Source organism: Peribacillus sp. FSL H8-0477 (assembly GCF_038002765.1).
Taxonomy (GTDB): Bacteria; Bacillota; Bacilli; order Bacillales; family DSM-1321; genus Peribacillus.
In genome coordinates this window covers 57,672-115,342 of sequence record NZ_JBBODE010000003.1, presented here as the reverse complement: position 1 = coordinate 115,342, position 57,671 = coordinate 57,672, and the positions used below count along the sequence as shown (strand labels likewise).

57 protein-coding genes and 1 pseudogene (2 of these 58 cut by a window edge) are annotated in these 57,671 nt (G+C 38.6%); 50 read left to right on the top strand and 8 right to left on the bottom strand.

All coding sequences use genetic code 11. The features are described 5' to 3' along the window. The 13 genes from MHI18_RS21695 to glgA form a co-directional block, all read left to right on the top strand. On the top strand, positions 1 to 514 hold the end of the coding sequence (locus MHI18_RS21695; protein ID WP_340850456.1) for a phytoene desaturase family protein. The gene continues 1,028 nt to the left of window position 1, outside the view; only the last 514 of its 1,542 coding nucleotides appear in the window; its start codon lies off the left edge, out of view; it ends in the stop codon at positions 512 to 514. Beyond that, the gene (locus MHI18_RS21690) at positions 511 to 1,959 is read left to right on the top strand and encodes a phytoene desaturase family protein (protein ID WP_340850455.1); all 1,449 of its coding nucleotides are present in this window, start codon (positions 511 to 513) and stop codon (positions 1,957 to 1,959) included. The genes MHI18_RS21695 and MHI18_RS21690 overlap by 4 nt, the downstream gene beginning before the upstream one ends. Next, positions 1,959 to 2,831: a phytoene/squalene synthase family protein gene (locus tag MHI18_RS21685; RefSeq protein ID WP_340850454.1), complete on the top strand. Its 873-nt coding sequence runs from the start codon at positions 1,959 to 1,961 to the stop codon at positions 2,829 to 2,831. Before MHI18_RS21690 ends, MHI18_RS21685 begins: the two co-directional genes overlap by 1 nt. 40 nt (positions 2,832 to 2,871) lie before the next feature. Beyond that, complete coding sequence (locus tag MHI18_RS21680; protein ID WP_340850453.1) at positions 2,872 to 3,546, top strand: carotenoid biosynthesis protein; 675 nt, start codon at positions 2,872 to 2,874, stop codon at positions 3,544 to 3,546. Then, positions 3,515 to 4,249, top strand: coding sequence for a lysophospholipid acyltransferase family protein (locus MHI18_RS21675; RefSeq protein WP_340850452.1), 735 nt, complete (start codon positions 3,515 to 3,517; stop codon positions 4,247 to 4,249). The genes MHI18_RS21680 and MHI18_RS21675 overlap by 32 nt, the downstream gene beginning before the upstream one ends. Continuing rightward, positions 4,246 to 5,364, top strand: coding sequence for a glycosyltransferase (locus MHI18_RS21670; protein ID WP_340850451.1), 1,119 nt, complete (start codon positions 4,246 to 4,248; stop codon positions 5,362 to 5,364). The genes MHI18_RS21675 and MHI18_RS21670 overlap by 4 nt, the downstream gene beginning before the upstream one ends. Further along, positions 5,361 to 6,833: a phytoene desaturase family protein gene (locus MHI18_RS21665; protein ID WP_340850450.1), complete on the top strand. Its 1,473-nt coding sequence runs from the start codon at positions 5,361 to 5,363 to the stop codon at positions 6,831 to 6,833. The genes MHI18_RS21670 and MHI18_RS21665 overlap by 4 nt, the downstream gene beginning before the upstream one ends. 55 nt (positions 6,834 to 6,888) lie before the next feature. Then, positions 6,889 to 7,398, top strand: a complete 510-nt coding sequence (mug, locus tag MHI18_RS21660) for a G/U mismatch-specific DNA glycosylase (RefSeq protein WP_340850449.1) — start codon at positions 6,889 to 6,891, stop codon at positions 7,396 to 7,398. A gap of 728 nt (positions 7,399 to 8,126) precedes the next feature. Next, the gene (locus tag MHI18_RS21655; RefSeq protein WP_340850448.1) at positions 8,127 to 9,146 is read left to right on the top strand and encodes a glycoside hydrolase family 15 protein; all 1,020 of its coding nucleotides are present in this window, start codon (positions 8,127 to 8,129) and stop codon (positions 9,144 to 9,146) included. A 185-nt stretch (positions 9,147 to 9,331) separates the two neighbouring features. Then, a complete protein-coding gene (gene glgB / locus MHI18_RS21650) occupies positions 9,332 to 11,281 on the top strand; it encodes a 1,4-alpha-glucan branching protein GlgB (protein WP_340850447.1) in 1,950 nt (649 codons plus the stop codon). Next, positions 11,271 to 12,419 carry a glucose-1-phosphate adenylyltransferase gene (locus MHI18_RS21645; RefSeq protein WP_340850446.1) on the top strand — a complete coding sequence of 383 codons (1,149 nt, stop codon included), beginning with the start codon at positions 11,271 to 11,273 and terminating at the stop codon, positions 12,417 to 12,419. Before glgB ends, MHI18_RS21645 begins: the two co-directional genes overlap by 11 nt. A 27-nt stretch (positions 12,420 to 12,446) precedes the next feature. Further along, complete coding sequence (gene glgD, locus MHI18_RS21640) at positions 12,447 to 13,553, top strand: glucose-1-phosphate adenylyltransferase subunit GlgD (protein ID WP_340850445.1); 1,107 nt, start codon at positions 12,447 to 12,449, stop codon at positions 13,551 to 13,553. A gap of 16 nt (positions 13,554 to 13,569) precedes the next feature. Then, entirely contained in the window at positions 13,570 to 14,997 is a 1,428-nt protein-coding gene (glgA, locus tag MHI18_RS21635; RefSeq protein WP_340850444.1) for a glycogen synthase GlgA, read from the top strand. On the opposite strand, the gene MHI18_RS21630 is transcribed toward glgA, so the two are convergent. Beyond that, positions 14,986 to 15,201 (bottom strand): hypothetical protein, encoded by a 216-nt coding sequence (locus MHI18_RS21630; RefSeq protein ID WP_340850443.1) that lies wholly within the window; start codon positions 15,199 to 15,201, stop codon positions 14,986 to 14,988. The genes glgA and MHI18_RS21630 overlap by 12 nt on opposite strands. Before the next feature lie 143 nt (positions 15,202 to 15,344). Between MHI18_RS21630 and cls the strand changes: the two genes are divergently transcribed. The 4 genes from cls to MHI18_RS21610 all read left to right on the top strand — a co-directional run bounded on the left by cls (position 15,345) and on the right by MHI18_RS21610 (position 18,471). Continuing rightward, positions 15,345 to 16,850, top strand: coding sequence for a cardiolipin synthase (gene cls, locus MHI18_RS21625; protein WP_340850442.1), 1,506 nt, complete (start codon positions 15,345 to 15,347; stop codon positions 16,848 to 16,850). Between the two features lie 93 nt (positions 16,851 to 16,943). Next, a complete protein-coding gene (locus MHI18_RS21620; protein WP_340850441.1) occupies positions 16,944 to 17,753 on the top strand; it encodes an exodeoxyribonuclease III in 810 nt (269 codons plus the stop codon). 20 nt (positions 17,754 to 17,773) lie between these two features. After that, positions 17,774 to 18,172 carry a cytosolic protein gene (locus MHI18_RS21615; RefSeq protein ID WP_340850440.1) on the top strand — a complete coding sequence of 133 codons (399 nt, stop codon included), beginning with the start codon at positions 17,774 to 17,776 and terminating at the stop codon, positions 18,170 to 18,172. Positions 18,173 to 18,192: 20 nt separating this feature from the next. After that, positions 18,193 to 18,471, top strand: a complete 279-nt coding sequence (locus tag MHI18_RS21610) for an HNH endonuclease (protein WP_340850439.1) — start codon at positions 18,193 to 18,195, stop codon at positions 18,469 to 18,471. A gap of 25 nt (positions 18,472 to 18,496) precedes the next feature. Here MHI18_RS21610 and MHI18_RS21605 read toward each other — a convergent pair whose 3' ends face one another. Continuing rightward, positions 18,497 to 19,426: a MerR family transcriptional regulator gene (locus tag MHI18_RS21605; RefSeq protein ID WP_340850438.1), complete on the bottom strand. Its 930-nt coding sequence runs from the start codon at positions 19,424 to 19,426 to the stop codon at positions 18,497 to 18,499. Positions 19,427 to 19,725: 299 nt separating this feature from the next. On the opposite strand from MHI18_RS21605, the gene MHI18_RS21600 reads away from it, so the two are divergent. From MHI18_RS21600 to MHI18_RS21490, 23 genes and pseudogenes are all read left to right on the top strand, one after another. After that, positions 19,726 to 20,298: a histidine phosphatase family protein gene (locus MHI18_RS21600; RefSeq protein ID WP_340850474.1), complete on the top strand. Its 573-nt coding sequence runs from the start codon at positions 19,726 to 19,728 to the stop codon at positions 20,296 to 20,298. Positions 20,299 to 20,332: 34 nt separating this feature from the next. After that, the gene (locus tag MHI18_RS21595; protein WP_340850437.1) at positions 20,333 to 20,998 is read left to right on the top strand and encodes an oxidoreductase; all 666 of its coding nucleotides are present in this window, start codon (positions 20,333 to 20,335) and stop codon (positions 20,996 to 20,998) included. Positions 20,999 to 21,064: 66 nt separating this feature from the next. After that, a complete protein-coding gene (locus tag MHI18_RS21590) occupies positions 21,065 to 22,975 on the top strand; it encodes a sigma-54-dependent Fis family transcriptional regulator (protein WP_340850436.1) in 1,911 nt (636 codons plus the stop codon). A gap of 247 nt (positions 22,976 to 23,222) precedes the next feature. After that, a complete protein-coding gene (locus MHI18_RS21585) occupies positions 23,223 to 23,993 on the top strand; it encodes a 3-hydroxyacyl-CoA dehydrogenase (RefSeq protein WP_340850435.1) in 771 nt (256 codons plus the stop codon). A 63-nt stretch (positions 23,994 to 24,056) separates the two neighbouring features. Then, positions 24,057 to 24,830: an enoyl-CoA hydratase/isomerase family protein gene (locus tag MHI18_RS21580; protein ID WP_340850434.1), complete on the top strand. Its 774-nt coding sequence runs from the start codon at positions 24,057 to 24,059 to the stop codon at positions 24,828 to 24,830. 122 nt (positions 24,831 to 24,952) lie between these two features. Beyond that, complete coding sequence (locus tag MHI18_RS21575) at positions 24,953 to 26,461, top strand: class I adenylate-forming enzyme family protein (RefSeq protein ID WP_340850433.1); 1,509 nt, start codon at positions 24,953 to 24,955, stop codon at positions 26,459 to 26,461. 42 nt (positions 26,462 to 26,503) lie between these two features. Next, a pseudogene (locus MHI18_RS21570) lies at positions 26,504 to 26,623 on the top strand (ABC transporter permease); the annotation flags it as partial. A gap of 151 nt (positions 26,624 to 26,774) precedes the next feature. After that, positions 26,775 to 27,587 (top strand): adenosylmethionine decarboxylase, encoded by an 813-nt coding sequence (gene speD / locus MHI18_RS21565; RefSeq protein ID WP_340850432.1) that lies wholly within the window; start codon positions 26,775 to 26,777, stop codon positions 27,585 to 27,587. 96 nt (positions 27,588 to 27,683) lie between these two features. Continuing rightward, the gene (locus MHI18_RS21560; RefSeq protein WP_340850431.1) at positions 27,684 to 27,842 is read left to right on the top strand and encodes a hypothetical protein; all 159 of its coding nucleotides are present in this window, start codon (positions 27,684 to 27,686) and stop codon (positions 27,840 to 27,842) included. A gap of 272 nt (positions 27,843 to 28,114) precedes the next feature. After that, the gene (locus MHI18_RS21555; protein WP_340850430.1) at positions 28,115 to 28,864 is read left to right on the top strand and encodes a gamma-glutamyl-gamma-aminobutyrate hydrolase family protein; all 750 of its coding nucleotides are present in this window, start codon (positions 28,115 to 28,117) and stop codon (positions 28,862 to 28,864) included. 81 nt (positions 28,865 to 28,945) lie between these two features. Then, complete coding sequence (locus tag MHI18_RS21550; protein ID WP_340850429.1) at positions 28,946 to 29,608, top strand: HAD family hydrolase; 663 nt, start codon at positions 28,946 to 28,948, stop codon at positions 29,606 to 29,608. A gap of 564 nt (positions 29,609 to 30,172) precedes the next feature. Further along, positions 30,173 to 31,087 (top strand): SDR family NAD(P)-dependent oxidoreductase, encoded by a 915-nt coding sequence (locus MHI18_RS21545; protein ID WP_340850428.1) that lies wholly within the window; start codon positions 30,173 to 30,175, stop codon positions 31,085 to 31,087. Between the two features lie 24 nt (positions 31,088 to 31,111). Further along, a complete protein-coding gene (locus tag MHI18_RS21540) occupies positions 31,112 to 31,549 on the top strand; it encodes a PaaI family thioesterase (RefSeq protein ID WP_340850427.1) in 438 nt (145 codons plus the stop codon). A gap of 30 nt (positions 31,550 to 31,579) precedes the next feature. Continuing rightward, positions 31,580 to 33,127: a class I adenylate-forming enzyme family protein gene (locus MHI18_RS21535; protein WP_340850426.1), complete on the top strand. Its 1,548-nt coding sequence runs from the start codon at positions 31,580 to 31,582 to the stop codon at positions 33,125 to 33,127. Between the two features lie 262 nt (positions 33,128 to 33,389). Further along, positions 33,390 to 33,587: a hypothetical protein gene (locus tag MHI18_RS21530; protein ID WP_340850425.1), complete on the top strand. Its 198-nt coding sequence runs from the start codon at positions 33,390 to 33,392 to the stop codon at positions 33,585 to 33,587. A gap of 731 nt (positions 33,588 to 34,318) precedes the next feature. Continuing rightward, positions 34,319 to 35,092, top strand: a complete 774-nt coding sequence (locus MHI18_RS21525; protein ID WP_340850424.1) for a hypothetical protein — start codon at positions 34,319 to 34,321, stop codon at positions 35,090 to 35,092. A gap of 266 nt (positions 35,093 to 35,358) precedes the next feature. After that, complete coding sequence (locus tag MHI18_RS21520) at positions 35,359 to 35,724, top strand: CpsB/CapC family capsule biosynthesis tyrosine phosphatase (RefSeq protein ID WP_340850473.1); 366 nt, start codon at positions 35,359 to 35,361, stop codon at positions 35,722 to 35,724. A gap of 369 nt (positions 35,725 to 36,093) precedes the next feature. Beyond that, positions 36,094 to 36,699, top strand: coding sequence for an ECF transporter S component (locus MHI18_RS21515; RefSeq protein ID WP_340850423.1), 606 nt, complete (start codon positions 36,094 to 36,096; stop codon positions 36,697 to 36,699). A 33-nt stretch (positions 36,700 to 36,732) separates the two neighbouring features. Further along, entirely contained in the window at positions 36,733 to 37,485 is a 753-nt protein-coding gene (locus MHI18_RS21510) for an energy-coupling factor transporter transmembrane component T family protein (protein WP_340850422.1), read from the top strand. After that, positions 37,482 to 38,324 (top strand): energy-coupling factor ABC transporter ATP-binding protein, encoded by an 843-nt coding sequence (locus MHI18_RS21505; RefSeq protein WP_340850421.1) that lies wholly within the window; start codon positions 37,482 to 37,484, stop codon positions 38,322 to 38,324. Before MHI18_RS21510 ends, MHI18_RS21505 begins: the two co-directional genes overlap by 4 nt. Further along, on the top strand, positions 38,321 to 39,118 hold the full coding sequence (locus tag MHI18_RS21500; RefSeq protein ID WP_340850420.1) for an energy-coupling factor ABC transporter ATP-binding protein: 798 nt from the start codon (positions 38,321 to 38,323) through the stop codon (positions 39,116 to 39,118). The genes MHI18_RS21505 and MHI18_RS21500 overlap by 4 nt, the downstream gene beginning before the upstream one ends. A gap of 490 nt (positions 39,119 to 39,608) precedes the next feature. Next, positions 39,609 to 40,181 (top strand): site-specific integrase, encoded by a 573-nt coding sequence (locus MHI18_RS21495; RefSeq protein ID WP_340850419.1) that lies wholly within the window; start codon positions 39,609 to 39,611, stop codon positions 40,179 to 40,181. 131 nt (positions 40,182 to 40,312) lie between these two features. Next, a complete protein-coding gene (locus MHI18_RS21490) occupies positions 40,313 to 40,606 on the top strand; it encodes a hypothetical protein (RefSeq protein ID WP_340850418.1) in 294 nt (97 codons plus the stop codon). Positions 40,607 to 40,715: 109 nt separating this feature from the next. Here the strand turns inward: MHI18_RS21490 and MHI18_RS21485 are convergent, their stop codons facing one another. Beyond that, entirely contained in the window at positions 40,716 to 41,837 is a 1,122-nt protein-coding gene (locus MHI18_RS21485; protein WP_340850417.1) for an NAD(P)/FAD-dependent oxidoreductase, read from the bottom strand. Between the two features lie 150 nt (positions 41,838 to 41,987). Here MHI18_RS21485 and MHI18_RS21480 point away from each other — a divergent pair, with 150 nt between their 5' ends. The 3 genes from MHI18_RS21480 (at position 41,988) to MHI18_RS21470 (ending at position 45,600) form a co-directional block, all read left to right on the top strand. Further along, a complete protein-coding gene (locus MHI18_RS21480; protein ID WP_340850416.1) occupies positions 41,988 to 42,581 on the top strand; it encodes a branched-chain amino acid aminotransferase in 594 nt (197 codons plus the stop codon). A 239-nt stretch (positions 42,582 to 42,820) separates the two neighbouring features. Further along, positions 42,821 to 44,338, top strand: coding sequence for an aldehyde dehydrogenase family protein (locus MHI18_RS21475; protein ID WP_340850415.1), 1,518 nt, complete (start codon positions 42,821 to 42,823; stop codon positions 44,336 to 44,338). Between the two features lie 56 nt (positions 44,339 to 44,394). Further along, a complete protein-coding gene (locus MHI18_RS21470) occupies positions 44,395 to 45,600 on the top strand; it encodes an iron-containing alcohol dehydrogenase (RefSeq protein ID WP_340850414.1) in 1,206 nt (401 codons plus the stop codon). A 35-nt stretch (positions 45,601 to 45,635) separates the two neighbouring features. On the opposite strand, the gene MHI18_RS21465 is transcribed toward MHI18_RS21470, so the two are convergent. The 4 genes from MHI18_RS21465 to MHI18_RS21450 all read right to left on the bottom strand — a co-directional run bounded on the left by MHI18_RS21465 (position 45,636) and on the right by MHI18_RS21450 (position 49,255). Continuing rightward, a complete protein-coding gene (locus MHI18_RS21465; RefSeq protein ID WP_340850413.1) occupies positions 45,636 to 46,097 on the bottom strand; it encodes a GNAT family N-acetyltransferase in 462 nt (153 codons plus the stop codon). A 100-nt stretch (positions 46,098 to 46,197) separates the two neighbouring features. After that, positions 46,198 to 46,917: a YebC/PmpR family DNA-binding transcriptional regulator gene (locus MHI18_RS21460; RefSeq protein ID WP_040375527.1), complete on the bottom strand. Its 720-nt coding sequence runs from the start codon at positions 46,915 to 46,917 to the stop codon at positions 46,198 to 46,200. A 221-nt stretch (positions 46,918 to 47,138) separates the two neighbouring features. Continuing rightward, the gene (locus MHI18_RS21455) at positions 47,139 to 47,492 is read right to left on the bottom strand and encodes an ArsR/SmtB family transcription factor (protein WP_340850412.1); all 354 of its coding nucleotides are present in this window, start codon (positions 47,490 to 47,492) and stop codon (positions 47,139 to 47,141) included. Positions 47,493 to 47,527: 35 nt separating this feature from the next. After that, positions 47,528 to 49,255 carry a SulP family inorganic anion transporter gene (locus MHI18_RS21450; protein WP_340850411.1) on the bottom strand — a complete coding sequence of 576 codons (1,728 nt, stop codon included), beginning with the start codon at positions 49,253 to 49,255 and terminating at the stop codon, positions 47,528 to 47,530. A 227-nt stretch (positions 49,256 to 49,482) separates the two neighbouring features. On the opposite strand from MHI18_RS21450, the gene MHI18_RS21445 reads away from it, so the two are divergent. Further along, positions 49,483 to 50,463, top strand: a complete 981-nt coding sequence (locus tag MHI18_RS21445; RefSeq protein WP_340850410.1) for a Gfo/Idh/MocA family protein — start codon at positions 49,483 to 49,485, stop codon at positions 50,461 to 50,463. A 232-nt stretch (positions 50,464 to 50,695) separates the two neighbouring features. Continuing rightward, a complete protein-coding gene (locus tag MHI18_RS21440; protein WP_445670054.1) occupies positions 50,696 to 51,151 on the top strand; it encodes a HEAT repeat domain-containing protein in 456 nt (151 codons plus the stop codon). Positions 51,152 to 51,196: 45 nt separating this feature from the next. Here MHI18_RS21440 and MHI18_RS21435 read toward each other — a convergent pair whose 3' ends face one another. After that, the gene (locus MHI18_RS21435) at positions 51,197 to 51,379 is read right to left on the bottom strand and encodes a hypothetical protein (RefSeq protein ID WP_340850408.1); all 183 of its coding nucleotides are present in this window, start codon (positions 51,377 to 51,379) and stop codon (positions 51,197 to 51,199) included. Between the two features lie 264 nt (positions 51,380 to 51,643). Here MHI18_RS21435 and MHI18_RS21430 point away from each other — a divergent pair, with 264 nt between their 5' ends. From MHI18_RS21430 to MHI18_RS21410, 5 genes are all read left to right on the top strand, one after another. Beyond that, complete coding sequence (locus tag MHI18_RS21430; RefSeq protein WP_340850407.1) at positions 51,644 to 52,720, top strand: GntR family transcriptional regulator; 1,077 nt, start codon at positions 51,644 to 51,646, stop codon at positions 52,718 to 52,720. Between the two features lie 224 nt (positions 52,721 to 52,944). Next, positions 52,945 to 54,024, top strand: coding sequence for a multiple monosaccharide ABC transporter substrate-binding protein (gene chvE / locus MHI18_RS21425; protein ID WP_340850406.1), 1,080 nt, complete (start codon positions 52,945 to 52,947; stop codon positions 54,022 to 54,024). A gap of 98 nt (positions 54,025 to 54,122) precedes the next feature. Beyond that, positions 54,123 to 55,640: a multiple monosaccharide ABC transporter ATP-binding protein gene (gene mmsA, locus MHI18_RS21420; protein WP_445670053.1), complete on the top strand. Its 1,518-nt coding sequence runs from the start codon at positions 54,123 to 54,125 to the stop codon at positions 55,638 to 55,640. Further along, the gene (gene mmsB, locus MHI18_RS21415; RefSeq protein ID WP_340850404.1) at positions 55,637 to 56,800 is read left to right on the top strand and encodes a multiple monosaccharide ABC transporter permease; all 1,164 of its coding nucleotides are present in this window, start codon (positions 55,637 to 55,639) and stop codon (positions 56,798 to 56,800) included. The genes mmsA and mmsB overlap by 4 nt, the downstream gene beginning before the upstream one ends. A gap of 20 nt (positions 56,801 to 56,820) precedes the next feature. Next, positions 56,821 to 57,671, top strand: partial view of an aldo/keto reductase gene (locus tag MHI18_RS21410; protein ID WP_340850403.1) — the 5' portion only. 133 nt of this gene lie beyond the right edge of the window; only the first 851 of its 984 coding nucleotides appear in the window; it begins with the start codon at positions 56,821 to 56,823; its stop codon lies off the right edge, out of view.

The window sequence follows — 57,671 nt, the reverse complement described above, 5'->3', positions numbered from 1 at the left end:
AGAAATGGTCTTGTCTGCTGATCCATCTATCTATGTACATAATCCTTCTCGTATAGATCCTACCCTTGCTCCCCAAGGTAAATCTGCCTTAATGGTCTTAATGCCGGTTCCTAACCTTCAGGCCGACATTAATTGGGAAACAGAAAAAGAAACGATTAAAGAAGCTATGCTCAAGCGGCTGGAACAGGAGCCTGGGCTGCATGATATTCGTAAGCTTATAGAAACAGAACGAATCATTACTCCACTAGATTGGCAGAATGATATTTACGTCTATAAAGGGGCTACCTTCAGTTTTGCACACAGTCTTGATCAGATGATGTATTTGCGTCCGCATAACCAATTTGAAGATGTTCAACATTGTTTTTTAGTAGGCGGAGGTACACATCCAGGAAGCGGACTGCCTACAATATTTGAATCCGCAAAAATCAGCAGTGATTTATTAATCAACCAGTATCAACACAAAGAGCGAATTCAAAAAACTCTCAATACTGAAAAGGGAGTGAAGATGGTATGAAGATCGCTGTCATTGGAGCTGGCGTTGGGGGGATGACCTCCGCTTTATTATTAGCGAAACAAGGCAAACAAGTTACCATCTATGAAAAAGAAGCGGCGGTTGGAGGCCGGCTTGCTTATCAAGGAAACGGTCGTTATCAAATTGACCAGGGGCCGACGATTATTCTCCTGCCTGAGATGCTAAAAGAAATTCTTGCTGAAGCAGGCATACCGAGTAGTGCATTAGAGTTCATTTCGTGTGAACCGCTATATGATTTGCATTATTCGGATGGAAGTACGTATACAAAATACCGAGATTTACCTCGGCAGCTTGAAGAAATAGAAAAGGTATTTCCAGGTGAAGGGGCTCATTACTTACGTTATCTTTCTGATATGTCAAAGATATTTACAATTGGGGTGGATCGTTTTTTAAGTAAGTCCTTTAAAACAAAACGAGATTTCTTAACCCCTGAAAACATTAAACTATTGTTGCAATCCCGAGCTTATAAATCTATGAAACAATTCTTAGCTTCTTATTTTGACCATCCAAAACTGCAAGATGCCTATGCCTTACAATCTCTCTATATTGGAGGATCACCACTAGAAGCCCCTGCACTTTATGGATTGGTTTCGTATAGTGAGCATGCTCATGGTATTTGGTACTTAAAGGGAGGCTATGCCGGCCTTGCTGCTATTCTTGAAAAAGCATGTCTTGAACAAGGAGTGACCATTCATCGTGAAGCAAAGGTTGAGGAGATATTGGTTGAACAAAATGTTTGTAAGGGTGTGAAAGTCAATCAAACTATCAATTTATATGATGCAGTGGTATTTAACGGAGATTTCCCAAACCTTCCTGGATTGATTCCAGACAACAAACAGGTTAAGAAAAAAAACTACACCCCATCTTCAGGCTGTGTGCTCATTTATTTAGGTGTAACAAAGAGATTCCCTGCGGCCAAAACCCATCAATTTTTTATGGCCGATTCCTTCGACAACCATATGGAACAGGTATTTAAGACCAAACAGGTGCCAGAGGATCCTTCCTTTTATGTCTTCAATCCAGTGAGTATCGATGCAGAGGCCGCACCTGCTAACGAAAGCGTCCTCTACTTTCTCATCCCTGTACCATCTGGTCAGGACATTGACTGGGATCAAATAAAGGATGAATTGGTTCAAAAAGTAATCGACAAAGCGGAAACAGCCCTCTTTAAAGGCTTGCGAGAACATATTGTCTGGCAGGATATTCGTACGCCAGCCGATTCAATTAAAGATGGACTTTATCAAGGCGGCAGCTTCGGCATTGCCCCTATCCTCATGCAATCCGGTGGATTTAGGCCGCAGGTTAAGCCTTATAAAATTGACCGCTTATATAGTGTTGGCGCATCTGTTCATCCTGGGGGCGGCGTTCCGATTGTGATGCAGGGCTCACGTCTGTTAAGTCAACAAATTAAAAAGGAGCTGGGCTAATGAAAAACTCTGCCGTAATGCGTGCATGTGAAGAAATGATGAAGAAAGGATCTGCCAGCTTTTACAGTGCCTTTCAACATTTAGACTATCCTAAACGCGAGGGGGTCTTTGTCATCTATGCCTTTTGTAGAATGATTGATGATTCAGTTGATGAACCCGAACAATCTCCCTACACATTAAGCGAATTAAAAGATCAATTTACCCACTTGGAGTTTGCCGGCGGACATTTTATTTGGCCTTCACTACGGTGGCTTTTCAAAGAGTTTCCACTAACCAAAGAGCCATTTTATAAACAAATGCAAGGTCAAGCATCTGATTTGACCTTTACAAAGTACACCAGCTTGGAGGAATTAGACGTATATTGTGAGCAGGTGGCAGGATCGGTCGGACAAATGCTGCTGCCGGTCCTTCATAACCAGCCAACTAAAGAAATTGAAGAAGCTGGAATCTATCTGGGGAAAGCCATGCAAATTGTCAATATTATTCGCGATGTTGGCGAAGATCAGGAAAGAAGCAGAAGATATATTCCAAAACAGTTAATGGATAAGCATGGCTATTCAGATTCAGACTTTTCGCATGGTGTGATCGATGCCAACTTTACATCGATGATAAACGAGTTAATGAATCTAGCGGACCGTTGGTTTCTTAAAGGAATGACAAAGCTGGAAACATACCCCGAAAAAAGTGCTTTTTGTATCCAACTAGCGGCAGGATACTATGCCGCAATTATGGAACAGGTCGTTGTAAATAATTATCAGGTATACACAAAACGAGCCATTGTGACTGATAAGAAAAAACAGGAGATTTTTTTGAAAGCTATCACCTGTTCAGTTAAGGAAGCTTCATGCAGTGTGGTATCACGTGAAGCTTAGGTATCTATTTCTTGGTTGGTATACAGTGGGGTTAGTATTGATGGTGTTTTTTGAGGTGCCGCCTTGGCTTGAATTTTCAAATGGGCTGTTTTTAGTTTTTTATGCACTCAGCTTGGTCGAAACGAGTTTACCCGTATTCGAGACTCGTCGAGTGTTCCTTAGTAAAGCGGGCATCATCGCTAGTATAACCTTTGCCATCGAATACATTGGAATTAAAACAGGCTTTCCATTTGGTGAGTATTATTATTATCCGACACTTGGTCCATTAGTTTTAGGCGTTCCATTTACGATTGCACTTGCCTGGGTAGGCGTAATTTTAAACAGTTTGCTGCTGTCCAATCAACGCTCAAAGACCTTACGGGCACTGGAAACTGGATTTTGGGTAGTCTTGCTCGATTTAATACTAGATCCAGTGGCATATGTACGAAACTTTTGGCATTGGGAAGCTGAAGGCGGGTTCTTTGGCGTTCCTTTTGTGAATTTTTTAAGCTGGGGAATAATCGCTGCTTGTTTTTCCTTTTTATTTCCCCTAAGAAAAATTCCTGCAAGCAACCGTATATGGGCAATAAGAATCTATCAACTAATGATACTCTTATTTGGTTTGCTCGCTTGGAAAGAAGAATTACCTATTATTGCAGCTTTAGCGCTATTCATCATTCTTCTTTGTGAAGGGAGACATCAGCTTGATTACCGCCAAGAAAAGCAGACTCTTTAGCAGCATATTTTATCGTTATCAATCTTGCTATTTATTAAAAAGACATTTTTCAAAGCTATTAATCAAAGGGGAATTCGATCATCATTCATCACTTCCCGTACTATACATTGCTAATCATTGTTCATGGTGGGATGGATTACTCATATTCCAGCTTGCCCAACAGTACTCAGTAAACGAGCAATATATGATGATGGATGAAGAGGGCCTTAAAACGTACCCGTTTTTCCGTAAGCTTGGTGCATTTTCAGTTGATCGGAAGAATGGCAGTCAATTACGACAAAGCCTGAAATATGCAGAAAACCTCTTAAAAGATAAGCATAATGTGTGGCTATTTCCTCAAGGAGAAATTGTTCACCAAGAGCAAAGACCACTACAGTTTGAGAACGGGGCAGGCTTTCTCATTAATCGCTTTGATGAAGTGGCAATTAAGCCTGTGAGTATTTATTATTCCTTTAGTCAGCTTCAAAAACCCACAGCATCACTTGTTTTTGGCGAGGCCATTCCTATCAAAGGAAAGCAAACTGAACGTGGCGCCTTGACAATCCAGCTTGCAAGTATTCTTGAGACTCAAATGAATACTCATCGAGAGACGACTATAGGGGATATTGACTTTTCACAGGATGAAGCGTTCGTGCCAGCGTTTAAACAGGGGAAATCAACGAGTGATTTATACAATGCTTGGAAAAGAGGAGGGAAGAAATGACACTGTTTCTCAGCATAATTGGTGGCACCTTACTTTTTCAATTCCTTTTTGTTTGGTGGAATTTACGGCAATTTCCTCGCTTAGCCCATGTAGATAGAAAGATAAGTAAGCCATCTTTATCCATCTTAATACCAGCCCGCGATGAAGCGGACAGGATTGAGGAATGCCTATTATCCATTGTCAATCAAACCATGCTTCCATCAGAAATTTTGGTGCTGAATGATAATTCAAGTGATGAGACAGCTTATATTGTTAAGGAATTAGCAAAACGCTATCCCATCATTACCTTACTAGAGGGGAAACCGCTTGAAAAAGGTTGGCTTGGAAAGTCCTATGCTTGTCATCAACTGGCATTGGCAGCAAAATCAAACTGGTATTTATTTTTAGATGCAGATGTCAGATTGGAACGAAATGCGATGGAAGCAATCTCTGTTTTAACCAAACAAGAAAAGGGGATGATTTCCGGCTTTCCAAAGCAACAAGTTGATAGCTGGCTGGAAAAAATCGTTGTCCCAATGATGATGTTTTTGGTGGCCTGTCATCTGCCAGTCAAGCTGGTCCGTGCATCATCAGACCCTCGGTTTGCTGCTGCTCATGGCGGCTTTATTCTAATCGAACAAAAGGTGTACAACCAAATTGGCGGACATTCTGCTATCCGATCTACGCTCATTGATGATATTGAACTAGCAAGGCTGGTAAAAAAACACGGCTTTACTTTTACTCTCGCACAAATCAGTGAATATGTTTCAATGAAAATGTACCAAAATGCTGCAGAGGTGTGGAGTGGGTACCGCAAGAATATCTTTCAAGGTGTGAATCGGAACTTTTTTCTCCTTTTCCTTGTTTTTGGTTATTATAGTCTTTTGTATCTTGTCCCGCCAATCTTCGTGGTGATAGGGATTATGTCTGAATCTGCCCTTATTTATCCTGGAATCATATTTATGATGGCTGGAGCTGCTATTAAAGCAATAATCGATCGTGCTAACCGATTACCTTGGTATTATGGCTTCTTGATTCCACTCAGCATTTGTATGGTAATTGTCATCGGTTTAGATAGTGTGCGCATCGCTTGGTCGAAAAAAGGATACCTATGGAAAGGGAGGAGCTATACATGAAGAAAGTTATAATCATTGGGGGAGGTCTTGGCGGGCTTTCATGTGCGATTTCCCTGGCTGCAAATGGGTACCAGGTAACCATAGTTGAGAAAGAAGCGACGCTTGGTGGAAAGTTGAAGCGAATAGAAGAAGACGGCTATACGTTTGATTTAGGTCCGAGTACGATTACGATGCTTTCGGCTTTTGAGGAAGTATTTCAACAAGCTGGAAAAAAGATTGACGATTATTTGCACTTCTATCGAATTAACAACATGACTCGACATTTTTTTAGTGATGGTCATTCACTTGATCTTACCGATATACCGGAAGATATGGAAAAGCAAATCGCTGAATATAGTTTCCGTGATGCCAAACAGTATCGAGCCTTTCTAGAACACTCTCAGAAAATGTACCAAATAGCTGAAAAACGGTTTTTAAATACATTATTACTGCGTTGGCAGGATCGTCTAAATCTGCAGCTGCTAAAAAGCTTTGTACAAATAAAACCGTTCACGTCGATCAATCAAAGCCTATCTTCCTTTTTTAGTCACGCTAATTCACAGGCTCTTTTTGGCAGGTATGCAACTTATGTAGGCTCAGCGCCGAATCAAGCTCCGCAGATTTTTACGATGATGGCTTTTCTAGAGGGGAAATTAGGGATTTTCGGAGTGACAGGCGGCACCTACTCGATTGTTTCAGCTTTCGAAAAACTAGCTGTGGAACTTGGAGTTACGATTAAAAAAAAGTGCGAAGTACATAAGATTTATGTTGAATCAGCTACGGTGAAGGGAGTAGAAACGGCAGAGGGCCTATTGCAAGCAGATCTTGTGGTGGCTAATGGCGATGCCTTGACCATTTACCAGCAGTTACTTGATGAAGCTCACCGGTCATCGATGACTAATCGTAAACTAGCAAGCTATGAGCCTTCCCTGTCAGGGTTTGTCCTTTTATTAGGCGTAAGTAAACAGTATCCACAACTTGAACATCATACCGTATTTTTTCCCGAAAACTATCAAGAGGAGTTTAAGGATATCTTCATAAAGAAACAGCTCCCAGACAACCCGGCTATATATATTTGTTATTCAGGTAATTCTGAAGCTAGTCTAGCGCCTGAGGGACATAGTAATCTATTTGTTCTCATCAATGCACCATATATAACTGAGCAATATGCTTTCGATCAAGTTAAAACCAAATATGCTGATAAAATCATTCAAACGTTAGAAAAAAGGGGGCTGAGTAACTTAAAGCAAAACATCATGTATCAAAAAATCATCACTCCAAGTGATCTTGCTGCGTATTCCGGCGCTCATAGAGGAGCTATTTACGGCATGTCCTCTAATACGTTTACACAAGCTTTTTCTAAAATTAGAAATAAGTCTAAAGATATCAAAAACCTATGGTTTGTTGGAGGCAGTACTCATCCTGGCGGGGGTACCCCTATTGTGACAAAATCAGGTCAGCTTGTTGCTAAAGAGATTATGAGGGAATAGATACTTTGGTTAGCTTGTATTATACTAGAGGGACTTATAGTCAAAGGAGTAGAATATGGATTATATTCCAGATCATCTTGATAAAAACTTACGCATTCTTTTTATCGGTTTTAACCCAAGTATACGTTCAGGAGAAGAGGGACATCACTATGCAAATCCGGCCAATCGATTTTGGAAGATTCTTCATGATTCAGGCTTAACACCCCGTAAGTATTTACCTAAAGAGGATGCATCCTTGCTGGAGCTTGGATATGGGTTCACGAATATTGTATCGAGACCCACAGTGGGAGCAGCGGATATTACGAAAGAAGAATACATGATTGGGCGGCAGCAATTGAAAGAAAAAATCCAAGCTTATAAGCCTAAATATGCTTGCTTCGTGGGCAAGGGTGTTTATCAGGAATATTCACGAAAGAAAAAGGTGGAATGGGGATTTCAAAACCCGTCAATCGTTCCGGGAACCATCGATTTTGTCGCTCCCTCATCGAGTGGATTAGTACGAATGAAAATAGAAGACGTAATAGATATATACCGAGAACTTGCCGAAGTATTAAAAAATAGGTGAGGTAAACAGTTGGTTATAAGGCTAACGTCAGGCTGTCGAAACTTGCGACAGCCTTTTTTTCTGCGAAATATAGGAGATGATTTTACTTTCTCCACACTCGCCAATATACAATAAAGTAGTCATACATCGTTTGTTTGGATTGAGGCAGACTGATAAACAGGTGAATTGGACCGATACAGTAGCCGCTTAGACTGATACAAGCATCAATTAGACCGATAAAAATTTGGTGGACTGATACTTGCTCAGGTTTGACCGATATATGTATCTGGCAGACCGATAAATAGTCTAGTTAGACCGATATCAATCTACAGCTCGCGTTCCATTCTGATTAAAGCAGCTAAGGGTGGTGAAAATTCTTGAACTAAATGGAATGAGGGACTTTAGTTCGAAAAAATGGGACAAAAAGATACTTTTTTTTACAACCTTAAAATGGCTTACGGGCAGACTGGTTTTTATTTTTAAAAAGTATTAAATTGTTTTAGCTATGACCGATACATTCTATATAAGGACCATATACCTAGTGCACAGTCCTTACAGACCATCGATTCCTAGCTAAAGGTGTAGGCAAGTGTTCATTTTAGTAGAATATCCTTTCCTTGATTATCAAATGAACAGGTATCTACATAAACTATCATATGTAAATCAACTTGTTCGGACTTATTTTTATTCATTTATTGAAAGCGCTTTAAATAAACAATGAAAGCTGATAAAAAACGGGGGTGTCTAACATGAAATTAAACGATGCGCTTGATGTATTAGATCGGATGCGTCTTCCCAATGGTGCGTATACAGCGAGTATCTCACAAGACTATAATTATGTCTGGATACGTGATGTGGTCTATACGGTACTGCCATTCCTACAAAGTCCTTCTGAACGGTATGAAAAAGCTTATCATGCTTTGTTTGATCTTTTTAAAACGTACGAATGGAAAATTGATATACATCGTGAAAAGAAACCTATGTATCTCTTCGAGCATATTCATTCTCGCTATTCGACGGAATTAAAGGAGATCAGTCAAGAGTGGGGACATGCGCAGAATGATGCGCTAGGAGCCTTCTTATGGGGAGTTGGGGAGGGCATTCGGCAAGGGCAAAAGATTATTCGAGATGAAAAAGATCTGTTGATGGTTCAAAAATTAGTAGACTATCTAGAGTGTTTACAGTACTGGGAAGCACATGATAATGGAATGTGGGAAGAAAATATTGAATTGCATGCTTCAAGCGTGGGAGCTTGTGTAGCTGGTTTACACTCGGTGAAAATGCTGGTAAATGTCAATGATGAATTAATTCAAAAGGGTGAAGAAACATTGCGTTTTCTCCTACCACGAGAAAGCATAACCAAAGAGACAGACCTTGCCCTCTTGTCCCTTGTTTATCCTTATCGAATTGTTGATCGGAAAACAGCACTAAAAATTGTGGAAATGGTTTCTGAAAAGCTGGAGCGGACAAATGGCGTTATTCGGTATGCCTATGATCAATATTATAATGAAGGCAGCGAAGCAGAATGGTGTTTTGGCCTTCCTTGGCTGGGCTTATGTTATTTTGAATTAGGTATGTATGAGAAAGCTTATGAATATGTCATGAAAACAGAACGAATTATCCCTGATAATTGGGAGATTCCGGAACTATATATTGGTGGAATCAATGTACCAAACGGAAATACACCGTTAGCTTGGTCTGTTTCTCTTTCCTATCTGTTTTTAAATCGCATGAGTATGTCTTCAAATCAATTAATGGGCAATAATTAATATCATTTCATTTATCCGAAAAATCCTTCAGAAATGGAGGTTTTTTTTGTTTTATTGATATGAAAGCGTTTTTAATATAAAGTTATATCTTTAATTAAAGGATTTTATTTATCGAAGGGCGAATATTTTATAGGAGAGTAGGGTAAAGAGTAAGAATTACCATTAAATTGGAGGAGGTGTAAGAAATGGAAAAAATGTTTGAAGTACCCGCACAACTCTTTCCAAGTGATTTTGACGTCTATCTTTTTCATGAAGGAACATTATTCGAGAGTTATAAAATGCTTGGCGCGCATCTGATTTCAGAGGAAAATTTCCATGGAGTCCGCTTTGCAGTTTGGGCGCCCCACGCCAAAAATGTTTCTGTAGTGGGGAATTTTAATGCTTGGAATGGCGGTCAAAATCGAATGCAGCGATTAGCCTCTTCGGGGATATGGGTGGGGTTTATTCCAGATCTTAAAAAAGGAGAGATATACAAGTACGAAGTGACTGGTCCAGGCGGAAAGAAAGAATTAAAGGCGGATCCATATGCTTTTTATTCAGAGCTTCGGCCGGCAACCGCTTCGGTAGTCTATCCTTTGGATACATATAAATGGAATGACCAAAAATGGATGACCAAACGCAAGAAGACGGATATTTACCATAAACCAATGGCCATTTATGAAGTTCACCTTGCATCATGGAAGCAAAAAGAAAATGGCGATTTTTATACATATCAGGAACTTGCTGATGAATTAGTGGAGTATGCAGTTGAAAATGGCTTCACACATATTGAATTAATGCCTGTCATGGAGCATCCGTTTGATGGTTCATGGGGCTATCAGATTACTGGGTTTTATTCAGCGACAAGCAGGTACGGAACTCCTGAACAATTAATGTACTTTATTGATCGCTGCCATCAAAGAGATATAGGGGTCATTCTCGACTGGGTACCTGCACATTTTTGTAAAGACATCCAAGGGCTTGGACGTTTTGATGGAACCCCCCTATACGAATCGGCGGATCCCTTGCGAGCTGAGAGACCGATTTGGGGGACATATAGTTTCGATTATAGTAAGCCTGAAGTTGTAAGTTTCCTCATTTCAAATGCAATGTTTTGGATGGACGTCTATCATGTTGACGGATTCCGCATTGACGCAGTATCCTCTATAGTTTACTTAAATCACGATAACCCATTACCTGTTAAATTATCCAATCAATTTGGTGGAGATAAGAATTTAGAAGCCATTGCCTTTTTAAAAAAGTTGAATGAAACCATCTTTCAGAGGTATCCTGGCGTACTAATGATGGCAGAGGAAGCAACTGAATATCCACTGGTAACTGGTCCAACTTCTGCTGGCGGGCTTGGTTTCAATTACAAATGGAATATGGGATGGGCGAATGACATACTTAAATATATGAAGCTTTCTGTAAATGAACGTCCCAAGCATCATCATCTTTTAACTTTTTCCTTTTTTTACGCATTTTCTGAAAACTATGTTCTTCCGTTTTCACATGATGAAATGGTTCATGGAAAGCGATCATTAGTCAACAAAATGCCTGGCGACTATTGGCAAAAATTCGCTAATTTACGCCTTTTATTCGGATATTTATTCACACATCCTGGAAAAAAGCTTTTATTTATGGGCAGTGAGTTTGGGCAGTTTGATGAATGGAAATACCGGGAAGAAATGGATTGGATGCTTTTAGATTATGAGTCACATTCTAAATTTTTTAACTATTATAAAGAATTAAATAAGTTTTACAGAGAAACGCATTCGTTATGGCGTCTTGATCATGAAACAGAAGGGTTTGAATGGGTTGATGCTGATAATACCGGCCAGAGTGTTATCACCTTTATACGTAGAGGAAAACGGAAAGGCGATTATTGTTTAATCGTTTGTAATTTCTCTGATTCTGTTTACCGGGACTACAAAATAGGGGTTCCGACGAGTGGTCTGTATTATGAAGCCTTTACTAGTGACGCAGAATCTTATGGCGGTTCAGGTACGTTCAATGCAGATTTCATTCAGGCGGAGAAGGTTCCTCATCATAATCAACCTTGCAGTATGGAAATAACAGTACCACCGCTTGGAATGGCCATATTTAGGAAGCAAACAAAAAAACGGCAGAAGGGAGTCAATTTAAATGGCATCTAAAAAATGGGTAGCAATGCTTCTAGCAGGTGGTCAGGGATCGAGACTCGGAGAATTGACTAGTGATTTAGCAAAACCAGCCGTACCATTCGGCGGTAAATACCGGATTATTGATTTCACATTAAGTAATTGTACACATTCAGGAATTGATACAGTAGGGGTGCTGACACAATACCAGCCGCATATTTTGAATTCCTATGTAGGGAATGGGCGTCCTTGGGATCTTGATCGGAATTACGGCGGAGTTGCGCTCCTGCCGCCATATAAGGATAAAGATGGTGGTGAATGGTACAAAGGCACAGCGAATGCCGTCTATCAAAACTTTCATTATATTGATACGTATGATCCGGAATATGTACTCGTCATTTCAGGCGACCATATTTATAAAATGGACTATAACAAAATGCTTGAGGCTCATATTGCCAAGGGTGCACATGCGACGGTTGCTGTCATTGAGGTACCGTGGGATGAAGCACACCGCTTTGGGATTATGAATACGGACGATACAGATCAGATTATTGAATTCGACGAGAAACCAAAAAATCCCAAGAATAATCTTGCATCGATGGGGGTTTATCTATTTAACTGGAAACATCTTAAAAAATATTTGACCGAAGATGAAAAAGATATAGGTTCCAGCAACGATTTTGGCAAGGACATTATGCCTAAAATGCTCAATGACGGAGCTAATTTGCAGGCATATCGATTTACTGATTATTGGAAAGATGTAGGGACAGTTGAAAGCCTATGGGAAGCTCATATGGATATGCTTGAAGAACCGACTGTCTTTGAACTGGAAGATCCGAACTGGCAAATTTACGCAGGGAATGCTAATCATCCGCCGCAATATATTTCTGAAGAGGCTGATGTCACACAGTCCTTAGTCAATGAGGGATGTATGGTATCAGGCAAGGTTGTTCATTCTGTTTTATCTTATAATGTGCAGGTTGGAAGCGGCTCAATCATTAAAGACTCAGTGATTATGCCTAACGTGAAGATTGGCAAAAATGTCACGATTGAGAAGGCCATTATCGGCAGTGATACCGTTATTGAAGACGGAGCCGTTATTGGTGCACATAAAACGGGCATTACATTGATTGGTGAAAATCAAACCATTTCATCAACGTATGCAAAGTCGTAAGATCATTAAATTGAGGGGGTAGCTTATATGAGTAATGTACTGGGTGTAATTAATCTCGTCAATGAACGACCAATATTAAAAGAGCTGACCCATCATCGTTGTCTTGCTTCTGTACCATTTGGAGGCCGGTACCGGATGATTGATTTTACCATGTCGAACTTTATGAATGTCTGTGTCAGTAAAGTTGCTATTTTTACGAAGGATAAGTACCGGTCTGTAATGGATCATCTCGGTTCTGGAAAGGAATGGGATCTTGATCATCGCTCCCAGGGCTTGTTCATTCTGCCGCCTATTCATCCCGATGAACAAATCAAGGGAGATATTCAACAATTTTATGATCACTTAGAGTTTTTCAAACGGGCTACGGCTGATACTGTGATTATCGCGCCCGGTCATCATATTAGTAAAATTGATTTTAATGAAGTGGTCCAAGAACACGAAAATTCTGGTGCGGATATCACGGTCCTATATAAGAATTATGATGGAGAAGCCGTTCAAAAACCGATATACCATCAGTGTACGCTTGATTCTAGAGGAGAAGTACTTGATATTGAGTTGTATACATCACCTTCCACAGGCGATCATGTATGTCTTGAAACGTATGTGATACGGAAACAATTATTAATCGATTTAATCAAGAAATGTGTGGAGAATGAGGAATACGATTTTTTGAAAGATGCAGTAAAAGCAAATCTAAAATACCTTCAAGTTCAAGGCTATGAATTTGCTGGACATATGCCGTTCATACATTCACTTTCTACGTATCACAAAAGCAATATGGAGTTCCTTAACCCTGATATCATTAACGACTACTTCTACAATTCTTGGGATGTTTTCACAAAGGTAAAGCATGAAGCACCAGCTAAATATGCCCTTTCCTCAAAAGTGTCTAATTCACTGATTGCGAATGGATGTTTCATAGAAGGAACTGTTGAAAATAGTATCATTTTTCGCGGTGTAAAAGTGAAAAAGGGTGCAGTTGTTAGAAATAGTATTATTATGCAAAAGGGCGATATTGAAGAAGGGGTTCATATTGACCATGTTATTACAGATAAACAAGTAATCATTACGAAAGATCAAACGATTACGGCCAGACAGCAGCCCACTGTAATCAAAAAAGGCGAAGTCGTGTAATGGAGGGTTTACGAGCATGAATGTTTTATTTGCAGCATCAGAGTGTGCTCCTTTTGTAAAGACAGGGGGACTCGGGGATGTCATTGGCGCTCTTCCTCTTTCACTTAACAAAGAAGGAGCAAACGTCAGTGTTATCTTACCTAAATATGGTGATCTTTCACAACATTATAAAGATCAAATGCAATGGATAAAGAGTATTGAAGTACCGGTAGGCTGGAGATCAAAATTTTGCGGCATTGAAACATATGATTATCAGGGGATTACAGTCTATTTCCTTGATAATGAATATTACTTTAAACGGCACGGCAGTTATGGGTTTGGAGATGACGGCGAACGGTTCGCTTTCTTCTCTCGAGCTGTGCTGGAAGCTTTGCCATATCTCAAGGATCAGCCGGATCTCATTCATTGCCATGATTGGCAAACAGGGTTGATACCTGTTCTTTTAAAGGCTCATTATGATAAGCATCCCTATTATGAAAACATAAAAACGGTCTTTACGATTCATAATTTACGGTATCAGGGTGTTTACTCAAAATCGGTTTTATCAGACTTATTAGACTTAAGCGAACTGTATTATCATATGGATGGGTTAGAGTTTTATGGGAATGTCAGCTACCTTAAAGCTGGACTAGCTTATGCAGATTGCATAACGACCGTAAGCAAAACCTATGCAGCTGAAATCCAAACACCATATTATGGTGAAAATTTAGATGGTTTCCTTCGTAAAAAAGGAACTAAGCTGCATGGAATTGTTAATGGAATTGATGATTTTTCCTATAACCCTGAGCGTGATGAACAGATATTTCTGCCTTATGAAGATAGCGAGGGGAAGGCGGTCAATAAGAAGCATCTACAAGAATTACTAGGGCTGCCGGTACGAGATGACATACCTCTTATTTCAATCGTTACGCGTCTGGTAGACCAAAAAGGAATTGACCTTATTCTCCATATTTTTCATGAAATGATTGGTCTGAATGTGCAGTTTGTCGTTTTAGGGACAGGAGATCAGCGGTATGAGGATTCCTTTAGGTATTTTATGGACATATACCCTGAGAAAGTGTCCGCACAACTGTATTTTGATGAAACAATGGCAAGAAAAATTTATGCGGGGTCTGATATGTTCCTAATGCCTTCAGCCTTTGAACCATGTGGAATTGGACAGTTACTGGCATTTCGTTATGGTACATTGCCGATTGTTCGCGAAACAGGAGGATTAAAGGATACGGTGATTCCTTATAATCAATTTACAGGAGAAGGAAATGGTTTTAGCTTCGCTAATTATAATGCTCATGAATTACTGCATACGATTGAACAGGCAGTTGCTCTTTATCGATTTGAACCTAAAAAATGGGGAAAACTTGTCTCGCGTGCTATGGAACTTAATTTTAGCTGGACTGCCTCTTCACAGCAATATCTTGCGCTATATAAAGAGTTAAAGGATTGAATATAAAAAAGGACCGTTTTCGGATTGTTCCGGAAAACGGTTCTTTTTATGTTTGCATTCAAGCTTTTGTAGGGTGTCTTTCTTTGTTTTCGCTTTTCGAACAACAGGAACTATTGCACCCCATGTTCCTCGACTGTTTGTCACGTCATACAACCCTTGATTCCGGTTTTTCTTTCGCAATTTTGCTGCTCTTGATTTGGACATTCTCCTCACACTCCCAAGTAATTTTAACTTCTTACACACTATATAACTATTTTTCTCATCTTGTACAGAGTATGTTGGTTTCTGAATAGAGGTACAATGGGTATATATAGAGAATTAACTACATAATTTTGAGGGATGATGACATGAGAAGACGCCGCAGTGAGTTTATTTACTTAATAATTTTAGCTTTATCCATGTACATGATGGTGTTTAGTTCCGCTGGTTTTCTGGTCAAATTGTTTTTTGGGGTATTATATACAATCGCCCTCTTTGTCACTTTGTTTTCTTTAATGTTGGAGAATAGATCCTCCCATCATACGCTTTTATGGATGGGGATTCTCGTTTTCTTACCAATTGGAGGATACATTTTTTATCTATTTTCTGGTCAGTTATACTTAAAGGGGCATCTATTTAAAACGAAACGGAGAAAGGACCGGGCCGAATGGAAAGATCTTGTCAATGATATCACGGATCCTGATTTGTCTTTTTTGAATGATCATCAAACATGCTTTTCTACTTTTGCCAAGAACACCTCACAAACTTCCTTTAGTACAGGGACGAATACGAAGGTGTTAAAAAACGGCAAGGAAACATTTCCTGAAATTATCACGGAATTAGAAAAAGCGCAGAACTATATACATATTGAATACTATATTTTTCGGTCGGATCGAATCGGGAAAAAAGTCATGGAGATACTTAGTGACAAAGCAAGAGCTGGTGTGGAAGTATTATTTACTTTTGATGCTGCAGGAAGCATGAAATTAGATAAAAAGGCAATCCAAGATATGAAAGATGCTGGGGTCAATGTGCAGCCTTTTCTTCCTCTAAAGTATGGGTTCTTTAATCAAAAGTTAAATTTCCGAAACCACCGAAAAATTATTATCATTGATGGGAAGGTTGGTTTTGTCGGTGGGCTAAATGTTGGGGATGAGTATTTAGGGAAAAATAAAGAAATTGGATTTTGGCGTGATACCCATTTGAAAGTGGAAGGGGAAGCAGTCTACACGCTGCATACTGTTTTTCTGTTGGACTGGGAATATGTAAGCGGTGAAGATGTACTTACTGAACGTCCACAGCTCAAGCAGACTGATAAAAAGGGAGATGGAGCGGTACAGGTAGTTGCCAGCGGACCAGACACTCAGCAGGGAATTATGAGTGATTTCTATTATGGGCTCTTCTCTTGTGCTACAAAATCGATATGGATTGCTACGCCTTATTTTGTACCAAATGAAGCGATACGGGCTGCCTTGAAAGTGGCGGCAAAAAAAGGGGTTCAAGTACGATTAATGATTCCGAAGATTAATGATGGATTTCTTACTCAGTATGCCAGCCGGTCATTTTTTACGGAACTTCTTAACGAGGGTGTTGAGGTTTATTCCTATACAAAGGGGTTCCTTCATCAAAAGGTCATAATTGTTGATGGGGACATGGCCTCTATTGGTACGGCAAATATGGATATGAGAAGTTTTCATTTAAACTTTGAGGTGAATGTATTCATGTTAGAAAACTCATCGATTGCTGATCTTGTCTCACATTATGAATCAGATATCCTCGACAGTGAACTTGTAGAGTTAAGTGAGTATAAACAACGCAGCTTAGGTGAACGTTCAAAAGAGTCGTTTGCACGATTATTTTCAGATGTATTGTAGATTGAAGCATGGATGTAGGAAACATGCGGAATTAATAGTATAGTAGTGTAGTGTTAGAAAAATAATTAAGCAACAAGGAGTTTAAAAGAGCATATGAAGCTGATTTCTTGGAATGTAAATGGGATTCGTGCGTGTGTAGGAAAAGGCTTTCTTGAATATTTCAACACTGTCGATGCGGATATCTTCTGCCTACAGGAAATAAAAGTACAAGAAGGACAAATTGAGCTGGATTTACCCGGGTATAATCAATATTGGAACTATGCCTTAAAAAAAGGGTATTCTGGTACAGCTATTTTTACTAAAGAAAAACCATTGTCTGTTCATTACGGAATTGGTATTCGCACGGAAGAACCAGAGGGACGGATCATTACGTTGGAATTCGAAACCTTTTATATGGTTAACGTATATGTCCCAAACGCAAAGCGTGATTTAACTCGTTTGGATTACCGTCTTGAATGGGAAGATGAGATTCGTGCCTATCTTCAAGAGCTTGATCAAATAAAGCCGGTAGTTTTCTGCGGGGATTTAAATGTTGCCAAGGAAGCTATTGATTTACGAAATGCGAAATCCAACAAAGGCAATTCAGGATTCACAGTTGAAGAACGAGGCAAGCTGACCGATTTATTAGCTTCTGGTTTTGTGGATACCTTCCGTTATTTCTATCCTGAACGTGAAGGCAGTTATTCCTGGTGGTCGTATATGAGTAAAGTCCGTGAACGAAATATTGGCTGGCGGATTGATTATTTTATTGTTTCAACTTCATTAATACCTGTATTAAAGGATGCTTCGATTCATTCCGAGGTGCTTGGAAGTGATCATTGTCCAATCTGTCTTGAAATGGATATTCCTGAAAAAACAGCGATAATGAACCAGAAAAGTGGACAGATTATAGAAGTAGAGTGAAAAGAGGAGGATTTTAACGTATGAAAACCTTTAATGTGAGCTTCCACCAAGAAGATAATGTGGATGTTATGCAGATTCAAAAATTAACTGAGCAGGAATTTACCACTTCAACTACACGTGGAACACGCCGTTTGTTTGAATTGGATACAAACGTAGGTTACTTCGTGTTCTTTGATGCGGAAGATGATGGAGGAAATATTTCATATCTCGTTCTTCAATATGAAGAAGATAATGAAGAACCGAATGGCTGTTACTCTTTTGAAATGAAAGATTTTTATGAGTTTCTGGCGTTATATACATTAGGTATGAACATGGATGATGAGGAGGATGAAAGTGAAGAAGAAGCAGACCCTATTCATCATCTTGCCCACTTGCTCTACCATATAGTTGAAGAAGGGAATGCAGTCATTCCAGACTGAAGGTAATGAGGGATTGATTGATGAGAACTTGTGAGCTTTGTGAGAGGGAAGATATTGAACTAACCGTTCACCACCTCACACCAAGAGAAGAAGGAGGCAGTCATATGCCGACTGCCATGCTTTGCAAAGCCTGTCATAAACAAATTCATGCACTCTATTCAAACCGAGTTCTAGGGATAAGACTAAATACAATCTTGCTTCTTCAAGATGACGAAGAGTTAAAAAAATACCTAAAATGGGTTAAAAAGCAACCAGCTTCGACAGCTGTGCGAACAAGAAAATCAAAACATAAATACTAAAAACGGCTTTCCATTGGGAAGTCGTTTATTTTTTTATCGGTTTCGCACCGAAGAGTTTCCACCATGATTTCTTATCCTTTCCTGCAGCTGCTTTTCTAAAAGAAGAAACCATATCCTGAAAAGCATCCTCTCGATCGCGTATGGCGAACGTTAATTCTTTTAGATTCTGTGTCATGGTTTCCACGAAATGCTCTTGTTCATCATGAAAGACATTGGACACGTTCTGGATTTCTTTATGAGCTTCTTTAACGGTCATAGCAGCCTTACTCATCGTATTGTTATAGTCTTTTGATGATCTAGTAATCTTTTTAGAGAGTCGTTCTATGGTTTCTTCGGAAGCTTTGGTAATGCTGGTTGTGAGTGTTCCATACGTTTCAGAAGTAAGTTCATGTGTATTAATAATCGTATCTGTCAGCCGATTAATTTCTTCCTTTCTCTTCTCATTAGATCGGTGAATTGATTTTGAAACGCTCTGTACTGTGTCTAGCGAGCCCTGATAAATATCATTTTTTAATTCATCCATCATACTTTGGACATTAGTCTGCATAACCTGTTTAATATCAGTCAGTAAATCTTTTTTATACAATTCCATCGCTGAGTAGAACTTTTCAAAGTCCGTTACTTCAGTTTCTGGGGGACTTGTTTTAAGTTCAGTTGCAGCTTTTTTCGGCAATAGAGTTTCTACAGGACCCGCAGCGGCTTCACTTTCTTCAGAATTTTTTTCTAAAATCATTCGTATCATCTCTTTACTCAGATTTTTTGCCCGCATATCCTTAATCTTTTCAAGCATGGAAATTTCTTTTTCCGTATAAAACCTCGCTCCTTGCTTTGAACGGGGAATCGTCAACAAACCCTTTAAATCCTTTTCCCATTGTCTAATCGTTCCAACACCAGTATTAATTCGTTTAGCAACATCTTGAATTGTGTAAGCTCTGTTAATCAAATCATTTACCATCATGTCAGCCCCTTATTGAAATAGTTTAAAAAATCAGATGTAGACTATATTCTGCAAACCCTTTTAGATATTCCTGCCGAGTGACAAAAGCTCTTAAAACGTTTGAAAATACTGCAAGTTTCACAAAAATAGCAAAAAAAGCCGAAATTTAGATGGGTAAATGGCGGTTGTCTTGATTAACTGCAGTTTTTGAAGAAAGATAAAATTTATTCCTTTTTTTGCAGGTAAATAGTTTGATTATTCTGTTAAAAATGTATAATAATAAATAACCACTATTAGTTAAGAAAGGATTGATGGGTATTACAACCATTTGTTTAGTAAGGCATGGAGAGACGGATTGGAATGCTTGTGGCAGATTACAGGGAAAGACGGATATTCCCCTAAACGATAAAGGAAGAACGCAAGCTAACCAATGTGGAATGTATCTAGCTAAATCAGATTGGGATGTTATTATATCCAGTCCGCTTAAACGGGCGGTAGAAACAGCCGAAATTATCAGTTCTTACATCGTTCAACCGACAATCCTGACGATGGTGGAATTTATCGAACGTGATTATGGTGATGCGGAAGGAATGACTTTTACAGAAAAAAGGATGGCTTATCCGGATAAACGATATCCGAATAAAGAAAAACGGGAGCTTTTTGATAACCGAATTATGGATGGACTATGTAAGATTCAAGAAGCTTACCCGAATAAACGAGTTGTTTTAGTGGCTCATGGAGCAGTGATTAAGGCGTTATTGAATAGTCTGTCTTCAGGAATCATCGAATCCAATCATACAAGATTGCAGAATGCTTGTTTAAGTAAAATAGAATTTCAGTTTAACAGCTGGAACATTCACGAATATAATCAAACCACACACCTGTTATAATAGACTAATCAAACAAAAAAGGACTGGAATAGACATGTCACAAAAAACAGCATTAGTCTTAGGCGCTACAGGAATGGTTGGTACGGAACTTGTCAAACTAATCAGTGCACGCAAGTATTATCAGACCATTAATCTGCTGACAAGACGACCGATTAATCTTCCGGATCAGACGATAAATCAACAAGTTATTGATTTTGACCAACTCGAAAAATATGCAGATCTGTTCCAAGTACAAGATGTTTATATTTGTTTAGGAACCACTATAAAAGCGGCGAAAACCAAAGAAGCATTTCGGACGGTGGATTATGAGTATGTTGTGAAAGCGGCTAAACTAGCTAAGCGAGGAAACATGGAAAAACTGTTGATCATTACAGCAGCTGGTGCTGATCCAAGGTCTCGTGTATTCTACAGCCGTGTCAAAGGAGAGGTAGAGGAAACCTTAAAAAGTATGGGATTACCCTCTCTTCATATATTTAGACCTTCTTTGCTGCTTGGTGATCGAAAAGAATTCAGGCTGGGAGAAGCAATGATGGGAAAAGCAAGCAACTTTCTTGCTAGAATCATGATTGGCCCCTTACAGCCATACCGCCCCATTCATGCCGCAACCGTAGCAGCTGCAATGTTTAAAACCGCCCAGACTACCCAACAAGGGACCCATGTATATTCGTCAAAAGACGTTGAACGATTGGGTTCAAGTTAACCATTTGTCAACTAAACAGCACGGAAACGTTGGTTCCGTGCTTTATAAACAGGAATGGAGGTCCTTATGTTTGACTCATTAATCAACGAAGAAGTGTTGAATAATAAGGAACATTATGAAAGAAAAATTCGTGAAGACTGGGAGTACTTAATAGAAACAGGGAAGTTTCCTGAAAACCAACGAACTACGATCACATCATCTTGGAAAAGATGTCTTCAGTATGGCCTAAATCCTTTAAGCCATTCAGTCCCCACCCATAATGAATCAATTCCAAGCAAAGAAGAAAACCACTTATTAACGGATATTGCAATTCCTCTGACAGCACGAATCATCGAATCAAGATCAAATGAAGAGCTTGTGCTGGGATTGATTAACGCCGAAGGAAACCTCATTCATCTATCTGCGAGCCATAGTATTAAAGACCAAATACCCTTAGGATCGAATTGGTTGGAAGAAAGCCAAGGAACGAATGCTGCCGGGACAGCTCTTTTTGAGAAAAAACCATTACAAATATTTGCAGAAGAACATTTTTGTCGAAACTTACACCATCTATTTTCTTCCGCAGCGCCTATTCGAGATCCCTTCACACGAGAAGTTATCGGTGTCTTAACGCTGGCAAAAGGAAAAAATAAGATGGGAGTTCAGGATTTATTCAGTACAGTTACCATTGGACATAAGATTGAACGGCAAATAAGTGATACCTTAATAAAGCATAATAACTTTGCTCTACAATCTCTGTTTAATAATTCGAAAGCACCGTTTACTGTTTTTAATAATGCTGGGCGAATTACTTTTTTTAATCAAGCGGCTCAACAGGCTTTTTCTCTGAAAATAGGCGATGTATTCTCTACCTTCATTGAAGGCAATCCATTTTTGGCACAAACAGACTATCCATATACTAAATACGGAATAGAATGGAAAATAAGGGTGCAGCCATATAAAATAGGTGCCAATTTATACGGTGGAATTGCCGTATTTGATCAAGTAAATAGGAGAGAGGCTCTTTCGAAAAGAAAAAAAGAGGGCACAAGATACCAGTTTTCTTCCATTATCACGGAGCATAAGGACATGCATAAAGTTATATCATTAGCTAAAAAAGCCGCACTTTACGAAAAGACTGTTCTACTTACGGGGGAGACGGGTACGGGAAAAGAAATGTTTGCTCAATCAATACACGCTCATGGAACCCGTCAAGGAGCATTTATCGAAATTAATTGTGGTGCTGTTACTCGTGAATTGGCTGCTAGTGAAATGTTTGGCTATGCAGGGGGTGCCTTTACAGGTGCAAATCCTAAAGGGAATCCTGGTAAATTCACATTAGCCCATCAAGGAACCATTTTTTTAGATGAAATTGGAGATCTGCCGCTTGAAGCACAAGCGTTTTTATTGAGGATCTTAGAAGAAAGAACGGTGGTACCAGTAGGAGGCAGCAAGCCGGTACGCATTGATGTACAGGTCATTGCTGCGACCAATAAAAACTTACTGCAGGAAGTGAGTGCGGGAAACTTTCGAGAAGATTTATATTATCGTTTAAATGTCATTCATCTTCGCATTCCACCGGTAAGAAAGCGAAGGGGCGATATTCCAATCCTGGTTAAGCATTTTCTCAACCAACAAGCGGGCCACGATAAACCATTGACGATTAGTGAAGAAGTGAAAGATTTCTTTGACGCCTTTCCATGGCCGGGAAATATCCGTCAGTTGAAAAATACAATAGAGCACGCCGCATTTTATGCCGAAGAATCAATGATAACGATAAATGATTTGCCGGAGGACATGTTCGCTGAGGAAGGTGGAGCAGGAGATTTTTATAGTCGAAATAAAACAGTAAAAAATCAGTTTACACACCAAGAACTCAGTCGTGTACTTCAAAATAATGAAGGCAATATTACCAAGACAGCTCAATTCCTCAATGTTTCTCGGGTTACTATCTACAGGAAGCTTAAAGAAATTAATGAAATGAAGATTAATCAATGAACAGTTACACTATTACACAAATATGGTTTACACCATTACACTGTTACATGCTATGGAATACAGATAAAAAGAAGAATATAGGGATATTTTAGTAACCGCTTACATTATATCTCTGTTGGCATAGTTATTGCATATTATCTAAACGTTGGGTGAAATTTTACATAAAACAGCAAATCGTACTGGTGAGGGAGATACACATAATCAACGGAACTACTCGCTAAATAATCAAAAACATGGAGGATTTACAATGAAAATTTCTAATAAAGTGGCATTAGTTACAGGTGGTGCATCTGGTCTTGGAGAAGCAACAGTCGAGAACATTATTCAGCATGGAGGAAAAGCAGTTATCATCGATTTATCTGAAGAAAAGGCTAATAAACTGATTGAAAAGCATGGCAGTGAAAAGGTCTTGTTTGTCAAAACGAATGTAACAAGTGAAGAAGAAGTACGTCACACCCTTGACCAAGCAGTTGAACATTTTGGTGAGTTTCAGATCCTAGTAAATTGTGCGGGAATCGGAGCTGCATCAAAGGTGTTGAACAAGGGGGTTGCTCATGATCTAGGAACCTTCCAAAAAGTCATAGAAGTTAATTTAATTGGTACCTTTAATGTGATTAGACTGGCAGTCGAGAGAATGTCCTTAAATGAACCAGATGAAAAAGGAGAGCGAGGGGTCATTATTAACACAGCATCGGTTGCCGCTTTTGATGGGCAAATCGGTCAAGTCGCATACAGTGCCTCAAAAGGGGGACTTGTGGGAATGACGCTTCCGATTGCACGAGAATTAGCTCGCTATGGTATCCGTTGTATGACAATTGCTCCAGGGTTGTTTGAGACACCGCTGTTTGCAGCTGCATCCGATAAGGTGCGTGAAGCACTTGGAGCCATGGTACCTTTCCCTCAGAGACTTGGCTATCCAGAAGAATATGCACAGCTGGTTCAAGGAATCGTCGAAAATACGATGCTTAACGGAGAAGTCATCCGCCTTGATGGAGCCATTAGAATGCAGCCAAAGTAAGTCAGCTAAACGAATAATTTGCTGTATTTGATTTTGTGAAATTAAATAATGAGGGGGAGAAAGATGGAAAAGCTAGTCACTTATGAAAAGCAGGAAGGATTCGCAACGGTTACAATTAATAATCCACCATTGAATGTACTTGGAAGCAAAGTGGTTGAACAGTTACACGACGTCTTTACGACAATTGCGGGTGACCCTGATATTATCGTCGTCATTTTGACAGGAGCAGGCGATAGAGCATTCATGGCAGGTGCGGATATTAAAGAATTTCCTGAAAAACTTGGCGGTAACATGAAGTCGGGTTCAATCAAAACACATGAGACTCTTAATCTAATAGCGTCACTTCATAAACCAACAATCGCGATGTTAAACGGGATTACACTTGGCGGTGGATGTGAATTAGCTCTGACCTGTGATTTTAGAATTGCTGAAGAACATGTACAGATTGGTCTCCCGGAAATTAAATTAGGTATTTTTCCTGGAGGAGGGGGAACACAGCGTCTGCCTCGCTTAATTGGGAAGACAAAAGCCAAGGAGCTTATGTTTACTGGGGACCCGATAACAGCTCAGGAAGCTAAAGAGATTGGTTTAGTTAGTACAGTTGTACCAAAAGGAAAGGGAATGGAAGAGGCAGCTAAGCTTGCCATGCGTATAGCACGCCACTCTCTTGAAGCTTTGGCGATGATTAAACAAGCAGTAGACGAGGGAATGGAAAAACAGATTGAAGATGGGATTCAGCTGGAGACAGAACTATTTCAAGAAATTTTTCAATCTAAGGGTGCCAAGGAAGGTGTTCAAGCATTTTTGGAAAAACGTACTCCACAGTTTAATCGCTGATTTCCAATTAAGAAAGCACCTTACAATACCAACATTTTGAGATTAAACAGCATGTGAAAGGTGCAATACGTACAAATGAACTTGCTGTTTGAAGAAAACTAATTATGTTGGGGGTAAAAAGGATGAATATTATTGAATTGCTGCAATCGACTGTTGAAAGATACCCAGAGATACCTGCCCTTGTTTTTCGCGATCAGGAAATCAGTTATCAAGAGCTAGGGAAACGAGTACGTAAAGCGGCCTCAGGACTCAAGGCTCTTGGTGTCAGTGAAGATACAAAGGTCGGTTTAATGATGTCGAATAAGCCGGAATATATTATTACCTATTTTGCTATTTTAGCTAACGGAGGGACAGTTGTTCCCCTGAACCCATTATTTAAGGAAGCTGAAGTTACCTATATCCTCAATGACTCTGATTCTGAATATCTAGTGTTAGAGGAGATGTCTCTTTCTGTTATTCAACATGTTAAAAACGAGTTGACCAGCGTGAAAGAAATCATCTGCTATGGTGACTCAGACGAACATTCTTGGGCATCGCTTTTGACTTATCCTGAAATGGAGAGTTTTGTTCCGCGTTATGGGTCTGAAACCGCACAAATTATCTATACATCAGGAACGACTGGATTTCCAAAAGGGGCAATGATCACCCACGCAAATTTAAACTGGATGGCCATTGCAGCTGCGGTGACGAATTCGGTAAAACCAGGCGATCGAATTCTTTGTGTACTGCCTCTATTCCATGCATATGCAAAGCTGCAAGGCGTATTAGCCAATATCGCCCATGGAGGAACGATTTATATCGAGGAACGATTTGAACCGGTATCAATCCTTGATAAACTTGCTAAAAATAAGATTAATATTTTCTTAGGTGTTCCAACCATGTATACGATGTTTATCCACTCACCGAATATTACGGAACTTGATTTTTCTGCACTTCGCATTGCCGGATCAGGGGGAGCCAGTCTTCCAGCAGAGGTGATTGATAAAGTCAAACAATTAATGGACGTTGATATATCGGAAGGCTACGGATTAACTGAAAGTACCGTTATGCTTTGCGCTTCACCAAGAGAGGGAGTTAAGAAGGTTGGTTCTACCGGTGTTCCGCTGGCAGGCGTCAACTTAAAAATAGTGGACCCTGAGGGAAATACGGTCGGACCAAAAGAAGTGGGAGAAATTATCTTTAGAGGCCCGAATTTGATGAAGGGTTATTATAAACAGCCTCAAGAGACAGAAAATGCAATTCGAGATGGCTGGATGCATACTGGAGATTTGGCCTATGCGGACGAAGACGGCTATATTTTTATTGTGGACAGAATGAAAGATATGATCATAAGAGGCGGATTCAACGTGTATCCGCGAGAAATAGAAGAAGTCCTTTATACGCATCCTAATGTGATTGAATGTGCGATCATTGGACGGCCGGATCCCGTGTTCGGTGAAAAAATTGCGGCTTATGTCGTAACGAAGACGGAACAAGAAGAAGAGGAACTACGGGAATACTGTAAACAGAAATTAGTTCACTATAAAACACCTGATTATATTATCTTCATAAAAGAAATCCCAAAATCAGGGACAGGTAAAATGCTCAAAACGGCCTTGAAAAAACTTGATAAAGAGACCGTTAATCCTTAAATGAAAGCGATTTCAATTATAGTTTAATAGAAAAGGACTCCTTCTACGATTGGTACCTTTGTGGGTGCCGGAGGACTTGGGGATATCATCGTACGTGGAACCAGTGCTTCAAATGGTACGGCTGTACTTGCCGATTTATTATTAGGGAGTTTGGAAAAATGACTTTCGCCGATAAAAACGAAAAAAAAGCGGGCTAGGGCCGCTTAAATTGTCAAGGCAGCTCAAACATGCTGCCTTTTTTCTATGAGTCCAGTTTTTTCTTTTGATTATTAGGGTAAATACTACATATTATAACAGATTAAGGAGTGTCCAGATGACGTACACAGCAACGAATACAATTGAATTACATGGATTTAACAATTTAACTAAATCACTTAGTTTTAATATGTATGATATTTGTTATACAAAAACAAAAGCTGAACGTGAAGCCTACATAGCGTATATCGATGAACAGTATAGTGCGGAAAGATTGACCAATATACTGAAAAATGTAACAGATATCATTGGAGCACATGTATTAAATGTAGCTCAACAGGATTATTATCCCCAGGGTGCCAGTGTAACGATGCTTGTATCAGAAGGTCCTGTCGTTGAAGTACCATTAGATTCTTACGATGAAACACCAGGTCCGCTGCCTGAATCCGTTGTAATGCAGCTAGATAAAAGTCATATCACGGTCCATACCTATCCTGAATTCCATCCCAACGAAGGAATTAGTACCTTTCGTGCCGATATCGATGTCTCAACATGTGGTGAAATTTCGCCGCTAAAAGCATTAAACTATTTAATTCATTCGTTTGATACTGATATTATGACAATGGACTACCGTGTTAGGGGCTTTACTCGTGACAAAAATGGCAGTAAATTGTTTATCGATCATGACATCCAATCCATTCAAAACTATATTCCAAAAGATAGTAAAGACTTATACGATATGATTGATGTAAATGTATACCAAGAAAATATTTTTCACACGAAATGCAGACTAAAAGCATTTGACCTGGATAATTATTTATTTGGTTACAAAAAGGATAAATTAGCTGCGTCGGAAATTGAGGAAATTACCAACAAACTTAAAGAAGAAATGGATGAAATATTTTTCGGAAAGAACATGAAAAAGGAGTAAATGAAATGGTAGTTTCCGATAACCATACCAATTCTACTCACTTAGATATCCTGCATGTAACGCTATTTTTCTAGCAGGTTGCATGCAGGATAATTTTTGGAAAAAACTTGTACTAATTTGCTATTCATTCTAGAAATCGAATTTTTCATCCCAAAAACGATGAGAGTAACGGTTACTAGAACGTTGCTGGAAATGGAAATGCTCATGTCGATGTTCATTTCTGCAGCAACGACGGCATCTTTCACGGCGGCTTGATTCGTTAGACATAAAATCACCTCCTGTATTAGATATACTATTCCATTTACGTTTTTTCGATTGGACAAGTTTACGAGATTTCACTTTTAAAACTTATTCTGTTTTAAGGGCGGAATCAGTTGAGCCATGATTTTTTCCTTCAACATACAATTGATCATGACAAGATATTTAAAGAATATTCAAAATTAATCCTGTGACTGTTCCCTGGAAAATGTGTATACTATTACTAAAAAACCACTTTATTACCTGAGAAGTGGATAGTGGGGTGCGAGATGGATAAAAAACCGGTTATTGGGATTACGTGTGCATATACAAAGCAAAGCTTAAATTCAGAGGGGGTTTATGTTCATCAAGATTATCATCGGGCAGTCATCCAAGCAGGTGGTATCCCTTTACTCTTACCGGCTGCTGACCAAGCCACGCTAAATGCTTATTTTGAATTATGTGATGGGTTCATCTTGAGCGGAGGTGAAGATCTTGATCCAGCATTCTTTGGAGAGGCACACCACCCTAAACTTGGATTTGTCTACCATGATCGTGATGCTGCGGAGTTTTACCTTACTCAATTACTTCTAGAACAAAAAAAACCATTTCTAGCGATTTGTAGAGGGATCCAAGTTCTTAATGTTGTTTGTGGAGGTTCATTATATCAAGATATTCCGAGTCAGCTGGCTGCAGCCCACCCACATAGCCAAATAACACATCGTTCAAATACGTTTCATCCTGTCATGCTTACTGAAAACAGCAAGCTTTATCAAATTTTCCAAAAAACTAGCCTTGATGTAAATAGTCTTCATCACCAATCTATAAAGGCATTAGGAAAGGATTTAGAAACTGTGGCAGTTGCAGCAGATGGGGTAATTGAAGCAGTCGAAGTACAAAACCATCCATTCGGAATTGGTGTACAATGGCATCCAGAAAGCATGGCAAGTAAAGACGTCCTCACACAGCAGCTTTTTCAGTCCTTCATCCAAGCGGCTTATCAAAATGGATTTTCTGCAGATAAACTTCATATAAGTTAAATTTACCGAGCTATGCAGATTAATGCCTGCACAGCTTTTTTAGGATACTAGTAAATCTATTGTAGAAGAGGAGAAACTGTAGTGATAAAAGCAATTATTTTTGATTTTGATGGGTTAATTTTAGATACTGAAACGTATGAAATTCAGTCGTATCAACAGATATATGAAGAACATCAGATTCCCTTCCCACATCAACGCTGGCTTGAAAACATTGGAACACAAGGTACCTTTAACCCTTTTGACGAGCTGTTGCATGCAAAAAAGGATCTTGTGTTAGAGAAACTTGATCTAGAAAGAATTGCTAAATATGAGCAGTTAACAATAGATATACAACCAAGGGAAGGGGTCTTAGAGTATTTAATCAGGGGCAAGGAGCTAGGCTTAAAACTAGCGATAGCTTCAAGTTCTTCAAAAAAGTGGGTGACTACTTATCTTGAAAGGTTAGGCCTCTCACCTTATTTTGATTGTATACACACATCAGATGATGTTAAAAAGGTTAAACCGGATCCAGAACTTTACATAAAAACGATGAATTACTTTAAACTCCAACCGGAAGAGGCTATCGTATTTGAAGATTCAGCTAATGGTTCGTTAGCTGCCATTCGAGCTGGAATTCCATGTGTCATTGTCCCAAACGAGACAACAAGTACGCTGATCTTTCACGAAAAAGTAGCGTTAAGATTGAAGTCGAAAAAAGAAAAAACCTTAGATGAAGTCATTTCCTTTATCTCTCAACTTAAATAGAGTGTGTTTGAGCCATCCCTTTTGCGATGGCTTTTTTTTATGGAATTTTTTTGATAGTCCTACTTTTTCTATTCTTTTTTGAGCGTAGTAAAATCAAGACATATGTCTTGATTTTCGGACAAGAAGTAACTGATCGTTCTCTCTTATTCGGATGAAAAATTGGTATAGTTCTTGCATAGTTTCATACAGGTGGATGACTCACATGTAATCTTTATAGGAGATACATTAATCTCCTTAAAGCATTCAAATTAGAGTTGCTGCTAGAGTAAGGAACAAATTTCGGGTAACCAGCAATACGGTACACCTACCAACGAGAAATCGTTAACTAGTTTAATTTACGGGCCAAAGAAAGGGGCTCAAATCCTTAAAGCCTAGGTAGAACTGAAGCGCTGACTATTGTTACAAGTAATCTGGGAATCATGGGGTATTGGGAGAATAAAGTTTACAAACTATTAGCTTCCGAGACTGATAGAGTTAAATAAAGATATTGGTTGGAAATCTAGTACGCCAGAAAATTAATTGAACAGAAATAGAATGAACGATACAAAATGGAGGTTAGAAGAGATGAGAAATTTAGAAGGTAAAGTGGTAATCATAACTGGTGCAGGACGCGGGATTGGCAGAGCGATGGCTTTACTTATGGCGAAAGAGGGAGCGAAAGTAGTTGTTAATGATTTGGGCGGCAGTGCAGAAGGAAGTGGTGAAGACCTTCAAGTAGCTGATGCAGTGGTCAATGAAATTAAAGAGGCAGGCGGAGATGCAGTTGCAAACTATGATTCGGTATCAGAATTCCAAAGTGCTGGAAAAATCATTGAAACTGCGATCCAAAGCTTCGGAAGAATAGATACGGTTATAAATAATGCAGGTATTCTTCGGGACCGAATGGTGTTTAACATGTCAGAAGAGGAATGGGATAGCGTGATTAAGGTACATTTGAAAGGTTCGTTCAACATGACTCGTGCAGCGGCAGGCTATTTTAAGGAACAAAAAAGTGGTTCCTTTATTAATTTCACATCGACATCTGGTTTGATTGGAAATATCGGTCAAGCCAACTATGCTGCAGCAAAGCTTGGGATTGTTGGTTTAACCAAATCAACAGCTCTAGATATGCAGCGTTATCATGTTCGTGCCAATGCCATTGCACCGTTTGCCTGGAGCAGATTGATTGGTTCAATCCCCTCAGAGTCACCTGATCAAAAAGCACGGGTGGAAAAAATCAAGCAAATGCGTCCGGAACATATTGCACCGCTTGCCGGTTACCTGGCAAGCGACTTAGCAAATGATGTTACTGGACAACTATTCGGTGTGCGCGGAAAGGAAATTGTCTTGTTTTCACAGCCGCGTCCGATTCGGTCTGTGTCTAATTTGGAAGGCTGGTCGGTTGATTCAATTGGAGAACAGGGTATTGAAGCGTTAAGATCAGGATTCACTAAGCTAGAAGTCTCGGGGGATGTATTTCCCTATCCCCCAATTATCTAATTTTACATAAAAGAGGTGAAAGAGATGGAAGAGACAATCGAACACCAAGAAGATCTGTTTATAAACAGTCCATTCAATAAACATATAGGGATTGAGGTTAAACATTTTTCAGAGGGCGATGTTGTGTTGCAGCTTACAATTAAGGATTCACATCTTAATGTTAATGATACCGCGCATGGAGGGGTTTATTTTTCACTGTTGGATAGCGTGATGGGGGCAACTGTGCGTTCTACGGTCAAAAATCCAATAACAACGATTAGTATGAATATCAATTACTTCTCTCCAATTAAAGAGGAGGATATTATTACAGCCACCGCAAAAATAATTCAGAAAGGAAATAGTATTGTTACGGCAGAGGGAGAAGTAAGCGATAAAAGCGGAAAGGTCGTTTCCAAAGCAATCGGTACCTTTAAGATTATGCGACATTTAAAGAAGGGTGCGATTGAAAATAATGAAGAATAAAACTGTCAACATTACAATGGGGGGATTACTTTGAGCTTACATGAATTACATGCTTCCCAGCAATTACTTGTTGGGGAAGCATTAAAATCAGCTGTTCATTATTCACCAAATCGGACAGCTTTTATTCACAATGATCATGTAATTACATTTAAGCAACTCTATAAGAATTCATCTTATCTAGCAGGTTGGCTGCAAAGTGAGGGAGTCACTAAAAATGACAAGGTAGCTTGTATTTATAAAAATGGAATCCCATTTGTGGAGTTGTATTTTGCTTGCAGCTTAATTGGAGCTGTGCTCGTACCACAGAATTATCGATTATCGCCAAAAGAATGGTCCAAAATTATTCATCATTCCGACGCTAAATTCATTTTTTTAGAAACAGATTTTTTGAAGCCTTTCGAAGGTAGTAGAGAATATCTTCCTCAGATTGAGAAAGTAATTGTGACTGGGCAGTCTTTGGAGAGTTCCTCTATCGTCTATTCTTCCATCTTAGAAAAGAAAATCCCATATGAATCACGAGAAGAGCTGAATGATTATGAGCCTCATGTAATTGTATATACATCCGGGACAACGGGTGAACCCAAAGGTGTCGTATTAACCCACAAAAATTTTTATATAAATGGTATGAATAAGATGAGCAGCCTCAATCAGGCTCAGCACACAAAAACAATGATTCTTCCGCCGTTATTTCATGTAGCTACCTTGTCACTGTTGGTACAAAATTGTCTTAATGAGGGTACGTTTGTTTTAATGAATCAGTTTGAACCTATTACTGTATTAGAGACGATTGAAAAAGAGGCAATCAATTCGATGTTTCTCGTGCCGACGATGTGGGCCGCATTACTTAATGTACCTAACTTTACTGATTATGATGTTCGCTCAATGAAACTATGTTCAACTGGAGCCAGCATCTGTCCATTAGAGCTAAAATTAAAAATTAAAGAAAGGTTCCCTTCGGCTGGAATCTATGAAGCCTTCGGTCAAACAGAAATGAGTCCGACTACCACGAATTTATTGCCAGAGGACTCCCTTCGGAAAACAAATTCTGTTGGAAAACCTTGTATCAATGTGCGAATTCGAGTAGTGGATGACGATTTGAATGATGTACCTATTGGTGAAGTCGGAGAAATTCTTTACAAGGGCCCCACCTTGATGAAAGAATATTATAAAAATCCCGAAGCAACCCGTGAAGCTTTCACAGGCGGGTGGTTCCACAGTGGTGACTTAGTCCGGATGGACGATGAAGGATTTATTTATGTCGTCGATCGAAAAAAGGATGTGATTATCAGCGGCGGAGAAAACATTTATTCAGCTGAAGTAGAGAAGACGTTGAATAGACATCCATATATTCGTGAATCTGCAGTCGTTGGGGTTCCAGACCCAAAATGGGGACAAAGTGTTCTTGCCTATATTGTCCTGGAACAAGGGAGAGCTTTATCGAAGGAAGAGGTCGTTGAATACTCCCAAAGCGAACTTGGTTCCTATAAAAAACCTAGATATATAGAATTTCTAGATGAACTACCTCGAAATACCTCGGGAAAGATTCTTAAAATAGCACTCAGGAAGGTTTCCCTGTAATTAAACGGAGAAAACACCGTTCACAGTGGATGGTGTTATTTTTTTGTTTTTACCGAACCTTTTAACAAATAGATAGTAAGAAATTTGTTATTTTATTAAAAGCATAGGTGACAAGATAGAAGTAAAGTTAATCAGCACAATAATGGAGGGAAAAAAAACGAAAATTCGCTTAAATTAAGTTACATAATCGTATTATTATAAACTAGATAATCTTCTTATTACAAAAATAAGTGGTGGGACTCGTTATGTCGAAAACAAGTATGTGGAGTACCTCGTTGGACATAAAATTAATCCGATTACGGTTATCCATGATATGGATTTCGTTGCGGAGGCATTTGAGCGTACGATAGTACTTGCCCATAGAAAAGTATTACTAGATGGTGGCACCCGCGAAATCATTTTACAAAAAGACATTTTAGTACAAGCTGGTTTAAACCTTGCCAGGGAGGTTTCCGTATAATTGAATTGAGAAAACGCCGTTCATCTAGTGAATGGTGTTATTTTTTGCTTAATTTTAAACAAAAAGACTAATAAAATAGTTAAGGACGCTTTACTCTTAATCCTAAGAACAGAAATAAAGGGTTTCATATCTTTTAGATAATAATAATGAAACGATAATGCCAAGCACATTTTTAGATGCATTTCAGGAGTTATCAATCTGAATCTATTTAAAATAGAAAACTCTTGATTTGTTCTTTATTAAGAACTATAATGAGTTTATTAGGTTAAATACGCGTATAAAATTTTTATTTTGTTCTTTATAAAGTTATTATTTGTCAAGGTTTAAAAATCATATCCACAGATTTCATCAGTTTTCCACAAATAGATGAATCATAGTAGTCTATCATTTTACTTGGTTGTTCTTAATTAAGTACCTTTTGTTCCTTTCGAAGGATTTATTATTGGGAGTAGGTTTAATTTTTTTCATCAACATATTATCGAATATTTTGTCCTGATATTGAATGGGAGAATAGGAAGCTAACGAAGAATGATCTTTAGGAGGAGGCCCCTAGTCGCCCATATTTATCTGAATTTGTCGGTCAACGAAAGGAGTTGGTTAGGATGATTACGGGATTAAAAATCCCATCTGTAAGGTCAATGCATTACATACTGGGGTAGAGTATGCTGAGTTAATTAAATAATTAACTTAAAAATAAAAAATTATAATAAGAAATAGGGAGAGAACATTTAATGGGTCTTATTACAGGAAAAATCGCAGCACTAGCAATCGCAGGTACAGTTGCAGTAGGTGTAACATTTACAGGAACAGGAACTATTGATGCTGTAAAATCTCAGCTTGGTAATTTAGGTAATAAAATATCCCAATATGAAGCTAGTGAAAATAATCTTCTTGGAAAAATAACTGGTCTTAAAGTGTCCGCTAATGAAAAGATCGGTCAAGCAAACAAAACAATATTCGAGCAAGCAAAGCAAATAGAAATTCTTACAAATAAGAATAATGACCTTAATACACTTGTAAAAAAATATGAAGGTCAAATCAAAGATCTTAACGCACGAATCTCTGGTCTGACAGCTGCAAATAAAGAACAGTTTAAAATTATCTTGGCTAAAGAAGCAGAACTTATTAAAGTTAAAGCTGACCTTAAAGCAACTAAACAAGAGTTAACTCAAGTTATGGATGCTCTTAGAACATTACAAGCGGCTCATGATCAAACTGTTGCTGACTTAGCTAACTTACAAGCTAAGTATGATGCTCTAACTAAAGAACTTGAAAATGAGAAAGCTGATAATGCTTCTAATAAAGCAGAATCAGAACGTGCTAATGGAGAAGTCCAAAAGGCTAATGAAGCAGTTGAAGGTTTAGGAGTTAAATCTTCTGAAGTTGAAGGTGCTACTAATGGATTAAATCCAATGACTCAAGAAGAAGTAGATGCTATTGACACTAAAATTGAAGATGTTAAAGTTCCAAATTCTCCAAAGGCTGTAAGTGAAGTAACTGAATAATTAAATTAAAGAAGGGTAGGACTCAATACGAGCCCTACCCTTTATTTCTTTTCTACGTTCCTATTGGTGTAGAGCTATAATTCGATCTCCAACAATATACCTTAAAGTATATCCTGGAACCATATTAAACTACGGTAGTAGAAAAGCAAAGTGCAGAATATGTTGTAGCGTATTCACCATCATCAGTGTACATTGCTACTTCTCCACGAATAAGTTTTAGAGTTTTATAGCCAGGTGCTGTATAAACAGTAGGTCCTGCAACCCCAATTATCGTTCATCCTGAGAGAAATAAGGAAATCCTGCTGAATCCATCAATCTTATATCATTTAATTCAAGAGGGAGCGTTGACACAAGTTACTGCAGGAAGCATTACTGGTTCATTTGGAAAGAAAATAAAATTGTTTTCCGAAAAAATGATTGAACACAGCTGGGTTCATCTCATAGCTTCTGATGCACATAACTGTACCTCAAGAGGATTTTCACTCCAAGATGCGTATCTCTCTATCCGTAAGAAATTTGGGAACAGCATAGCCTTTCTTTTAAATGAAAATTCGGAAGTACTATTACGAGGACAAAAGATTTATACAGAAGAGCCGAGTAAAATCAAGAAAAAGAAAATGGGGATTTTTTAAAAGGGATTGAAAAGAGATTCATCTATCACCTGGTGATGGATGAATCTCTTTTTCGATCATAAGTAATGTCCTCAAGTTATGCATCTTAAAGCTCTTTACTTCATATAGAATCTATAACAAGAAACGATAATAATTCCGTACTAGATCGGTAGTTAAATAAATTTATAAAATATAAAGATTATTATGAATAAATTTGTTATATTAATAAAAGCATAGGTGACAAGACAGAAGTAAAGTTTATCGGTAAAATAAATAGTAAAGTAATGGAGGGATAAAAAAAACGAACTATTCTCTTAAATTAAGTTACATAATCGGATTATGGTAAACTAGATAATCTTACTAGTACAAAAATGAATGGAGGGACTCGTTATGTCGAAAACAAATATGTGGAGCTTTAAATTATCAACGGCTTCTATAGTTTTGATACCGGCTGCAGTCGGTATTAATTATATAGGAAAGTTATTTGCAGGACTTCTCAAACTGCCTCTGTGGCTTGATTCCATTGGAACAATCTTAGCTGCGATGCTGGCTGGACCAATCGTGGGAGCGCTTTGTGGGTTAATTAATAATATTATTTACGGGCTGACTTTAGATCCTGTCTCATTTGTGTACGCGTTAACAAGCGTTGGAATAGGGATTGCTGCTGGCATTATGGCTTATAAGGGATACATTCGGAATATAGGGATGGCTGTTGTAATGGGGCTTGTCATTAGTCTCGTGGCTACCGTCATATCTACACCCATTAATATTGTCTATTGGGGAGGACAGACAGGGAACATATGGGGGGATGCACTATTTGCCACACTGATTGCGAATGATTTCCCGCTTTGGCTGGCATCGGCTCTTGATGAATTAGTGGTGGATATACCTGATAAAATAGCGGTGGTTGTGATTTCATTTTTACTTTACAAAGGGCTGCCAAACAGTCTTGATCAACTGTTTAAAAATGAGAAAAATCGTGTAGAACAGCTGTAAGAAAGCAGGTGTTTGGTTATAAAAGCATTAAGCTTGTATCAAGATCGCATGTCACTGGTACATACTATTGATCCAATTACGAAGTTGGTCTTCATTCTTTTTTCTGTAAGTTTGCCTTTGATTCTCCAAAACATTTATTGGTCAGTCGGTATCCTGATGTTTTGTCTATTGCTTCTATTAATAGGAAAAGTGTTTAAACAAGCTCTGCCCATTTTAGGACTCAGTTTTGTACTGCTTCTCTCTATTGTGGTGATTCAGGGATTATATTCACCAACAAATGAAACGCTGTTCTTTTCTGTTGGTTTTATACAATTTTATGAAGAAGGCTTGCTTGTTGCTGTCCACATTATTCTGAGGGTTACGACCCTGCTTTGCTCGGTTTGTATACTCGTGCTGACTACGAAGCCCTCTGATTTAATCCAGAGTCTCATGAAAAAAGGATTACCAGCTAAAATGGGCTATGTCCTTAACTCGGTTATGCAAATCATCCCTGAAATGCGTTCAACTATGGCTACTATTTCGGATGCTCAACGGTCACGGGGAATCGAAACAGAAGGGAAATTAAGTACAAGAATTAAAGCGTTTTTCCCTTTGCTTGGACCGGTCATTATGAATGCTCTTGTTAGTACCCGCGAGCGTTCAATGGCCCTTGAAGTACGCGGCTTTAATTCCACGGCAAAAAAAAGTTTTTTAATTGAGCCAATCTTTTCGAAAGTCGGTTTTCCTCTGCAGATTATGATGATGGTTATGCTTGCTGGGGCAATAGGATGGAGGGTTTTCCTATGAGTATCATCAACGTTCGTCATTTAAACTATCGTTACCCATTAAAGAAGGAGCTGACTTTAGTAGATCTTTCGTTTGTTATTAATAAAGGAGAATTTATTGGAATTGTTGGACAGAATCGTGCTGGTAAATCAACGCTTTGCCAGGCATTAATTGGTTTAGTTCCCCACTTTCATAAAGGAGCCTATGGCGGCATTGTCGAAATTAATGGGATAAATGTGCAGGAATCCGATGTAAATACAATCAGTGAAAAGGCAGGGATTGTGTTTCAAAATCCGTTCACTCAAATTACTGGAGCTAAACTAACGGTCTATGAAGAGATTGCCTTTGGGTTAGAAAATCTTGGGATTCCACAGAAAGAAATGAGAGTACGGATTGATGAAGCTTTACAGCTGCTTGATATCTATGAATGTAGAAATCATAACCCCTTTGAATTATCGGGCGGACAGATGCAGCGGATGGCTATTGCAAGTATTATTACGATGAGACCTGAGGTAATTATTCTTGATGAACCGACGTCACAGTTGGATCCACAAGGAACAGAGGAAGTTTTCCGTGCTATCAATGCTCTTAGCAAAGATGGTATGACCGTCATTATGGTGGAACACAAAATTGAAAGTATCGCCAAATATGCTGATCGGATTATGTTAATGGCGAACGGGAGTATTGTGGATTTTGATAGCCCGCAAAAGGTGTTTTCCCGTGCTGACCTTTTAGACTATGGTGTACCTCCCCCAGTGTATACGCAAATTTGCAGACAGCTTGGGATAAGGAATAAAGACACGGGGCTCTATCCAATTACACTCGAAGAAGCTTATGAATGGATGGTGGCGACAAAATGACATCCATTGCCGTCCAATCACTTTCTTTTTATTATAAAAAAGAAGCTCCTATCTTAACTGACATAACGCTTACCTTTGATCAGCGGACTACAGCCATTATTGGTCAAAATGGAGCGGGTAAAACAACCCTAGTTAAATTGTTGAAAGGTCTATTGAAGCCGGTATCAGGGGATGTGTTGATTAATGACCAGAATACACGAGCTGTTTCGGTATCTAAATTAGCAGGCCATATCGGACTTGTTTTTCAGAATCCAAATGACCAGATTTTTAAAAGTAAGGTAATGGACGAGGTGATGTTTGGACCTCTGAATGTTGGACAACCAAAGGAAGAAGCGTTAACTAATAGTATGAATGCATTACAAATGGTTGGAATGGAGGATAAAAAAGACGATCACCCCTATGATCTTAGTTTATCCGAACGAAAGTTAATCAGTATCGCGTCAATCGTTGCTATGAATACAGATATTGTAATTTTTGATGAGCCGACCATTGCACAGGATCACGCTGGTAAAGAAATAATCAAACGAATCATCCACGACCTTCAAAAAAAAGGAAAGTGGGTTATTACGATTATCCATGATATGGATTTCGTTGCTGAGGCATTTGAACGTACGATTGTATTGGCTAAAGGGAAAGTATTGCTAGATGGTGCCACCCGCGAAATCTTTTTACAAAAAGAAGTTTTAGTACAAGCTGGTTTAAATCTTCCTCATGTTACCCAACTAGGTTATTTAATAGAAAAAAACAAAACCTTTCTGACAATAGATGAATTTACTGAAGATTCTAGGTTTTAAATAAATTAAACTAGTAATTTTAAAAAATCCGGCCCCTTAAAATCCGTTTTAAGGGGCTTGTTTTTTATTCTTAAGGTAATTAGTCACGGAATCAATATATCAAGATAGAGACTATCCTGATAGCTTAAAACGAAGTCTGATAAAACAACCCCTATTTATGCGTATAAATACCGCATTACAATTTGAATAGATGAAAAAACGCACGCTAAAACGCCTGTTTAAAGCTCTGTTTTTTTAGTTTAAGGTATTTCCTTTCTATATCACTTATGAAGCTTATATCGCCTTTAAAACACGTTAAAGACTAAGTAGCTATAACTCTATTAATTTCATTATTTTTTATTGGAAAATTCCGAATGTAACAAAGTACCTTTATTGATACATTCGAAATCCCGTTAAATCAACGTTTTTGGAGGGGTCATAAATTAAAAAACTTGCATTAAAATCTACTAAGACTGTACAATAAAATGAGGGAAAGGGGATTGTCACAACGATGGGGATAACGTCGCCTAAAATAAGAAATGTCCAGCCGATTCGCAGACTGGATCAAATAGAAAAAATGAAAAAAGCATTATTGAAATATTGTAGTTATCGAGATTACATGATGTTCTCTATCGGAATTAATATTGGGTTACGGATAGGGGATCTTTTGCAGCTTCGCGTAAACGATATACTGGATGGAACACATATTGTCATTATTGAGCAAAAGACGGAAAAGACGAAAAGGTTCCTCGTAAATCCACAATTGCGAAAAGAAGTCCGCAGATATACGAAACATGCTAAGCTTTCCGCTTCTGACTATTTATTTCCAAGCAGAAAGGGAGCAGGGCCTATAACAAGGGTGCAAGCTTATCGGATTTTGAATAAAGCCGCTGAAATGGCAGGTGTTCAAGATGTAGGCACACATACATTAAGAAAAACCTTTGGCTACCTTCATTATCAAAAATTTAAGGATTTAGCCCTGTTACAGCAAATTTTGAATCACTCAAATCCAAAAGATACAATGATTTACATAGGCTTAACACAAGATTTAATGGATGAAACGCTGATGGATTTCTATTTTTAATGATCACCAGTTGAACACCTGTTCAGACTGGTTCTTTTTGATGAAAGATCCTAATGAGAGATTATTTCGCAATAATTCTTCAATATAGGGTATAATAGAAAATTGGATATCATGAAGGAGGAATACATACCATGCAAATTCATAAAATAACCCCAGACGAAGAAAGTAAACTGCCGATTTTCGGCAGTCACGAAGAAGCAAAAGAGTTTTTTACGACGCAATATGGGGAGTCGTTTATTCATAAACAAACAATGGACCTTGGCGGAGTGGCTATCTACAAGTATATTTTAATTGTGGATCAAGAGGCATATAAATCGGGGCAGGAAAAGTTGGCTCGATTTGAAATGATGAACGGTCCAGAATTTATGAATAGCTTCCAGTCGATTCAGATTACGGAAGACGGCGAAGTAGAAATCGGATTATAATCCAGGTCAATGAGCATTCAAGATACTATATTGAAATATAAAAATTGAATAGTTCGCTTAAGAATACGCAAAAAACCGTCCAAAAATAAATGGACGGTTTTTTGCTTTATTAGGTTTCTTTTATAGCTCCGCTTACAGGATACAAATCTAGATCAATTTCTAGTTCCTGACCGAGGGCAAGTTTTGCTAGTTGTGAACCAATATAAGGTCCCATTGTAAGTCCAGAAGCTCCGAGACCATTAGCAAAAATGATTCCTTCCCAGCCTGGTACTGGACCAATAACTGGGAGAAAACCTGGTGTATAAGGGCGGAAACCGACCCTAGCCTCTACGAAGGTACTGTCCCCTAATCCGGGAGCTGTATCTAAAGCCTTCTGGAATACCTCATTAAGACCAGCGGCCGTGACTCGATTATCGAGTTGTTCTGTATTTTCATGTGTGGCTCCAGCCACAATTCGTTGATCGTCAAAAGCAAGCAGGTATTGATCACTTTGAGGCATAACGACAGGCCACTTACTTGTATCATAATCAGGAATTTCCAAGTGGATAATTTGTGCTTTTTGAAAAGATACTTGCATCTCGACCCCAAGCGGCTTAAGCAATGAGTTGGCCCAGGCGCCGGCACAGACGATAACAGTATCAGATAGGTATTCTGCTCCGTCAACCTGAACACCAATGACTGTTGCCCCTTCATAACGCAGCACTGCATCTCCATAATGAAGCTCAGCACCGTTTTTTTGTGCAGCGCGCAGGAGTGCGTCTCGTAAGGCCCGTCCGTCAACTCGGGCAGCTCCGCCAATAAATAAGGACTCGTATCCTTCATTCAATGGTGGAAAGGCCTTCCATGTTTGTTCTGGTGTTAAGGGAAGTAATTCACCGATTTCTGGTGCATCCTCTTTCCGTTTAAGCGCCCGTTTTTCCATAGCTTTTAGTTTTTGTTGATCGGTATGTAAGCTAATGGCTCCAACTTTGGCATATCCAGTATTTGTTTCGCCATCTTGTTTTAGATTTTCGATAAGACTAGGATAAAACCGAGCTCCTGACTTGGCAAGCTGGTACCATGCTTGATTACGGCGTTGTGACACCCAAGGGCAGACAATACCGGCAGCAGCAGCTGTCGCTTGTCCTTTATCTCTTCGGTCTACTATCATTACTTCAGCGCCGGATTTCGCGAGCTGATAGGCTGTAGAAGCGCCTAAGATCCCTGCACCGACAATAATAACTTTTTTCATTTTTACATACATCCTTTTTCTGTCGTCATTTCGTACTCTATCTAGTTTCTCACAAAAAGCTTTTTCAGGAAAGCGTTCAGCTGGTTTTATCAAGCACCAGAATGCTGTATAATAGGGAGAAGTTGTACATACCTAGGAGGAACTTAGAACATGTTGCGTAACCAAATGATAGACTATGTAAAGAAAGAACAAACGATCAATAGCCTTGACGTCTATAAAGAAGAAAAAGACTATATAGAAAAAAACCAACTAGTAGAGAATGACGTTCAATTGAAGGAAAAAGATGCAGCATCACGATTCTCTGATGCTTATATTGAGCGAAGTGATAAAGAAACAGAGGAGTTATTAGCGGAAGAAAGTAATGACTTTCTCAACCAGCCCCTTGATTATTTAAAAACACATAAAAATGAGTTTATCTATTTAGAATCAAAATGGTTTGAGCTAATTAACGTGGAGACCATTTCTTTAGAAGTCGATGATGTTTTTGGAACATATGACGTCATGCTTGGATTAAAACTGCAAAAGAAATTCGGCCCTGTTATTAAAACGTATGTAAATAGTGCACTTAATGGTGAATCTGTGAAATATAATTTACTGTTCAGTGGTGACGAAGGCGTTTGGAATTTCAATTTCCCACTCAACCATGTAGAAGGTTTTCATGAAGATCTATCGATCGGCGAAGCCTTTCAATTAATTTACTCGTTCTTATTCACACTTGCTGAAGCGGTCGAGGAAGGTAAGTAATACAGATTATCAGGACCCATATCGAAATGATATGGGTCTTTTATTGTGGAAATAATAATTTTTTATAATTTTCAATTAATTTGAAGGGATATTCCAAATAAAGGAGAATATAGGACTTTAGAATGTCAAGAATAGGGGGTCTTTTTAATTAGCTAATCATTTTTTTCTGTTTATAATGTAAGCGCTTTATAAGTAGACTCTTTTCGTTCATTTTTTATCAATTGAAGGAGGATTATACAATGACTGTTGAAACGAAAGTAACCGAATTTGCAAATTATATTAATGGAGAATGGGTGCCTGCTTCGAATGGGGAGACCTTTGACATTGTGAATCCTGCCAATGGTCAGATTGCCGCGAAAGCTGCTAAATCCTCGCTAGTAGAGGTTGAGCAAGCCGTAAAATCTGCACGTGAAACATTTGAATCAGGGGTTTGGTCGAATAAGTCTGTTGCCGAACGTTCACAAGTCTTATTGCGTTTTGCTGCCAAAATACAGGAACATGCAAATGAAATTATCTATTTAGAAGGCATAAGTTCTGGAGGGACGATAAGAAAGCTCGCAGGAGCAGATATCATGCAGCTTGCTATGACACTTAAAGATACAGCTGATTACGCTTTGAAATATGAATTTGTTGAGCCTTTACCAGTTGTCGATTATGTAGGGGCCAGCAGAAGTGAGATTGTTCGAGAGCCGCTGGGTGTTGTCGCCGCTATCACGCCGTGGAATTTCCCGCTGATTTTAGCAATGTGGAAAATTGCTCCTGCTTTAGCAATGGGTAATTCAATTATTGTGAAGCCTGCCACCAATACACCGCTTGGAACGTTGAAGTTGGCTGAACTAGCAATAGAAGCGGGTGTGCCGCCTGGTGTGTTCAATGTTATAACAGGACCCGGCGGAGTGGTTGGAGAGGCATTAGTTACGCATCCGCAAGTAGATAAAGTGGCTTTTACCGGTTCAACTGAGGTCGGAAAGAAGATTATGAGCTTAGCAGCTGGAACAATCAAAAAAGTGACCCTCGAGCTAGGAGGTAAGTCTCCATCAATTGTACTTCCGGATGTGGATTTTGAAACAGCGATTCCTGGTATTTTATTCGGTGTCTTCTTCCATTCTGGTCAGGTATGTGAATCTGGAACGCGGCTTCTCGTTCATGATTCCATTTATGAAGAAGTGGTTGAAAAGCTGGCAGCTGCAAGTTCAAAAATTAAGCTTGGCAATCCAATGGACCCTGCCACGGGTATGGGACCTGTCGTATCTAAGCATCAAATGGAAACTGTTTTATCGTATATTGAATCGGGTTTAGATGAAGGTGCACGATTAGTCTGCGGAGGGAAACGAGCTTCTGGAGAGAATCTGGATGAAGGCTATTTTATTGAACCAACGATCTTTGCTGATGTAACGAATGACATGAAAATTGCGCAAGAAGAGATTTTTGGTCCAGTCTTATCCGTCATCAAATACTCTACTGAAGAAGAAGCGATTGCCATTGCCAATGATACTGTTTATGGACTAGCAGCAGGAGTTTGGTCTAAAGACATTACAAAAGCCAATCAAATCGCGGGCAAGTTGAAAGCGGGTACTGTTTGGATTAATGACTGGCATGCTTTCCGAAATGACGCCCCATTTGGCGGTTATAAGCAAAGCGGAACGGGTCGTGAATTAGGGAAAAGAATGTTCGATGAGTATACGGAAACAAAACATATTCATACATCTCTTGCAAGTGAAATAGGTCAACGTAAAAGTTTCGGTTTGATCTTTTAATAAGAATGAAGAGCAGATACTGAATAAAAAAAGTTGATATAAGTGGAGGAGATCTTATGAAAGTAACATCTTATTATGAATATTACCAACATACAATTATAAAAAGTGGTTCAGGTACTCGTATTTTACTTCCGGATGTTATTAAACAGTTAGGAGGCACACGACCTGTTCTTTATTCAGACAAAGGGTTAACAAATGCCGGCATTACACAATCAATAATTGATTTATTCGAAAGAGTACCAGGTATTCAACTAGCAGGCGTGTTTGATAATATCGAACAAGATGCAAAATCCAGCTATATTAATGAGGCCATTTCTTTTTACAAAGAAAGAAATGGCGATTGCCTGATTGCATTAGGCGGTGGAAGTGTAATGGATACCGTAAAAGGCGTTAAATGGGCCATCCATCATAAGGTGAGTGATATCAGTCTTGCTGTGATGGGGACGCTAGCAGAAGGTCGAGATTCACAGCCATTTGCTACACCGCATGTTGCAATCCCAACTACTGCGGGTACGGGTTCAGAGGTTTCTCCAGGTGCAGTTATTCTTAATGAACGATTAGGGGTTAAATGTAATATTTTTAATCCATATATTAGTGCCGACTATGCAATATTGGACCCGGATTTAACACTTGGTCTGCCGCCGAAAATTACTGCCTTCACCGGGATGGACGCCCTCACACATGGGATTGAAGGATATTTTTCAAATAAATCAAATGCCATGACAGATGCTTTGGCCCTTCAATCAATTAGATTGGTCATAGATAACCTCAAAACGGCCGTTCATGAAGGGAAAAACCTAGCAGCCCGTTCGAATATGCTGCAAGCAAGTTCTATGGCGATTTTAAGTTTTTGCCTGGCAGTTGATGCGGTACCGGTGCATAATCTTGCTCATAGTTTTGGGGCAAAGTATAATATTCCGCACGGACTGGCCAATGCCGTGTTATTACCGAATGTTATGACGCATCTCCCAGAACTCTATCTGAATAAGATTCAAGGGTTAGCAGAGGCTTTACGTGTCGATGATGCGTCACCTGATTCAGAAACGTGTCTAAAACAGTGTATTGAGAAAATCATCTCACTCAGAGAAGATATTAACCTGCCGGAAGATTTCACTGAATATTCTATTGACCCCGAAGATATCCCAGGGTTAATTCCATTAGTTCAAGCGGATCCAATTGCCATGCTTTATAAAGTACGTGAAGATGTTATTACGAAAGTATCAAAAGAGGTCATTATTGGAACGAAGGTAAAAGTGATTTAATAAAAGGGGCATGTTTGATTTTTCAAACATGCCTTTTACAATTGCTTATACACAAACTCTCTGCAATTGCTAAACTGATGCTTTTTATAAAACTCTTTAGCATCAGTATTTTCAAACCAGTAATCTAATTCAATTAACTCAATATCATGCTTCTTTGCAATCGTGTATACCTCATCCATAAGAAGTGTTCCATACCCCTTTTTCTTTTGATCCGCTCTTAGCCCTATCTGATGTACATAAATCGACTCGTAACTCTTTCTAAACGCATTTTCTGGATAAAAGATAATTTCTATCCATACGTAGCCAATTGCTTTTTTGTGATCCTCTAATAGAAGAAAAATAAACTGATCATTGTCTATTAAATATTTAAAGGTTTCTCTAACTTCTGGATAGTTATATTTTTTAAAGTGCTTAGGATAAAGTGCGGCATGCAAGGAGTGAACATGTCGATTTAGTTTTGCAATGATTTCATAATTCTTCGTTGGCCTAATGTGCATAGTTCTCACCGCCTATTCACTATTCTATGCTGACAGAATGGCATGTGTTTCTCTATGTAAACACAAAAAAGGAGCTGAACTCAGCTCCTTTTTTTGTTGATTATTCGCCTAGCTCCACGTTGTGGTAGACTTGCTGTACATCTTCTAAATCTTCTAAGGCTTCAATCATTTTTTCGAATTGTTCTTGTGCGTCTTCTGAGAGAGCTAAATCATTTTGGGCAACCATTGTTAATTCAGCAACCGTAAACTCAGTAATACCTGCATCCTTGAATGCCTGTTGGACAGTATGGAATTGATCAGGTTCAGCATAAACAATGACGCTTTCGTCTTCTTCAATGATATCGCGAACATCAACATCCGCTTCCATTAATAGCTCAAGAACATCATCTGCAGATTTTCCTTCAATACCAATTACGGCAGTAGCATCAAACATATAAGCAACCGAGCCGCTTACACCCATGTTGCCGCCATTTTTACCAAATGCCGCACGAACATCTGATGCTGTACGATTAACGTTATTAGTCAACGCATCAACAATGACCATAGAACCATTCGGCCCGAAACCTTCGTAACGCAGCTCATCATAATTTTCTTCTGAACCGCCTTTTGCTTTTTCGATCGCACGGTCAATAATGACTCTTGGGACATTATACGTCTTTGCCCGTTCAAGAACGACACGTAAAGCTTGATTTGATTCTGGATCAGGTTCACCTTGCTTTGCTACCACATAAATTTCCCGTCCGAATTTTGCATAAATACGACTTGTATTTGCATCCTTCGAAGCTTTTTTCTCTTTAATATTGTTCCACTTACGACCCATATTTTCTCACTCTCTTTCGACTTAAAAATACGATTCTCTAATAAATGTCTTGATAATAAGTCCACTTCATTCAAATGCATTGAAAAGACAGCACTTATTCATTCGCTTCCATTATACCTTATTTATTGCGAGTTTAATAATCATTAAGCAAGATCCGCTTAATGATTATGAAGCTTTAGTGGTGAAAATGCAATTCTTTTAGAGAGAAGAAATGCTTTTCGTTATTCTTTATCGTTAGTCTGTGGATCCGGGGTCTTGAATTTATCGAGCATAGTGATTGTATCGACGAGATGATTATTAAAAATTTGCTTGGCAACAGCTAATAGTTCTATAATCATTGGATCTCTTAAAGAATAGATAACACGGTTTCCTTCTTTTGTTCCTGTAACAATATTCTTGGCCCGTAATACAGTCAATTGCTGAGAGACAGCAGATCCCTCACTGCCTACAAGGGTTTGAATTTCATTAACGTTTTTATCGCTTTCAGCTAATAATTCAAGAATTCTAATCCGAAGAGGATGGGCAAGTGCTTTAAAGAAGTCGGATTTAAACTGCTGCATTTCAAGATTTTTCATACTTTTCTCACCTTCCACATAACGTGTAGCCTTCATTATTTCTGAATTGGATTTGAAAGTGCCGTACATTCCCTAAATGCAAAGTGCTTGCAACCTAAGCATTTATTTTCATTTACTTGTTGAAGAGCAAAAGTAATAGCATCTCCAGTATGTTCAAAGAAGTGGTTTTCTCCTAAAAAATCAGTCAAACCAGTTTTAGTAAGTAAGTTTTTAGGCTGTTGGGTAATACCCACAATTAACACCATTCCATGTCTAGAAAAATCATGTACGATCGTTGATAGATAAGATTCACCAGTAGTATCAATAAAAGGAACCTTATTCATTCTTAAAATTAATACTTCAGGTGTTAGGTTTATGGTATTCATGATTGTCTGCTCAAAGGTTTGCGCTGCGCCAAAAAATAAAGGACCCTCTATATTATAGATGTTAATTTGCGGACAGTCATGTATATCTGTCACCATTTGAGTTTCTACCTTATTTCCCTTATGGTTTGGATTAGGTAAAGCTTTAACTGTAATCAATGATTCACTCATCCTTTTTACAAATAAAAGCAGAGCGAGCAATAATCCGACTTCTACGGCAACGGTAAGATCCATAAAAATCGTTAATAAAAACGTCACGATTAAAACGAGTGCATCGGCATTTCTTAATCTTACTAACTGAAAAAATACTTTTCTTTCACTCATATTCCACGCGACGACCATCAATATGGGAGCCATACTAGCTAAAGGAATAGTTGAGGCTAATGGAGCGAACACTACTAAAATCAGTAATACAATAACCCCATGAATAATACCTGAGAATGGAGAAACAGCGCCGTTTTTGATATTTGTTGCCGTTCTTGCAATTGCACCAGTTGCAGGTATGCCGCCAAACAATGGCGTGATAATGTTGGCAATGCCTTGGCCGATTAATTCACGGTTACTATTATGTTTACTCTTCGTCATTCCATCAGCAACCACTGCTGATAACAGTGATTCAATACTTCCAAGCATAGCAATAACAAATGCTGGAGCAATCATTTGTTCGATCCGTGCAAACGTAATGTCTGGAATATGAAAATGGGGGAGAGTATTCGGTATTTCACCATACGCGGAACCAATTGTGGCTACCTGGTCTGAGAAAAATAAAGAGGCGATCACAGTAGAGACCGTGAGTCCAATCAGTGGTCCAGGAATTTTCGGAAATTTCTTTTGTGTATAAAGAATCGTTATGAGACAAATAACTGCGGTCAACGAACTGTATACATTGACTGTATCAAGATGCATGGCTAGTTCTTGAACATTTTCTATAAACGTTTCTTGATGTTTAATCCCGGTTAGTCCTAAAAAATTTGTAATCTGTCCTTCAAAAATAGTCACAGCGATTCCTGATGTAAACCCAACGGTTACGGGCTTAGGTATGAATTTAATTAATGAACCTAACTTAAACATACCCATAAATAAAAGAATAAATCCGGCGAGAAAACCTGCAATCAATAGATTTTCATACCCATAGGACATAACGATTCCAAATAAAATCGGAACAAACGCCCCCGTTGGTCCACCAATTTGATACTTCGAACCACCGAAGAGTGCGATTAATATTCCCGCAATAATCGTTGTATAAATGCCATACTCTGGTTTGACACCAGAGGCGATAGCGAAGGCCATTCCAAGCGGTATGGCAATGACACCTACCGTAAGCCCAGCTAATAAATCCTTTTGAAGATTTTTAAGTGAATAGTCACGATATCTTCCGGTAAATCCCCATTTTCGGTGCATACGACTAACCTTCTTTGTAAGTAATGTATTGTGTTTGTATATCTGATTATTTGAATATATTACTATTGTAACTTACTCTGTTTTATACATAATGTCAAAGAGATTTTTATACTTTTAGGAGACTAGTAAACACGTAAAGCAAAAATAGGAAAGCTTTATTCTTTTATAGGCTAGTGCAATGTATTAAAATGGATATAACTACTAAATAAGGGAAAAGAGGAGAAAATATGACTCTAACAAAATGGGGCATTATGGGTACGGGTTGGATTGCAGAAAAATTTGCGGCTGATTTAAAACAGGTGAAAACGGCGGAGTTAACGGCTGTTGGTTCGAGAACAAGTGAAAGTGCTCAAAAATTTGCAGCGGAACATGCTATTCCACGAAGTTATGGAAGTTATCAAGAATTGGTTCTTGATGCGGATGTTGATGTCATTTATGTTGCCACACCACATCCTTTTCATAAAGAAAATGTGTTAACTAGTTTACGTGCGGGGAAAGCGGTACTGTGCGAAAAACCGTTTACTGTTCACTCTGCAGAACTAGTGGAATTAATCCAGTATGCCAGGGAGAATAAACTCTTTCTTATGGAAGCGATGTGGACGCGCTTTTTACCGTCTATCCAAAAGGTTAGACAATGGCTTGCGGAAGGACAAATCGGTGAAGTTCAACTGTTAAAAGCAGATTTTGGTTTTCGTACAGATTGGGATCCGACCAATCGACTGCTTAATCCTAACTTAGGAGGCGGGGCGCTTTTGGATGCTGGGATTTATCCTATTTCGTTTGCTTCTATGGTCCTTGGCACCAGCCCCGATAAGATAACTAGTACAGCCCACATTGGCTCAACAGGTGTTGATGAGCAATTCTCCGTCTTGCTGTCGTATCCTAATGGAAAAACAGCCTCTCTTAACGGAGCGGTACGTCTAAATCTTAACAATGATGCTTATATCTATGGAACAGAAGGCTCGATTTACATTCCTAATTTTTTGATGGCAAAAACAGCCTCATTATTCCGAGACAATCAGGTAGTCGAAACATTTACAGATGATCGCAGTACAGATGGTTATTCGTTCGAGGCCGAAGAAGTCAGCAGATGTATACAGGAAGGAATGACAGAAAGTCTGATCATGCCGCTTGATGAATCACTGGGCATCATGAAAATCATCGATGAAATTCGTAAGCAATGGGAGCTTCGTTATCCATTCGAGTGATAAAAGTTTAAACAGGAAATATGGCAGGGGAAAACGATGGCAGACATGAATGATGCCTATGTTTTTCCTGTTTTTCATGAAAACGTAGAGAAAGATGAAGACTTTTATTATGTTAGCATAAGGAATAGAGTATAATAAGAAAGATAAGAAAAAATTTCTTAGTAAATTGCGGATTGTAATAGCAGGTTTATTTTAAAAGTAAACATGATTTTTACATAAACACAGAAGGAGAATGACTATTTTGACTAACAAACAAACAATTGGACTACCTGAAAATTATGAAGAACTAAAAAAAGCGGCCGGCAGAAAATCTGATTGGCGTGAGCGATTAGATGCGGTTGAAGAACTAGGACAGTCTAAAAATACACAAACAATTGATATTTTAGTACGCCTTATGAACGATGACGCTGTGTATAAAGTTCAAGAAGCTGCTTACCGTCAACTAAAGAGATTAGGTTTAACGGATGGCCTTAAAGCACCAACACGCAAACAAGGAGATCTAATTAAAGGCACGTCAAAAACGTTGTTAAGAATTAAAAAAAGCTTACCTAAAGATCATACGTATAATGATTTTAAAGAGAAATTAAAGAATATGCGGTTAGATATCTATGATACGTACGAGGGTGAAAAGGGAGCAGATTTTGATAAATGGCTTGAAAGCACATGGGAGTCATTAAATAAAAAGTAAGTGATAGATAAAAAAGGAGCAGAATTTTGCTCCTTTTTATTATGACTACTTTTTGGCTTGTTCTCTTGAAAGTTGTTTCTGTTTACTGTTTCTCTTTTGTTTCAAGTAGTTTAAATACGTTTCATAATCACTTATGTCGACTGGGTTTTTTAAATTTCCCTTTTTGGCATTCATAATGGTTCGTTCGGTTTCTCTTATACGTTCTTCTAAGGTTTCAAGTGTCGCCATTTCCTCACTTCCAATCCTTTTCTAGTATATCATGTTTCCTCTTGTTTCAAGAGTAGCATTCATATATACATAACTATATTATGGTTAACTAGAATACGTTTTTTACAAGTTTTTCAAAATCTTCATTTGAAAAAGCTGGAAATATAGATTAATCTAGGTACAAGTATGTCTTTTAATGATCTATAATTTATAGTTATACGTACAAATGAATATAAATAATCCATAGCTTAGCGTTAGTTGTGGGTTGGAGGCTGTTACCCTACTATGAAAAAATACGAACAAGTAAAGCAGGGAATCAAATCGTTTATCATAAATGGAAAATATCTGCCTCATCAGCGGATTAACTCTGAATCAGAATTAACCGTTCATTTTGGTGTAAGCAGACATACGGTAAGAAAAGCGATTAATGATCTTGTCAACGAAGGCTGGTTATACACAGAACAAGGCTCTGGAACGTATTGTGCTGATCGGGAAGCTGTCAGTCATTCTACTGAAAAAACAATTGCGCTAGTGACGACGTATATTTCAAACTATATCTTTCCTCAGATTATTAACGGGGCGGAATCGTATTTAAGCAAAATGGGGTATAATTTACAGCTATACAGTACGAATAACGATGTCAGCAAGGAAAGAATGTGTTTAGAAAAAATCCTTGGCAGTCAGATATCAGGTCTTATTGTAGAACCTACAAAAAGTAATTATTATAATCCGAATTTAACGTATTACTTGAATCTAGAAAGAAGAAAAACCCCCTATCTGATGCTTAATGCGTACTACCCAGAATTAAATCCATATAGCTTAACACTTGACGACGAATTAGGCGGTTATTTAGCCGTTGAACATTTGCTGAAGCTTGGACATACAAGAATTGCCGGCTTATTTAAAACGGATGATTTACAAGGTGTAAGGCGAATGCAAGGATTTATTCGAGCCCATCGTACATATAGAGTTCCCATCTTACCAGAAATGATCGTTTCCTATACGACAAAAGAAAAATACACAAAAGCGGCAGAACTATTTACCTCACTTATGAAAGCGGAAGTTCGTCCGACTGGTTTATTTTGTTACAATGATGAAATTGCCCTCTCTATGCTGGATATCATTCGTGAGCTGGGGATGAGTGTTCCAGAAGACTTATCAGTAGTAGGATTTGATGACTCTAATCTAGCAACCGCTTCGGAAGTGAAGCTTACTTCTGTTAAGCATCCTCAATTTGAAATGGGACGTCAAGCTGCTGAAACGATTATTCAGTTAATCGAGAGCAAAGATCAAATAGGAAATCCTAGTATTCTTTATAAACCAGAATTAGTCATTCGAAAGTCTACAAAAAAAATAGGATAGTAAGTGTTTAAACTCCTTCTTAAAAGGAGTTTTTTTTCATATAATCAAAAAAAAGGAAAATATTTGTTCGTACAAGTAAAATTTTAGTAGATTACTTGTGCTTACAAGTAGTATGATAGTCATGGAAGCGAATACATTTCTGAACTGTCTCTATTTTCTTTCTATTTTCATAACGTTATAGATAGATGATAGTGATAACTAATTTTAAGGGAGAGATACAATTTATGAAGAAATTACTAGGCTCAATATTAATGCTTGTCATGATCTTCACACTAGCCGCTTGTGGCGGTGATGAGAAATCCGGCGGGAAAGAAAGCGGTTCCGTAGGTATTTCCATGCCTACTAAATCCTCAGAACGCTGGGTCGGTGACGGAAAAAATATGAAAAAGGAATTTGAAAAGTTAGGCTATAAAACGGATCTGCAATATGGTGAAGATATCATCGAGAACCAAGTTTCTCAAATTGAAAATATGATTACGAAGGGTGTCGATATTTTAGTTGTAGCACCCATTGATGGGGAATCATTAACAGACGTGTTAAAGAAAGCTGGAGATGAGGACATCAAAGTTATTTCTTATGACCGATTGATTAAAGGTACAGATAATATCAGCTATTATGCAACGTTCGATAACTTTAAAGTAGGAGTTTTACAAGGACAATATATTGTCGACAAGCTAGGCCTTGAAGATGGTAAAGGACCATTCAACATTGAATTATTTGGCGGCTCTCCAGATGATAACAATGCATACTTCTTCTTTGACGGTGCGATGTCAATCTTGCAGCCGTATATTGATTCCAAGAAATTAGTTGTACAAAGCGGACAAACGGATATGAAGCAAGTAGCTACATTACGTTGGGACGGAGCAACTGCTCAATCAAGAATGGATAATCTATTAAGTTCTAAATATTCCTCTGAGCGCGTAGATGCAGTTTTATCTCCTTTTGATGGAATCAGCATCGGCATTATCTCTTCATTAAAAGGTGTTGGCTATGGTTCAACTAGTAAACCACTTCCGATTATCACAGGACAAGACGCTGAGCTTGCCTCTGTTAAATCAATCATTGCTGGTGAGCAAACTCAAACCATCTATAAAGATACGAGAGCTTTGGCTAAACAAGCAGTAGCAATGGCTGATGCTGTTCTTAAAGGGAAAGAAGCGGAAGTTAATGATGAAAAAACGTATGATAATGGTAAATTAGTGGTTCCAGCTTATCTATTAGATCCAGTCGTTGTTGATAAAGAAAACTATGAAGAAATACTAATCGACGGTGGATATTATACAAAAGAACAACTAGGTCAATAATCTAACATATATGGATACTGCCGGCGCATCGCTTTCCCGTCAGGCAGTATCCAAAAATATGAGGTGGGGTGAAGTCATTGTCATCAGTACTATTGGAAATGAAAAATATTACTAAAACATTTCCGGGCGTTAAAGCGTTAAATGACGTGAACTTACAAATTAAAGAAGGAGAAATTCATGCATTATGTGGAGAAAATGGTGCAGGGAAATCAACCTTAATGAAAGTACTAAGCGGTGTGTACCCGCATGGTAGTTATACAGGAGATATTCTATTTTCAAATGAAGTCTGTGAATTTAAAGATATAAAACAAAGTGAAAACCTAGGAATCGTCATCATCCATCAAGAACTAGCTCTTATTCCTTTTTTATCTATTGCAGAAAATATCTTTCTTGGTAACGAGCAAGCAAAAAATGGAATCATTAATTTTAATGCAACCATTGCTAAGACAAAGGAATTGTTGAATGTTGTTGGCTTAAATGAATCACCAAACACGCCCATTAACCAGTTAGGTGTTGGTAAGCAGCAACTGGTTGAAATAGCAAAAGCACTTTCTAAAAAAGTGAAATTATTAATACTTGATGAACCAACTGCAGCATTAAATGAAGACGATAGTGAAAATCTGCTTAACTTACTCCTTGAATTCAAAAAACAAGGGATGACCTCTATTATTATTTCTCACAAACTAAATGAGATTGCTAAGGTTGCAGATTCCATTACCATACTACGTGACGGCAAATCAATAGAAACACTTGATATGAAGAAAGATCATGTTACAGAGGACCGGATTATTAAGGGAATGGTTGGCCGGGACTTAACGAATCGTTATCCTGATCATACGCCTAAAATTGGAGAAACGATTTTTGAAGTTCGGAATTGGGAAGTTCAAGATCCGGCTAATCCGGAGAGAAACATTGTGGAAGACGTCAGCTTTTCTATTCGCAGCGGCGAGATTGTAGGGATAGCTGGACTTATGGGGGCGGGACGAACGGAACTTGCCATGAGTATTTTTGGGAAAGCTTACGGTAAAAAAATTACTGGACAGTTATTTAAAGACGGAAAAGAACTGAAATTAACAAATATAACCCAAGCAATCAACAACGGAATTGCTTATGTGACAGAAGATCGAAAACAGTACGGTCTGGTTTTAGAAGAAGATATCAAGACGAATATTACCTTAGCTAATTTGAAAAAAATTTCTAAGAATACGATTGTAAATGATCATCAAGAAGTAATAGAGGCAGAAAAGTACCGGAAACAAATGAATATAAAAAGTCCGAGCATATTGCAGAAAGCAATGAACCTAAGCGGGGGAAATCAACAAAAAGTGATTTTGAGCAAGTGGATGTTTACGGAACCGGACATTCTTATCCTAGATGAGCCGACGCGCGGTATTGATGTCGGGGCTAAGTATGAAATCTATTCTATTATTAATACATTAGCTGACCAAGGCAAAGGCGTGCTTATCATCTCGTCAGAGTTACCTGAAATACTAGGGATAGCTGATCGTATTTATGTAATGAGAGAAGGCAAATTCACCGCTGAATTCACTAGAGAAGATGCTACACAAGAAAAAATAATGAAATATATGACTAGAACAGGGGTGGAGCAGCAATGAAGACGCTTGCTAGTTTGTTCAAAAATAATTTAAGACAGTATGGCATGGTACTCGCATTAGTCCTAATTATGATTCTTTTTCAAATTTTAACAGAAGGTGTTCTATTAAAACCAATTAATATTACGAACTTAATTCTTCAAAACAGCTATATCCTTGTTCTAGCGATAGGTATGCTTCTCGTAATTATCCTCGGGCATATTGATCTTTCAGTAGGTTCGGTTGTCGCGTTTGTAGGAGCGATGTCAGCAATCTTTATGGTAGAAATGAATTTACCTGTATGGCTGTCTGTTGTGCTTTGTCTGATTATTGGTGGCTTAATTGGTGCGTGGCAAGGTTTTTGGGTGGCGTTTTTACGGGTGCCTGCGTTTATTGTTACGTTAGCTGGAATGCTGGTTTTCCGCGGCCTTACCATGCTTGTCTTAGATGGACAATCGATTGCACCATTTCCGGCTTCATTTCGTCAAATGAGTTCAGGGTTTATACCAGGGCTTAATAAGTCGGGTGATTTAGATCTGTTAACGATGATTGTTGGAGTGGTTATTTCTCTGATATTAATCTGGGGGGAAATAAGAAAAAGAAAACAACAAGCTTCTTATAACTTCGACATCTTGCCAATGTGGTTATTTGCCTTAAAACTAATTCTCATTGTAGGCGTGATGAATGTATTTGCTTATTTCCTAGCTTCCTATGAAGGAATTCCTAATATCCTAGTCATTTTAGTTGTCTTAATTGTTGCATACTCATTCATTACGAATAAAACGATAGCAGGCCGTCATTTATATGCCCTAGGCGGCAATGAGAAAGCGGCTAAGCTTTCTGGGATTAAAACAAAATGGCTGACATTTTGGGTATTTGTAAATATGGGTGTTCTTGCTGCACTATCCGGCTTACTATTTGCAGCTCGATTGAATGCGGCTACTCCAAAAGCAGGAAACTCATTTGAGTTAGACGCGATAGCAGCTGTCTTTATCGGCGGTGCTTCTGCTTATGGAGGGATAGGAACTGTGATTGGAGCGGTAGTCGGTGGACTGGTTATGGGTGTACTAAACAACGGTATGTCGTTAATCGGGTTAGGTGTCGATTATCAACAAACGATTAAAGGGCTGGTTCTCTTAATAGCTGTTGGATTCGACGTTTACAATAAAAATAAATCATCTTAACTAAAGGAGTGACTTCTCTTTTGAATTTTCGAAAACTAGGAAATACAGAATTAAACGTTAGTGAGATTAGTTTTGGAACATGGGGAATAGGGGGTGACTGGGGGGAATCTACGACAGAAGATGCGCTGTTAGGTTTACATCGTGCAATGGAGCTTGGTGTCAATTTCTTTGATACGGCAGATGTATATGGAAATGGCCGAAGTGAAGAGTTACTTCGTGAAGCTACTAAAGGCAAAGAAGATCAAATTTATATCGCTTCCAAGTTCTGTAGAGCAGGTGATGTACATGACCCTCAAACATATTCTGAAGAGGCAGTTCGTGCCTATTGTGAAGCTAGTTTAAAGAGACTGGGCCGTGAGCGGATTGATTTATATCAAATTCACTGTCCTCCTCTAGAAATCTTAAAAAATACGAATGTATTTGATGTCCTGGACAAATTACAGCAAGAAGGGAAAATCCGTCATTATGGTGTAAGTGTAGAGACGGTGGAAGAAGGACTCTTTTGTTTGACTAATCCAGGGGTAAAAGCTTTACAAGTGATCTTCAATGTCTTTCGTCAAAAAGCGCTTAAGGAACTTCTCCCTGCAGCTAAAGAACAAGGAGTCGGAGTGTTAGCACGTGTGCCGCTTGCAAGCGGCCTGCTAACAGGTAAATTCACAAATGATACGAAATTTGCTAACGATGATCATCGGCAGTTTAACGCAAATGGTGAGCAGTTTAATGTAGGAGAAACCTTTGCAGGACTTGAGTTTTCGAAAGGAGTAGAGCTTACTGAAGAACTTTCCTGGATAGCGGAGGGACGTGAATCTTTAAGCAGTGCTGCTTTACGTTGGATCCTTGACCAAGATGCCATAACATGTGCCATTCCAGG

Coding starts and splice junctions, on each gene's coding strand:
- MHI18_RS21665 (WP_340850450.1), top strand. CDS start 5,361: ATGAAGAAAGTTATAATCATTGGGGGAGGTCTTGGCGGGCTTTCATGT.
- mmsB (WP_340850404.1), top strand. CDS start 55,637: ATGAAGACGCTTGCTAGTTTGTTCAAAAATAATTTAAGACAGTATGGC.
- MHI18_RS21430 (WP_340850407.1), top strand. CDS start 51,644: ATGAAAAAATACGAACAAGTAAAGCAGGGAATCAAATCGTTTATCATA.
- MHI18_RS21445 (WP_340850410.1), top strand. CDS start 49,483: ATGACTCTAACAAAATGGGGCATTATGGGTACGGGTTGGATTGCAGAA.
- MHI18_RS21670 (WP_340850451.1), top strand. CDS start 4,246: ATGACACTGTTTCTCAGCATAATTGGTGGCACCTTACTTTTTCAATTC.
- glgA (WP_340850444.1), top strand. CDS start 13,570: ATGAATGTTTTATTTGCAGCATCAGAGTGTGCTCCTTTTGTAAAGACA.
- glgB (WP_340850447.1), top strand. CDS start 9,332: ATGGAAAAAATGTTTGAAGTACCCGCACAACTCTTTCCAAGTGATTTT.
- MHI18_RS21450 (WP_340850411.1), bottom strand. CDS start 49,255: ATGCACCGAAAATGGGGATTTACCGGAAGATATCGTGACTATTCACTT.
- MHI18_RS21455 (WP_340850412.1), bottom strand. CDS start 47,492: ATGAAAAATCTTGAAATGCAGCAGTTTAAATCCGACTTCTTTAAAGCA.
- cls (WP_340850442.1), top strand. CDS start 15,345: ATGAGAAGACGCCGCAGTGAGTTTATTTACTTAATAATTTTAGCTTTA.
- MHI18_RS21440 (WP_445670054.1), top strand. CDS start 50,696: ATGACTATTTTGACTAACAAACAAACAATTGGACTACCTGAAAATTAT.
- MHI18_RS21680 (WP_340850453.1), top strand. CDS start 2,872: ATGGTGTTTTTTGAGGTGCCGCCTTGGCTTGAATTTTCAAATGGGCTG.
- MHI18_RS21620 (WP_340850441.1), top strand. CDS start 16,944: ATGAAGCTGATTTCTTGGAATGTAAATGGGATTCGTGCGTGTGTAGGA.
- MHI18_RS21500 (WP_340850420.1), top strand. CDS start 38,321: ATGACATCCATTGCCGTCCAATCACTTTCTTTTTATTATAAAAAAGAA.
- MHI18_RS21460 (WP_040375527.1), bottom strand. CDS start 46,917: ATGGGTCGTAAGTGGAACAATATTAAAGAGAAAAAAGCTTCGAAGGAT.
- MHI18_RS21545 (WP_340850428.1), top strand. CDS start 30,173: ATGAGAAATTTAGAAGGTAAAGTGGTAATCATAACTGGTGCAGGACGC.
- MHI18_RS21490 (WP_340850418.1), top strand. CDS start 40,313: ATGCAAATTCATAAAATAACCCCAGACGAAGAAAGTAAACTGCCGATT.
- mug (WP_340850449.1), top strand. CDS start 6,889: ATGGATTATATTCCAGATCATCTTGATAAAAACTTACGCATTCTTTTT.
- MHI18_RS21485 (WP_340850417.1), bottom strand. CDS start 41,837: ATGAAAAAAGTTATTATTGTCGGTGCAGGGATCTTAGGCGCTTCTACA.
- MHI18_RS21615 (WP_340850440.1), top strand. CDS start 17,774: ATGAAAACCTTTAATGTGAGCTTCCACCAAGAAGATAATGTGGATGTT.
- MHI18_RS21610 (WP_340850439.1), top strand. CDS start 18,193: ATGAGAACTTGTGAGCTTTGTGAGAGGGAAGATATTGAACTAACCGTT.
- MHI18_RS21655 (WP_340850448.1), top strand. CDS start 8,127: ATGAAATTAAACGATGCGCTTGATGTATTAGATCGGATGCGTCTTCCC.
- MHI18_RS21470 (WP_340850414.1), top strand. CDS start 44,395: ATGAAAGTAACATCTTATTATGAATATTACCAACATACAATTATAAAA.
- MHI18_RS21555 (WP_340850430.1), top strand. CDS start 28,115: ATGGATAAAAAACCGGTTATTGGGATTACGTGTGCATATACAAAGCAA.
- MHI18_RS21590 (WP_340850436.1), top strand. CDS start 21,065: ATGTTTGACTCATTAATCAACGAAGAAGTGTTGAATAATAAGGAACAT.
- MHI18_RS21540 (WP_340850427.1), top strand. CDS start 31,112: ATGGAAGAGACAATCGAACACCAAGAAGATCTGTTTATAAACAGTCCA.
- MHI18_RS21645 (WP_340850446.1), top strand. CDS start 11,271: ATGGCATCTAAAAAATGGGTAGCAATGCTTCTAGCAGGTGGTCAGGGA.
- MHI18_RS21435 (WP_340850408.1), bottom strand. CDS start 51,379: ATGGCGACACTTGAAACCTTAGAAGAACGTATAAGAGAAACCGAACGA.
- mmsA (WP_445670053.1), top strand. CDS start 54,123: ATGAAAAATATTACTAAAACATTTCCGGGCGTTAAAGCGTTAAATGAC.
- MHI18_RS21475 (WP_340850415.1), top strand. CDS start 42,821: ATGACTGTTGAAACGAAAGTAACCGAATTTGCAAATTATATTAATGGA.
- MHI18_RS21690 (WP_340850455.1), top strand. CDS start 511: ATGAAGATCGCTGTCATTGGAGCTGGCGTTGGGGGGATGACCTCCGCT.
- MHI18_RS21505 (WP_340850421.1), top strand. CDS start 37,482: ATGAGTATCATCAACGTTCGTCATTTAAACTATCGTTACCCATTAAAG.
- MHI18_RS21465 (WP_340850413.1), bottom strand. CDS start 46,097: ATGCACATTAGGCCAACGAAGAATTATGAAATCATTGCAAAACTAAAT.
- MHI18_RS21515 (WP_340850423.1), top strand. CDS start 36,094: ATGTCGAAAACAAATATGTGGAGCTTTAAATTATCAACGGCTTCTATA.
- MHI18_RS21595 (WP_340850437.1), top strand. CDS start 20,333: ATGTCACAAAAAACAGCATTAGTCTTAGGCGCTACAGGAATGGTTGGT.
- MHI18_RS21480 (WP_340850416.1), top strand. CDS start 41,988: ATGTTGCGTAACCAAATGATAGACTATGTAAAGAAAGAACAAACGATC.
- MHI18_RS21575 (WP_340850433.1), top strand. CDS start 24,953: ATGAATATTATTGAATTGCTGCAATCGACTGTTGAAAGATACCCAGAG.
- MHI18_RS21605 (WP_340850438.1), bottom strand. CDS start 19,426: ATGGTAAATGATTTGATTAACAGAGCTTACACAATTCAAGATGTTGCT.
- MHI18_RS21630 (WP_340850443.1), bottom strand. CDS start 15,201: ATGTCCAAATCAAGAGCAGCAAAATTGCGAAAGAAAAACCGGAATCAA.
- MHI18_RS21685 (WP_340850454.1), top strand. CDS start 1,959: ATGAAAAACTCTGCCGTAATGCGTGCATGTGAAGAAATGATGAAGAAA.
- MHI18_RS21525 (WP_340850424.1), top strand. CDS start 34,319: ATGGGTCTTATTACAGGAAAAATCGCAGCACTAGCAATCGCAGGTACA.
- MHI18_RS21585 (WP_340850435.1), top strand. CDS start 23,223: ATGAAAATTTCTAATAAAGTGGCATTAGTTACAGGTGGTGCATCTGGT.
- MHI18_RS21580 (WP_340850434.1), top strand. CDS start 24,057: ATGGAAAAGCTAGTCACTTATGAAAAGCAGGAAGGATTCGCAACGGTT.
- glgD (WP_340850445.1), top strand. CDS start 12,447: ATGAGTAATGTACTGGGTGTAATTAATCTCGTCAATGAACGACCAATA.
- chvE (WP_340850406.1), top strand. CDS start 52,945: ATGAAGAAATTACTAGGCTCAATATTAATGCTTGTCATGATCTTCACA.
- MHI18_RS21495 (WP_340850419.1), top strand. CDS start 39,609: ATGGGGATAACGTCGCCTAAAATAAGAAATGTCCAGCCGATTCGCAGA.
- speD (WP_340850432.1), top strand. CDS start 26,775: ATGACGTACACAGCAACGAATACAATTGAATTACATGGATTTAACAAT.